At 70.7% G+C, this 56,936-nt stretch carries 49 protein-coding genes; 19 read left to right on the top strand and 30 right to left on the bottom strand.

The genetic code is table 11. The features are described from left to right. Positions 1-622 precede the first annotated feature (622 nt). Positions 623-1,087, top strand: coding sequence for a hypothetical protein (locus ABZ463_RS32090; RefSeq protein WP_362781771.1), 465 nt, complete (start codon positions 623-625; stop codon positions 1,085-1,087). Further along, positions 1,015-1,638, top strand: a complete 624-nt coding sequence (locus ABZ463_RS32085; RefSeq protein ID WP_362781768.1) for a VanZ family protein — start codon at positions 1,015-1,017, stop codon at positions 1,636-1,638. The genes ABZ463_RS32090 and ABZ463_RS32085 overlap by 73 nt, the downstream gene beginning before the upstream one ends. Before the next feature lie 9 nt (positions 1,639-1,647). Here ABZ463_RS32085 and ABZ463_RS32080 read toward each other — a convergent pair whose 3' ends face one another. From ABZ463_RS32080 to ABZ463_RS32065, 4 genes are read right to left on the bottom strand one after another with little or no spacing between them, the layout of a single operon-like run. After that, positions 1,648-2,238 (bottom strand): phosphoribosylanthranilate isomerase, encoded by a 591-nt coding sequence (locus ABZ463_RS32080; protein WP_362781765.1) that lies wholly within the window; start codon positions 2,236-2,238, stop codon positions 1,648-1,650. 28 nt (positions 2,239-2,266) lie between these two features. Continuing rightward, positions 2,267-2,524, bottom strand: a complete 258-nt coding sequence (locus ABZ463_RS32075; RefSeq protein ID WP_362781762.1) for a hypothetical protein — start codon at positions 2,522-2,524, stop codon at positions 2,267-2,269. 59 nt (positions 2,525-2,583) lie between these two features. Continuing rightward, a complete protein-coding gene (locus ABZ463_RS32070) occupies positions 2,584-4,026 on the bottom strand; it encodes a serine/threonine-protein kinase (RefSeq protein WP_362781759.1) in 1,443 nt (480 codons plus the stop codon). A gap of 38 nt (positions 4,027-4,064) precedes the next feature. Continuing rightward, positions 4,065-7,628: a serine/threonine-protein kinase gene (locus ABZ463_RS32065; RefSeq protein WP_362781756.1), complete on the bottom strand. Its 3,564-nt coding sequence runs from the start codon at positions 7,626-7,628 to the stop codon at positions 4,065-4,067. Positions 7,629-8,017: 389 nt separating this feature from the next. Between ABZ463_RS32065 and ABZ463_RS32060 the strand changes: the two genes are divergently transcribed. Together ABZ463_RS32060 and ABZ463_RS32055 are read left to right on the top strand one after the other, a co-directional pair. After that, complete coding sequence (locus ABZ463_RS32060; RefSeq protein ID WP_352015899.1) at positions 8,018-8,191, top strand: hypothetical protein; 174 nt, start codon at positions 8,018-8,020, stop codon at positions 8,189-8,191. Between the two features lie 86 nt (positions 8,192-8,277). Further along, on the top strand, positions 8,278-8,856 hold the full coding sequence (locus ABZ463_RS32055) for a helix-turn-helix domain-containing protein (protein WP_352015900.1): 579 nt from the start codon (positions 8,278-8,280) through the stop codon (positions 8,854-8,856). Here ABZ463_RS32055 and ABZ463_RS32050 read toward each other — a convergent pair. The 4 genes from ABZ463_RS32050 to ABZ463_RS32035 all read right to left on the bottom strand — a co-directional run bounded on the left by ABZ463_RS32050 (position 8,786) and on the right by ABZ463_RS32035 (position 13,032). Then, a complete protein-coding gene (locus tag ABZ463_RS32050) occupies positions 8,786-10,486 on the bottom strand; it encodes an alpha/beta fold hydrolase (protein ID WP_362781753.1) in 1,701 nt (566 codons plus the stop codon). The two genes, ABZ463_RS32055 and ABZ463_RS32050, sit on opposite strands and share 71 nt — an antisense overlap. Before the next feature lie 72 nt (positions 10,487-10,558). Beyond that, positions 10,559-11,125 carry a TetR/AcrR family transcriptional regulator gene (locus tag ABZ463_RS32045; protein WP_362781751.1) on the bottom strand — a complete coding sequence of 189 codons (567 nt, stop codon included), beginning with the start codon at positions 11,123-11,125 and terminating at the stop codon, positions 10,559-10,561. 27 nt (positions 11,126-11,152) lie between these two features. After that, positions 11,153-12,016, bottom strand: a complete 864-nt coding sequence (locus ABZ463_RS32040) for an RNA polymerase sigma-70 factor (RefSeq protein WP_362781749.1) — start codon at positions 12,014-12,016, stop codon at positions 11,153-11,155. A gap of 35 nt (positions 12,017-12,051) precedes the next feature. Continuing rightward, a complete protein-coding gene (locus tag ABZ463_RS32035; RefSeq protein WP_352015904.1) occupies positions 12,052-13,032 on the bottom strand; it encodes a helix-turn-helix domain-containing protein in 981 nt (326 codons plus the stop codon). 104 nt (positions 13,033-13,136) lie between these two features. Here ABZ463_RS32035 and ABZ463_RS32030 point away from each other — a divergent pair, with 104 nt between their 5' ends. Beyond that, positions 13,137-13,607, top strand: a complete 471-nt coding sequence (locus ABZ463_RS32030) for a rhodanese-like domain-containing protein (RefSeq protein ID WP_362781746.1) — start codon at positions 13,137-13,139, stop codon at positions 13,605-13,607. Positions 13,608-13,612: 5 nt separating this feature from the next. Here ABZ463_RS32030 and ABZ463_RS32025 read toward each other — a convergent pair whose 3' ends face one another. From ABZ463_RS32025 to ABZ463_RS32005, 5 genes are all read right to left on the bottom strand, one after another. After that, positions 13,613-14,005 (bottom strand): VOC family protein, encoded by a 393-nt coding sequence (locus tag ABZ463_RS32025; RefSeq protein WP_362781744.1) that lies wholly within the window; start codon positions 14,003-14,005, stop codon positions 13,613-13,615. A 109-nt stretch (positions 14,006-14,114) separates the two neighbouring features. Next, complete coding sequence (locus tag ABZ463_RS32020) at positions 14,115-15,032, bottom strand: MerR family transcriptional regulator (RefSeq protein ID WP_352015907.1); 918 nt, start codon at positions 15,030-15,032, stop codon at positions 14,115-14,117. Positions 15,033-15,166: 134 nt separating this feature from the next. Continuing rightward, entirely contained in the window at positions 15,167-18,007 is a 2,841-nt protein-coding gene (locus tag ABZ463_RS32015; protein WP_352015908.1) for a vitamin B12-dependent ribonucleotide reductase, read from the bottom strand. A gap of 84 nt (positions 18,008-18,091) precedes the next feature. Continuing rightward, entirely contained in the window at positions 18,092-18,553 is a 462-nt protein-coding gene (gene nrdR, locus ABZ463_RS32010; protein WP_184715543.1) for a transcriptional regulator NrdR, read from the bottom strand. 483 nt (positions 18,554-19,036) lie between these two features. Beyond that, on the bottom strand, positions 19,037-19,387 hold the full coding sequence (locus ABZ463_RS32005) for a hypothetical protein (RefSeq protein WP_362781741.1): 351 nt from the start codon (positions 19,385-19,387) through the stop codon (positions 19,037-19,039). Positions 19,388-19,586: 199 nt separating this feature from the next. On the opposite strand from ABZ463_RS32005, the gene lexA reads away from it, so the two are divergent. After that, on the top strand, positions 19,587-20,297 hold the full coding sequence (gene lexA / locus ABZ463_RS32000) for a transcriptional repressor LexA (protein ID WP_362781739.1): 711 nt from the start codon (positions 19,587-19,589) through the stop codon (positions 20,295-20,297). A 76-nt stretch (positions 20,298-20,373) separates the two neighbouring features. On the opposite strand, the gene leuS is transcribed toward lexA, so the two are convergent. Beyond that, on the bottom strand, positions 20,374-22,860 hold the full coding sequence (leuS, locus tag ABZ463_RS31995; protein ID WP_362781737.1) for a leucine--tRNA ligase: 2,487 nt from the start codon (positions 22,858-22,860) through the stop codon (positions 20,374-20,376). Positions 22,861-23,399: 539 nt separating this feature from the next. Here leuS and ABZ463_RS31990 point away from each other — a divergent pair. Next, positions 23,400-25,670: a hypothetical protein gene (locus ABZ463_RS31990; protein WP_362781735.1), complete on the top strand. Its 2,271-nt coding sequence runs from the start codon at positions 23,400-23,402 to the stop codon at positions 25,668-25,670. Positions 25,671-25,685: 15 nt separating this feature from the next. Here ABZ463_RS31990 and ABZ463_RS31985 read toward each other — a convergent pair whose 3' ends face one another. Further along, positions 25,686-26,861: a cytochrome P450 gene (locus tag ABZ463_RS31985; protein ID WP_362781884.1), complete on the bottom strand. Its 1,176-nt coding sequence runs from the start codon at positions 26,859-26,861 to the stop codon at positions 25,686-25,688. Positions 26,862-27,140: 279 nt separating this feature from the next. Further along, positions 27,141-28,712, bottom strand: coding sequence for a GMC family oxidoreductase N-terminal domain-containing protein (locus tag ABZ463_RS31980; RefSeq protein ID WP_352015914.1), 1,572 nt, complete (start codon positions 28,710-28,712; stop codon positions 27,141-27,143). A gap of 177 nt (positions 28,713-28,889) precedes the next feature. Between ABZ463_RS31980 and ABZ463_RS31975 the strand changes: the two genes are divergently transcribed. Further along, complete coding sequence (locus tag ABZ463_RS31975; protein ID WP_352015915.1) at positions 28,890-30,422, top strand: long-chain fatty acid--CoA ligase; 1,533 nt, start codon at positions 28,890-28,892, stop codon at positions 30,420-30,422. Positions 30,423-30,553: 131 nt separating this feature from the next. On the opposite strand, the gene ABZ463_RS31970 is transcribed toward ABZ463_RS31975, so the two are convergent. The 3 genes from ABZ463_RS31970 to ABZ463_RS31960 form a co-directional block, all read right to left on the bottom strand. Then, on the bottom strand, positions 30,554-31,813 hold the full coding sequence (locus tag ABZ463_RS31970) for a cyclopropane-fatty-acyl-phospholipid synthase family protein (RefSeq protein ID WP_352015916.1): 1,260 nt from the start codon (positions 31,811-31,813) through the stop codon (positions 30,554-30,556). Positions 31,814-31,825: 12 nt separating this feature from the next. Beyond that, the gene (locus ABZ463_RS31965; RefSeq protein ID WP_352015943.1) at positions 31,826-33,184 is read right to left on the bottom strand and encodes an FAD-binding oxidoreductase; all 1,359 of its coding nucleotides are present in this window, start codon (positions 33,182-33,184) and stop codon (positions 31,826-31,828) included. Between the two features lie 161 nt (positions 33,185-33,345). Next, positions 33,346-34,986, bottom strand: coding sequence for a protein kinase (locus ABZ463_RS31960; protein WP_352015917.1), 1,641 nt, complete (start codon positions 34,984-34,986; stop codon positions 33,346-33,348). 150 nt (positions 34,987-35,136) lie between these two features. Between ABZ463_RS31960 and ABZ463_RS31955 the strand changes: the two genes are divergently transcribed. Continuing rightward, on the top strand, positions 35,137-36,303 hold the full coding sequence (locus ABZ463_RS31955) for a CaiB/BaiF CoA-transferase family protein (protein WP_362781731.1): 1,167 nt from the start codon (positions 35,137-35,139) through the stop codon (positions 36,301-36,303). Here the strand turns inward: ABZ463_RS31955 and ABZ463_RS31950 are convergent. Then, positions 36,300-36,776 (bottom strand): effector binding domain-containing protein, encoded by a 477-nt coding sequence (locus ABZ463_RS31950; protein ID WP_352015919.1) that lies wholly within the window; start codon positions 36,774-36,776, stop codon positions 36,300-36,302. The genes ABZ463_RS31955 and ABZ463_RS31950 overlap by 4 nt on opposite strands. A gap of 161 nt (positions 36,777-36,937) precedes the next feature. Between ABZ463_RS31950 and ABZ463_RS31945 the strand changes: the two genes are divergently transcribed. After that, a complete protein-coding gene (locus ABZ463_RS31945; protein ID WP_362781729.1) occupies positions 36,938-38,377 on the top strand; it encodes a GuaB1 family IMP dehydrogenase-related protein in 1,440 nt (479 codons plus the stop codon). A gap of 58 nt (positions 38,378-38,435) precedes the next feature. On the opposite strand, the gene ABZ463_RS31940 is transcribed toward ABZ463_RS31945, so the two are convergent. Next, complete coding sequence (locus ABZ463_RS31940) at positions 38,436-38,579, bottom strand: hypothetical protein (protein ID WP_352015921.1); 144 nt, start codon at positions 38,577-38,579, stop codon at positions 38,436-38,438. A 252-nt stretch (positions 38,580-38,831) separates the two neighbouring features. On the opposite strand from ABZ463_RS31940, the gene ABZ463_RS31935 reads away from it, so the two are divergent. Continuing rightward, positions 38,832-39,410, top strand: a complete 579-nt coding sequence (locus tag ABZ463_RS31935) for a general stress protein (protein WP_352015922.1) — start codon at positions 38,832-38,834, stop codon at positions 39,408-39,410. A 5-nt stretch (positions 39,411-39,415) separates the two neighbouring features. On the opposite strand, the gene ABZ463_RS31930 is transcribed toward ABZ463_RS31935, so the two are convergent. Continuing rightward, complete coding sequence (locus ABZ463_RS31930) at positions 39,416-40,411, bottom strand: LacI family DNA-binding transcriptional regulator (RefSeq protein WP_352015923.1); 996 nt, start codon at positions 40,409-40,411, stop codon at positions 39,416-39,418. 345 nt (positions 40,412-40,756) lie between these two features. Here ABZ463_RS31930 and ABZ463_RS31925 point away from each other — a divergent pair, with 345 nt between their 5' ends. From ABZ463_RS31925 to ABZ463_RS31915, 3 genes are all read left to right on the top strand, one after another. Next, the gene (locus tag ABZ463_RS31925) at positions 40,757-41,131 is read left to right on the top strand and encodes an FKBP-type peptidyl-prolyl cis-trans isomerase (RefSeq protein WP_352015924.1); all 375 of its coding nucleotides are present in this window, start codon (positions 40,757-40,759) and stop codon (positions 41,129-41,131) included. A 152-nt stretch (positions 41,132-41,283) separates the two neighbouring features. Continuing rightward, positions 41,284-42,810, top strand: coding sequence for an ATP-dependent DNA ligase (locus ABZ463_RS31920; protein WP_362781725.1), 1,527 nt, complete (start codon positions 41,284-41,286; stop codon positions 42,808-42,810). Positions 42,811-43,429: 619 nt separating this feature from the next. After that, positions 43,430-44,191, top strand: coding sequence for a septal ring lytic transglycosylase RlpA family protein (locus tag ABZ463_RS31915; RefSeq protein WP_362781723.1), 762 nt, complete (start codon positions 43,430-43,432; stop codon positions 44,189-44,191). Positions 44,192-44,201: 10 nt separating this feature from the next. On the opposite strand, the gene ABZ463_RS31910 is transcribed toward ABZ463_RS31915, so the two are convergent. Beyond that, positions 44,202-44,828 carry a DUF1707 and DUF4870 domain-containing protein gene (locus tag ABZ463_RS31910; protein WP_352015927.1) on the bottom strand — a complete coding sequence of 209 codons (627 nt, stop codon included), beginning with the start codon at positions 44,826-44,828 and terminating at the stop codon, positions 44,202-44,204. 146 nt (positions 44,829-44,974) lie between these two features. Here ABZ463_RS31910 and ABZ463_RS31905 point away from each other — a divergent pair, with 146 nt between their 5' ends. Beyond that, the gene (locus ABZ463_RS31905; protein ID WP_352015928.1) at positions 44,975-45,313 is read left to right on the top strand and encodes a hypothetical protein; all 339 of its coding nucleotides are present in this window, start codon (positions 44,975-44,977) and stop codon (positions 45,311-45,313) included. Between the two features lie 5 nt (positions 45,314-45,318). Here the strand turns inward: ABZ463_RS31905 and ABZ463_RS31900 are convergent, their stop codons facing one another. From ABZ463_RS31900 to ABZ463_RS31885, 4 genes are all read right to left on the bottom strand, one after another. Then, positions 45,319-46,470: a DUF4192 domain-containing protein gene (locus ABZ463_RS31900; protein ID WP_362781721.1), complete on the bottom strand. Its 1,152-nt coding sequence runs from the start codon at positions 46,468-46,470 to the stop codon at positions 45,319-45,321. A gap of 165 nt (positions 46,471-46,635) precedes the next feature. Then, positions 46,636-47,424, bottom strand: coding sequence for an EI24 domain-containing protein (locus ABZ463_RS31895; RefSeq protein ID WP_352015930.1), 789 nt, complete (start codon positions 47,422-47,424; stop codon positions 46,636-46,638). A gap of 58 nt (positions 47,425-47,482) precedes the next feature. Next, positions 47,483-48,073, bottom strand: a complete 591-nt coding sequence (locus ABZ463_RS31890) for a nucleoside triphosphate pyrophosphatase (RefSeq protein ID WP_352015931.1) — start codon at positions 48,071-48,073, stop codon at positions 47,483-47,485. A 33-nt stretch (positions 48,074-48,106) separates the two neighbouring features. After that, positions 48,107-49,138: a hypothetical protein gene (locus tag ABZ463_RS31885; RefSeq protein ID WP_362781718.1), complete on the bottom strand. Its 1,032-nt coding sequence runs from the start codon at positions 49,136-49,138 to the stop codon at positions 48,107-48,109. Positions 49,139-49,289: 151 nt separating this feature from the next. Here ABZ463_RS31885 and ABZ463_RS31880 point away from each other — a divergent pair, with 151 nt between their 5' ends. Further along, a complete protein-coding gene (locus ABZ463_RS31880; protein WP_362781716.1) occupies positions 49,290-50,297 on the top strand; it encodes a DUF3616 domain-containing protein in 1,008 nt (335 codons plus the stop codon). Here ABZ463_RS31880 and ABZ463_RS31875 read toward each other — a convergent pair. Next, the gene (locus ABZ463_RS31875) at positions 50,284-50,997 is read right to left on the bottom strand and encodes an aminoacyl-tRNA hydrolase (protein ID WP_362781714.1); all 714 of its coding nucleotides are present in this window, start codon (positions 50,995-50,997) and stop codon (positions 50,284-50,286) included. The genes ABZ463_RS31880 and ABZ463_RS31875 overlap by 14 nt on opposite strands. 25 nt (positions 50,998-51,022) lie before the next feature. Beyond that, complete coding sequence (locus tag ABZ463_RS31870) at positions 51,023-52,318, bottom strand: MFS transporter (protein ID WP_352015935.1); 1,296 nt, start codon at positions 52,316-52,318, stop codon at positions 51,023-51,025. 202 nt (positions 52,319-52,520) lie between these two features. Here ABZ463_RS31870 and ABZ463_RS31865 point away from each other — a divergent pair, with 202 nt between their 5' ends. The 3 genes from ABZ463_RS31865 (at position 52,521) to ABZ463_RS31855 (ending at position 55,634) form a co-directional block, all read left to right on the top strand. Next, positions 52,521-54,248 carry an ABC transporter family substrate-binding protein gene (locus tag ABZ463_RS31865; protein WP_362781712.1) on the top strand — a complete coding sequence of 576 codons (1,728 nt, stop codon included), beginning with the start codon at positions 52,521-52,523 and terminating at the stop codon, positions 54,246-54,248. A gap of 82 nt (positions 54,249-54,330) precedes the next feature. Beyond that, entirely contained in the window at positions 54,331-54,723 is a 393-nt protein-coding gene (locus ABZ463_RS31860) for a DUF3224 domain-containing protein (protein ID WP_352015937.1), read from the top strand. A gap of 80 nt (positions 54,724-54,803) precedes the next feature. Next, positions 54,804-55,634: an NAD(P)H-binding protein gene (locus ABZ463_RS31855; protein ID WP_362781710.1), complete on the top strand. Its 831-nt coding sequence runs from the start codon at positions 54,804-54,806 to the stop codon at positions 55,632-55,634. A gap of 6 nt (positions 55,635-55,640) precedes the next feature. Here ABZ463_RS31855 and ABZ463_RS31850 read toward each other — a convergent pair whose 3' ends face one another. Continuing rightward, the gene (locus ABZ463_RS31850) at positions 55,641-56,588 is read right to left on the bottom strand and encodes an AraC family transcriptional regulator (protein ID WP_362781708.1); all 948 of its coding nucleotides are present in this window, start codon (positions 56,586-56,588) and stop codon (positions 55,641-55,643) included. Positions 56,589-56,936: the final 348 nt, after the last annotated feature.

The raw sequence follows: 56,936 nt of genomic DNA, 5'->3' as shown, positions 1-56,936 counted from the left end.
GTCCAGATCACCCCTGCTCTGTCGGCGGGATCCGCCGGTTTCCGTCCGCCGCGGCGCCGTACGGGCGTCTCGTGGCGCGGGCCACCCCCACCCCCGGGGCGGCCATGTGACCATGTGACGGCGCTCCCGAGCCGTCCAGCGATGTGTATGGCAGACGGTCGGGTGGTCGGATTGGAAGCATTCATTGCTGTTTTCTCCTTTCGGCGCGGGAGGGGTGCGCGGTCGTTTCTCCTCAAGGGTGCCTGAGAAGGACTCTTTCGGCAGCCACATGATTGCGACGATCTGTTCGCACATTGAGTTTCGGTTTCTGTAGGACGCACACAGGTTTATGTAGGACCGTGAAGGATTCCTCGCCGACGGCGCGAATATATTTCACAAATCCCACATAACAGGCAGCCCACACAAGCCCTGACCTGCACGGGACCCGATACCACGGCGCGACCCCGGTCGAGCTTCGTTGATCACGTGCCGGTTTGCGGATAGGTTCCCCCTGACCGCGAAACGCGAGGGAAAAACAAAGATATCCGACAATTAGAACATTGCCCACAAATCACAATTTGTCATTTATGCCCTTTTTCTTGCGCCGTCTGCCGCCGCGAACCCACCAGCGGAAGGACTCGCCTTGCTGGATCGCCTCCTGCCCTCCCTCGTCACGCCGACCGCATTTCTCACCGTCTCGGCGATCGCCTGCGCGGCCGTCTGGGCGGGGAGCGCCGCGGCCGGGGACACGGGTTCCGTCGGCGACTGCGGTCCCTCCCTGACCTTCTCCGGCTCCGCGTTCGGCTACCTCGACAACGGCACGCTCAGCGCCGGGTTCTGCGTCAAGGGGAGGTCCCTGCGCCGAATCAACGTCGCCTACGACAAGGCGCGGGGAGGGGCGACGAACGTCCGGCTCGGCTACCAGCAGACGAACAGCTCGGGCGTCGGGATCAAGAGGCCCGTCTACGGCCCGGCCGTGACGGCGCGGGCGGGCGGCACCACCTTCAGGAGCTTCTCCCTCTCCCTTCCCTCCGGGTGTTACCACGGGATCATGCTGAACACCGCGACCCGTTTCCAGTACGTCACGAAGGTCTGGGGCGACTGCTGATCCCCCTGCCCGTCGAGGTCTTCCTCGCCAACCGTGACCTCTGGCTGCCGGTCGTCTGCCTGCTGACGGTCCTCACCGGACTGTGCGTCCCGCTGAGCCGAAGAGCCTCGGCGGTGTTCCGCGTGCGGCGGCCGACGGCGTTCCTCTGGCTGTTCTCCCTGGCCGTGATCCCGGCCCTCACGATGCCGACGCGTCTGACCACGCACGGCCTGGCCTTCTGCGCGACCGGCGGCCCGGCCTCCCTCACGGAGGCCCAGAACCTCCTCAACCTCCTGCTCTACGCCGCGCCCGCCCTGCTGGGGGTCCTCGTGACCCGCCGCCCGCTGGCGGTCGTGACGGGGCTGGCGGCGGCCTCCCTCGCCCTGGAGATCACCCAGGCGTTCTCGGAGGGGCGTAGCTGCGACGCGGCGGACGTGCTCTTCAACGTCCTGGGCGCCCTCGCGGGAGCCGGGACGGCGCTGCCCGTCCTGCGAACGGCTCCCCGCTCCCCACGCGGAACGCCCGCGATCCCGGCCGAACGGCCGTCCCGGACGCCCGGGGGCACCGGGTAGCCGGGGACTTCAGCCGCGCGCGGCGGCCACGAACTCCCTGATGAGCCCGGCGTCCTTCACCCCGGGAGCGGTCTCGACACCGCTTGAGACGTCGACCCCCCACGGCCGGGCGGCGGTCACGGCCTCGGCGACGTTCGCCGGGCCGAGTCCTCCGGCCAGCATCCAGCGGCCCTGCGGGAGGCCGCGCACCGCCGCCCAGTCCCACGGCTCCCCCGAGCCTGGGCGGGGGGCGTCGACGATGAGCATGTCCTCGTCGAAGGCTCCGCAGCGCAGGTCGGCGCCCGCCGCCGCCCCGGCACGGACCAGTGTCAGGCCGAGGTCCTTGAGCGCGGTGAAGTCCTCGTGCGGATGGGCGCCGTGCAGCTGCACGGCCCGCACCCCCGACTCGGTCGCGGCCCGCCGTACCTCCTGCGGAGTCTCACCGGCGAAGACCGCGACGGTCAGCACATGGGCGGGCACCTCGGCGGCCAGCTCACGGGCGAGTTCCGGGGTGATCCGCCGAGGGCTCCGGGTCAGGACGAAGCCGATCGCGTCGGCCCCCGCCTCGACGGCGGCCGTGACGTGGCCGGGCTCTCGCAGCCCGCAGATCTTCACATACACCCCTGCACCCTAGCGGTGCCCGAACGGTTCAGGCTCCCTGTTGCATCGGGATGCCGACCCGGTCGACGATCGCGTCCTCCCCCTCCTGACGGGCGCAGTGCGCGCAGCAGAACCAACTCCTGCCCACCTGGACCCCGTGGCCGACGACCTTCACCCCGCAGTGCTCGCACACCGGGGCCATCCGGTGGACCGCGCACTCGAAGCTGTCGAAGACGTGCACGGCCCCCTGCGCGTGCACCTCGAAGCTCATGTCGTAGTCGTTGCCGCAGACCTCACATCGCGCCATGTCTTCCCCCCGAAAACTCACGGCGTACTCCCGGCTATGCCTACCCGCCGGGGGAGGGCTCAGACAGGTCGGCCGCCGGTTCCGAGGGCGGCCACCAGGGCCGCGACCAGGGCGAGGGTCAGCAGTACCGTCAGCCCCAGCCAGTACAGGCGGTCGCGGGCCGTGCGGGCCCGCGCGTCACGGTCCGCCTCGATCCACCCGGCCAGCCTCGGCCAGGCGTACGGCAGCGCCGGATCTGCCAGGCGGGCCAGGTCCCCCGCACGGACGACCAGCGGCCCGAACGCCTCGGCGATCCGTTCCTCGGCCTCCCCCGCGCCACGCGGCCCGCCGCGCCCGTCCGCCAGCCTGAGGAACATCGCCGAGGCGAACGGCCGGTCGGCCGGGTCGAGCGTGACGTAGGCGTCCTCCGCGACCGCGCCCAGTCCCGGGTCGTCATCCGGGGTCCGCAGCCTGGCCGCCATGGCGTCGCCCGCCGCCAGCAGGAAGTCCAGGGTGAGCGGCACGCGGGCGGCCAGCAGGGCGTCGGCGAGACAGACCCGCCCGCCGAGGACCGCCTCCGTGGTGAGCGGCGCCTCCGCGGTGAACGTCTCCGCCGCCCATCCGGGGATGTCGCCGCCCGAGGGCACGAGACAGGCCGCCGGCAGGCAGGCCGCGGTGGGGGATGCGTGTGTGAGGCAGTCGGGGGCGAGGCAGGGGGCCTTGAGCCGGACGGTCGCGTCCGCGGAGACCAGGGCCCGCAGCAGGTCCCGGGCCCCGGGCCTGCGCTCGGGGTCCTTGGCCAGGGAGTCGGCGACCAGGGCGCGCAACGGCTGCGGGATCGGGTCCAGGTCGGGATCGACCGACAGCACACGGTGCATGACCGTCCCCAGACTGGTGCCCTCGAACGCGTCCCTCCCCGTCGCGGCGTAGAACACGACCGCGCCCCAGGCGAACACGTCCGCGGCGGCGCCGGGCTCCCGTCCGGTGAACGCCTCCGGCGCGGTGTAGGCCGGGGCGTTCATGGCCAGCCTGGGCCAGGTCAGCGTCGTCTCCGTCGGGGAGAGCGGCCCGAACCCGACGACCCTGGGACCGTCGGGGCCCAGCAGCACGTTGTCCGGGGTGAGGTCACGGTGGACGACCCCGGCCTCGTGGAGGGCGGTCAGCGCGGTGGCCAGGGCCGCGGCCAGGTGGAGCAGGTCGGGCCCGGCCAGGATCCGCCCCGCCCCACGCAGGCTCGGCCCGGCCACGTACTCACTGACGACGTACGGCCGCGCCCCCACGCAGTCGGCGTCGATCACCTTGGCCGTGCAGGACGGCGCGGCGGCGCGGACCGCGGCCACCTCCCCGGCCAGTGGCCGCCACAGTTCGGGGTCTCCGTGCGGCACCTTCACCGCCACCCGCCGCCCTCCGGAGTCGTAGGCCTCGTAGACCACGCCCCGGCGGCCCGCCCCAAGACGGCCCGCCAGCCGGTAGTCCCCCAGACGGTGCGGGTCCCCCTCGATCAGCCTCGCCGCGACTCTCATACGGTGTTGGATGCGATCTCAGACCGGAAAGTTCTGGGTCATCGGGGGCATACATCACGGTACGGCGTCTCCCCCAGGTAGGTCCGCCACTCCTGCGCCGAGAGCGTACGGCCCGCCCTCGCGCAGACCGCGTTCGCCACGGCCTCCGGCTCCACCGGGTGCTCGGCCAGGACTCCCGAGGAGTCGGCGACGACCAGGCGCGTCCCGTCTCCGGTGAAGGCCAGCGCCTTCGGCTCTCCTGGCCCCGTCGCGATCGGCTCGCCGAGGCGGCGCCCGGTCTCGACGTCCCACAGCGCCACGGAGCCGCCGTCCACCCGGCCCGCGATCACGTCGCCGCGCGGCGAGTAGGTCAGCAGGGGGGTCTCGCCCGCCCCCGTCCTGACCGTCTCACCGACCTGCTTCCTCGACGAGGTCTCCCAGACCGACAGCCGTCCCGCCTGGTCGGCGATGGCGAAGCGGGAGCCGTCCCCGCCGAAGGCGAGCGAGAGGACGGGGACGCCGACGGTCGGCGAGCCGTACGAGGGGCCGAAGGGTTTGCCCGTGCGGGTGTCGAGCAGGCGCTGTTCACCGCCCGCGACCGCCAGGGTCCTGCCGTCCGGGGCGAAGCGGAGGCCGTCGGGGTAGCCCTGCTTCCTCGCCCAGCGGTGCCGGCCGCCCGGCACGTCCCACAGGTGGATCTCCCCGCCGTCCCCGGTCGGGGAGTCGGGGTAGGCGACGTATCCGGCGAGGGCGGTGCCGTCGGCGTTCACCGCGATGGCGGTCACGTTGCCCTGTCTCGGGGCGGTGACGGTCATGACCTTCTCGAACGTCCTGGCGTCCCAGATCTGCACCTCGCCCGCCATGTCGCCCGTGACGACCGCCAGCCGTCTCCCGTCGCCGCTGAAGGCCATCTCGAAGTAGCCACCGGGGTCCTGTGAGCCGACGTCCAGGGCCGCCGGGGACCTGCGTCCGCGCACGTCCCACAGGACGACCTTCCCCGGCCCCTCCCCCTTCGAGGCGAGCAGGCGGCCGTCGGGGCTGAGCGCCGCCCTGGCGAAGCCCGCCTTCCCCAGCGGCGCCGGGGCGGTCGCGAAGGCGATGTCGAGGCTGGTCACCGAGTCCTCCGACAGGTAGCGCAGGGTGCGCCCGTCGGGGTCGAAGGCGGCGACCGGCCTGAACGCGGCGACGGCGTGGGTGAACAACAGGGCACCGTCCGCGACGCGCCAGAGCCTGATGTTGCGCTCGCTCACCGACGCCAGGAACCGCCCGTCGGGGCTGAAGACCAGCGTGTCCGCGTCGCCCTCGTCGAACGAGCGCTGCACGTCGGCGTCGGTGAAGGAACGTTGCAGATCGGCGCCGGTCGAGGCGTCGTGGAGCCGGATGAGCGCTCCGGTGCGGACCGCGACGACCTTGCCGTCCGGGCTGTAGGCGACGCGCCGCACGCAGGTGCACCGCTGTCCGAGCGACACCTTGCGGCCGTCCGCGAGGGTCGTGGCCGTCGCGTTCCCTCCGAGGTCGGCGACGGCGAGCCCGGTGCCGTCCGGCGAGGTGTCGAAGCCCATGCCCGCGGTGAACGGGGCCGCCTCACCGCCCGTCCGCCGGTTCCAGACCATCAGCCCCTCGCCCCTGCTGACCAGGACCAGGTCCTCCGAGCGGCCGAAGGTCACCTGGGATATGCCGTCGACGCCCCTGCCCCGGACGGTGAGGGTCGCACCGGTCGGCTTGCCGGTCGTCATGTCCCAGATCGTGAGTTTCGTCCCGCTGACCACGGCGAGCAGCCTGCCGCTCGGGCTCAGCGCGATCCCGGTCAGCTCGTCGCCTATCCCGTCGAACCCGCCGGCGCGTCCGCCGGTCCACACGTCCCAGACGCGCGCCTGTCCGTCCCCGGCGCTGACGAGGACGCGCCCGTCACGGCTCAGCGCCCGCAGCGTGTGCACCCCGGCCGCCGGGTCGTGGAAGGCGGCCGTCTCACGCTGGGCCAGCGAGCCGGTCAGGGCGGCTCTCGCCTCGACCACCGGGTTCAGCCGCCAGGCGGCCACGCTGAGCAGCATGGCCCTGACCGGCTCGGAGACGCGCAGCGATTCGGCGGTCGCGGCGAGCTGGCGGGCCTGCGCCTGGTCGCGCTGGTGCGCGATGGTGACGCTGCGCGCCTCGGCGACCCTGCCCTGCTGTACGGCCAGCACCCCGGCGGCCAGCGCGACCGCCAGCAGCCCGGCCAGCGTCACGGACAGCAGCCTGCCCCTGCGTGCGCGGCGCCTGGCCAGGGCGGCTCCCGCTTCCAGGAAGTCGCGTTCGACCGGGCTCAGTGTGATGTTGCGCCGTCCCGTCGCCGCCCAGTTCATGGCGTTCTCCAGGTTGCTGCCCTGGAACAGGTCGCCGTCCCTGCGGCCCTGGCTCTGCCAGCGCCAGGCCGCGGTGAGGATGTGCCGGTGCACGACCAGGCCGTCGCGGTTGGCCCCGACCCACTGACGCAGCCGGGGCCAGGCCTGGGTCAGGGCGGGCCGCGAGAGCCACAGCGCCTGCTCGTCGCGGCCGACCAGATAGGTGAAGGCCGCGAGCACCCGGTGGACGGCGGCGATCTCCTCCTCGCCCCTTCCCTGGAGGAGTTCGGCCAGTTGGGCGCGCCGTACGGTGAGCTCTCCGTCGTCGGTCACGGTGACGAGCCGGAGGAACACCTCGGGGGCGATTTCCCGTTCGGCCTGCCCGAGCGCGCCGAAGGCCTCCTCGGCGAGGTCGCCGAGCGCGGGGTCGTTCGAGCCGGTGTGCATCCGGCCGCCCGTCTCGCTGCCCGCCGCGAGCAGCCGCCGGGTGTCGAGCGAGCCGCCCCCGCTGATCAGGGCGAGCAGCAGTTCCCTGGCGGCGGGCCTGGCCGTGGGGTCCTTGGCCAGAGAGGCGGCCACCAGCGGACGGAGCTGCTCGGGCAGTACGTCCAGCTGCGGCTGCACGGAGAGCACCCGGTGCATGACACCGCCCAGGCTCTCCGCCCTGAACGGGTCGAGTCCTGTGGCGGCGAAGACCATGACCCCGCCCCAGGCGAAGACGTCGACGGCCTCGGTCGCGCGCTCCCCCATGAAGATCTCGGGGGCCATGTAGGTGGGGGTCCCCGCGACCATCCCGGTCGCGGTCAGCGACATGTCGGCCATCCGGGCGACACCGAAGTCGATCACCCGGGGGCCGTCGGGACCGAGCAGCACGTTGTCGGGCTTGAGGTCTCGGTGGATGACCCCGGCCTCGTGGATCGCGGTCAGCGCGGTGGCGACGGCGGTGGCCAGGCGGTGCAGGTCACCGCCGGTGAAGCGGCGCCCGTCGACGACGGCCCTGCGCAGGCTCGGTCCCTCGACGTACTCGGAGACGATGTACGGCCTGGGCCCTTCGAGGTCGGCGTCCACCACGGCGGCCGTGCAGAAGGAGGCGATCCGCCTGGCGGAGGCCGCCTCGCGGCCGAACCGCTCGCGCAACTCGGGGTCGGCCGCCGCGTCGCCGTGCAACACCTTGACCGCGACCCGTTCGCCCCGTGCGTCGTAGGCCTCGTAGACCACTCCCTGTCCGCCCGCGCCCAACCGGCCCGCCAGCCAGTAGCCGCCGAGCCGTTGCGGATCTCCGTCGACCAGTCCGGTGCTCATTCCCGCCTCCGTTCACCGGCTTGTTGGACGCGCCGCTGGACACCATAGTTCGGCCGATGTCACGCACTCAGGCGTTCCCCAGGTCAGCGGCGTCGTCCGGCCGCGATCAAACCGGTTGATAGGGCTCACCGGGGAGAACTAGGTTGGCAAGCGTGGGCGGGCTCCCGCCGACCCCCGGCCGGCGAGCCCGAGCAAGAGGAGGGACGAGCCATGCGTCACGCGAAAGTCGCCCGTTCGCAGCACCGGCGTCGCCGTACCCGCGCCTTCGACCTGGACCTTCGCACCCCGTCAGGCCGCAGGCTTCCCTACTGACGATCAGTTCTTTACGACGGTTTTACGGGACGATCTGTAGACATTTCGTGTAACGAAAGCGTCACGCGGGGGGCTCAATGAAGAGACTTGTGCTTGTGCCGCCGTCCGTCGCGCGGCTCAAGATCAGAGACATCCGGTCGGTACGGCGCCGCGGCGGCGCGTCCGACACCAAGGTCGTCGATCTGCGCGCCTACACAGGACGCAACGTCCTGCGGTTTCCGGCCACGAGCGGCCCCACTCCCGCGGCCTGACCGACCGCCCGGCCAGCCGGGAGGACCCGCGACCCGCGGGTCCTCCCGCATTATCCGGACACAGTGTCCACCTATACCCTGGGGGCATGGAGAGAGCAGACGCCGCGCGTAACCGGGCGCGCATCCTGGAGGCCGCGGAGCGGCTGTTCGCCGCCAAAGGGGCGCCCAACGTCACCATGGAGGACATCGCCAGGGCGGCGGGAGTCGGCCGGGGCACCCTGTACCGCCGCTATCCCGACCGGGCCGCGATCGCGACCGCGATGCTCGACGAGCACGAGAAGGCCCTGCAGCGCGAACTGATCGGAGGCCGGCCGCCCCTCGGCCCCGGTGCCACGCCCGCGCGGCGGCTGGCCGCCTTCTACGCCGCGATGGTCGGCCTGCTCGAATCCCACTCCCACCTGGTGCTCGGCGCGGAGACGGGCCGCTCGCGCTTCGCCACCGGCGCCTACGGTTTCTGGCGGGCGCACGTGCGCTCGCTGCTGGTCGCCGCCGACGTGCCCGACCCGGACGCGCTCGTCGAGATCGCGCTCGCCCCGCTCGCCCCCGAGGTCTACACCTTCCAGCGTGAGGGTCGCGGGCTCGGACCCGAGCGGATCACAGCCGCGCTGGAAGAACTCGCCCTGCGGCTTCTCGCAGGACACGCGCCACCCGCCGGGGATGGGTGAGCTGGGGGTAGTGCCCCGCGCCCTCGATCACGACGTCGGCCTCACCCACCACGAGCGGGTCGGCCGCGCCGGTGACGATCGTCACCGGGACCTCGGCCCGGCCGAGCGCCCGTCGCAGTTCCTCCCTGGCCGCGTAGCCCGCGCGCATCGCCCCGATCACCCGCCGGGCGGCACCGGGGCGGCGCAGGTCGGCGAGCGCGCCCTCGGGCACGCCGAGTCTGCCCGCCAGCCGCGCCGGGGACGTCCCGCGCAGTACGGCGGCGCCGAAGGCCGAGCGGGCCGGCCACCCCGCCGGAGCCTGCAGGAAGGCCGGGGCCAGGAGCACGACCGCGGAGATCCGCTCAGGACGTGCGAGCGCGTAGCGCAGGACGGGCCCGCAGGCGAAGGAGTGCCCGACCAGCACCGGGCGCGTCCCCGCCGGTTCGAGCAACGCCTCGGTCCACTCCCCCAGTGAGCGGGCGGGCGAGGAGCGGCCGAGTCCCGGCAGGTCGGCGGCCAGGACGGGACCGTCGAGCGACTCGCTCACCTCCGCCCAGGAGCGGGCGTCGAGCGGCAGCCCGTGCAGCAGCACGTACCGGGGGCTCTCCCGCTCCCCCGCCACCCAGGTACGGCTGCCCGCCACGTCCCGGAACCCGTACGGCCCGCGTGGCGCCTCCCCCTCCCCGAACCCGGCGCCGACCAGCCCGTCCGCCCAGGTCCTGAGCATCTCCTCCACCGGGGGCATGCGCAGACCGGCCCGCTCGGCGAAGGCCAGGGCGGGGGCCGTCTCGTAGCGGTCGCCGGACATGAACGACAGCGTCTCCGGGTCGGCGCCGGTCAGGGCACGGGGCAGCCGCCGTACGAGAGGGACCGGGATCGTCGCGCGCGGAGGGCGGACTCCCAGGTGGGCGGCCAGGAGCCCGGTCAGCTCCGGCAGGTTCGGCGTCCGGTCGTCGAGCACCCAGTAGGCCTCGCCCGCCGTCTCCTCGTGGCCGGGCACCTCCGCCATGAAGCGGGCCAGGTAGCCGATGTCCACGACCGGCAGGAAGGTCCTGCCGTCCCCGGGCAGCAGGGGCAGCCGGCCACGCCACAGGTCGCGCACCACCGAGGCGAGGCCGATGAACTGCCCCTCACCGGTGACCGAACTGGGGTTGACGACGGTCAGCGGGACGCCGAGTTCCGCGGCGCGGGCGCGCACCGCCGCGTCGCCCTCCCGTTTCGAGGCCTCGTAGGCCCCGTCACGGCGGTAGTCGGGAGGACCGCCGCTGACACGGTAGCCGCTGACGTGCACCAGGCGCCGCAGCCCCTGGCGGGTGGCCGCCCAGTCGGCCACGTTGACCGCCCCGGTCACGTTGGCCGCTCTCGCCTCGGCGATGCCCAGTCCGAAGGCGAAGCGTGCCGCGGTGTTGTAGACGTCGCGCACCCGCCCGAGGTCCGGCGCGGCGCCGAGCCCGAGCCCGGGGACGGCGATGTCGGCGGTCACGACGGTCAGCCGCGCGGTGTCCACGCCCTGCCCGGCGAGCCAGGAGGTCAGCCGGTCCGCCGGTCCGCGCAGGGCGGCGGCCACCACGCGCTCCCTGCGCAGGAGTTCGGCGACCAGGGAGCGGCCGATGAATCCCGCCGCGCCGAAGACGATGGAGTCGGGGGTCACGCGATCACCTCATAATAGATCGGTCTACATATTTCATGGACATACGAAGGGAGCCGGGGAGGGGTCCTGGCGTTACGGCCTCAGCAGCGTGGCGATCCCGCGCGCCACCCGGTCGAGCGGCTCCCGGCTGCGATGCGCCCTGGCCAGCAGCAGCGCGCCCTCGATCAGGGCCAGGACCGTGGCGGCCGTGTCGGCGGGCTCCGGGTGCCCGTCCACGGCCAGCCGGTGACGCAGCGCCTCCTCCCACGAGCCGTAGACCTCGGCGCAGACCTCCTGGAGCGGGTCGCTGACGGCCGCCATCTCCAGCGCCACCGTGGCCACCGGGCAGCCCTTGCGCCACCCGGAGGCCTCAAGCCGGTCGCCCAGCAGTGCGAGCACCCCGGTGACCAGGCTCACGGTGTCGGGCGCGGACTCGGCAAGCTCCCGCACCATCCGGCCGACCTCGTGACCCGCCCGCCGTACGGACTCACCGACGAGCTGGTCCTTGCCGCCGGGGAAGTGGAAGTAGAGCGAGCCGCGCGGCGCTCCGCTGGCCGCCACCACCTGGTTCAGCCCGGCCCCGAAGTAGCCGCCGCTCTCGATCAGCTCCCGCGTCGCGTCGAGCAGCCGCGTCCTGGTCTCCTCACCCTTGCGTCCCATGACCCAAAAAATAGACCGGTCTGCTTATTATTGGCAACCCGGGGCGGCGAAGCGCGAGAGCTTGTCCGGATTCAGCACGGCCCGCACCGTCGTGATCCGCCCCTCCGTCACCTCGATCGCGAAGACCGCGACGACCATGTCCCCGGCCCGCACCACGATCCCCTCCTCGCCGTTGACCTCGGTGTGGGCGAACCCGCCCCCGGGGCCGAACTTGGCGGCGATCCCGGCCAGGAAGCGGACGACCTTGTCCCGGCCCTCCACGGGGCGCAGCGCGGCGCCGACCCGGCCACCGCCGTCGGACCAGACGACCACGTCGACGGCGAGCAGCCGCTCAAGCTCGGCGAGGTCGCCGCCCCGCGCGGCGTCGAGGAACCGCTCGACGATCCTGCGCCGCTGCTCCCCGGGCACGTCGAACCTCCGGGGCTCGCCCATCCGCTTCCTCGCCCTGATCAGGAGCTGGCGGCAGTGGGTCTCCGAGAGGTCGAGCACCTCGGCGATCTCGCGGTAGCCGTACGAGAAGGCCTCGCGGAGCACGAAGACGGCGCGCTCCGGAGGGGTGAGGCGCTCAAGCAGCGTCAGGAACGCCATGGAGACCGCCTCACGTTGCTCGACGGTCTCCAACGGGCCGAGCGCCGCCGACTCGACGGGCTCGGGAAGCCAGGGGCCGACGTAGCTCTCACGGGTGGCACGGGCGGCGGTCAGCCGGTTGAGACAGAGGTTGGTGACCACCTTGGCCAGCCACGCCCCCGGCGTCTCCACGTTCCGCCTGTCGGCGGTGTGCCAGCGCAGGTAGGCGTCCTGGACGACGTCCTCCGCCTCCGCGGCCGAACCGAGCATCCGGTAGGCCAGGCCGAACATCCGCCGCCGCAGTTCCTCGAACTCATCGACCATCCGTCCAGGGTCCCAGAGCTCAGCGGGCGCCCGGCTCACGGGGACTCCCTGAAGGCCCTGCGGTAGGCCGAGGGCGAGGTGCGCATCGTCCTGGCGAAGTGGTGCCTGAAGGTCACGGCGCTGTCGAAGCCCACCGCCGCCGCGACCTCCTCGATCGAGGCGGAGCCCGACTCCAGCGGCTCCAGGCTGGCCGCGATCCGCTGGGAGATCACCCAGCGCAGCGGGCTCGTCCCGGTCTGGCGGGCGAAGTGCCGCAGGAAGGTGCGTTGCGACATGCGGGCGGCCCCGGCCATCCCGGCGACCGTGATCGGCTCGGCCAGGTGCCCGAGCGCCCAGGCCATCGCGACGGCCACCGCGTCGTCCCCCTCCGCGGGCGCCACCGGGGCCTGGACGAACTGGGCCTGCCCGCCCTCCCGGTGCGGCGGGACGACCAGCCTGCGCGCGACCGAGTTGGCCACGCCGGGGCCGTGGTCGGTGCGGACCAGGTGCAGCAGCAGGTCGAGGCCCGCGGCGCTGCCCGCGCTGGTCAGCACGTCCCCGCCGTCCACGTACAGGACGTCGGGGTTGACCCTGACCAGCGGGAACCTCTCCCTCAGCAGGTCGGCGTACCTCCAGTGGGTGGTCGCCTCACGCCCGTCGAGCAGCCCCGCGGCGGCCAGCGCGAAGGCCCCCGAACAGATCGACACGATCCTGGCCCCACGCTCGTGCGCCGTCCGCAGCGCCCTGACCAGCTCCGCGGAGACCTCCCCCCGCACGTCCGCGACCGCGGGCACGATCACCGTGTCCGCGGCCGCGGCCACGTCGAGCCCGTGCCCGGCCCGCATGGTGAACCCTCCGACGACCCGCAGGTCGGCCGGGGTCTCGGCGCAGACCGTCAGCTCGTACCAGGGGACGTCGAGTTCGGGCCTGGGAATGCCGAAGATCTCCACCACGCAGCCGAGTTCGAAGGGGGCCATGCCGTCGAAGGCGACGGCGGACACGGTGTGCGCCCGCCGCGCCGGAAAAAGAAGCGACATGGCGGGATATTAGCGATAAGCGGCGTTCACGCCACTGGCCGGAGGGGCGCCGTGCGCGAAACCATGTCTCACGCACGGCACCGTTTCTCCGAGAAAGGCATGTGATGTCCGCCCCCTCATCCGCCGTCACCGCGGTCCCCGCCGCCGAGAGCACCACGGCGATCGCCCACTTCGCCGCCCGGCTCGCCTTCGAGACCGACGTCTCCGACGTGGCCGCCGACCTGGCGGCCGGAGTCCCGGACGTCGTCGTGGTCGACACACGTGGCGTCCAGGCCTGGCTCCAGGGCCACGTCGCGGGAGCCGTACACCTGCCGACCGGCGAGATCGCCGCCCGCGCGGCCGAGGTGGTCCCCACGGGGGCGACCGTGGTGACCTACTGCTGGGGGCCGGGCTGCAACGGCGCCACCAGGGCGGCCCTGGAGTTCGCCAGGCTCGGTCACCCCGTCAAGGAGATGATCGGCGGCTTCGAGTACTGGGCCCGGGAGGGCCTGCCCGTCGAGACCTCGGAGGGGGTCTCCCGGCGTGCGCCCGACCCGCTGACCGCCCCTGTCCTCGGCGTCTCCTGCGCCTGCTGACGCCCTCAGCCGTTCGCGGCGAGCAGATCGACGCCGTTGCCGTCGGGGTCGTGGACGATGGCGTACCGCTGCCCCCAGAACGCGTCCCAGGGCTCCTTGTGGCCCTCGTAGCCCAGGGAGACGAGTTCGTCGTAGGCGGCGTCCACCTCGGCGGGGGTGTCGAACTCGAAGGCGAACGCCGTCCGGGAGCCTCCGGTGGGCGGCCGCCAGCCCGGGTCGAAACTGTGGAGCGTCTCGACCGTGTCCCAGACGAGCTTCAGCCCCCCGGGCAGTTCCGCCTCGACGTGCGGCTCCCCGTCCGCCTCCGGCGGCAGGTCCAGGCCCAGCCGGCGGTAGAACGCCAGCGACCTGGCCATGTCCTTGACGACGATTCCCACGAAACTCAGACGTGCCCGCATATCAGTGTCTTTCCGGTTGAGGTGCCGTGCTCGGTGCGCGCGTCCCGGGGCCGCGCACGGCCCAACCTAACCGGAGGTCACATCCACGGTCTTGCAGGAATCAGACGACTCACGCCTCGGCGGACGCCCTGAGCGCGGCGGCCAGCCAGAGGAAGGCCGCCACGGCCGGAGGGAACGGCGGGCGCCCGTTGATGGCCCCCACCAGCTGCCAGTACCGCTCGACCCGCAGGTCGCTGAACAGCTCCACCTGCTCGGCCAGCCGTACCCGCTCCTGTGCCCGGGTCTCCGGCGCGACGATCAGGTCGAGTACGGCCCGCCCCTCGGCCGAGTCCGGCGCGACCCCCGCCGCCTGGGCCGGGACGGCGTGCTCCATGACGGCCTGGTGGTCCAGCGGGTCTGCGGGGCTGTCCGCGTTCTGGCCCGCCACCACCATCTCCCTGACCCGGCGCTGGAAGTCCTCGTCCTCGACGAGTTCCGCCAGCTCCATCCAGGCGTCCACCTGCTCCGGGCTCGGCTCGTCCGGCAGTTCGGTGTTCACCTGCCGCATGCCGTTCGCGATGCCCAGCGCCGGGCCCTCGCCGGGGTCGACCCCGGCGAGGACGCGGTCCACGAAGTCATCGATGATCTGCTGCCGCTCCCGCGCGGACAGCCTGGCCAGTCTGTGCATCAGTGACGCCTCCTCGATCGTGCTGCCGCGCTTGGCGACCGTGCTCAGCACGGCGCGGCGCAGCCGCAGGGTACGGATCTCCGCCTCAAGCGCCGCGACATGCGTCTCGGCGACCTGGGCGACTGTCGTGGCCCGGCACAGGACCTCCTCGACCGCCTCAAGACCGAACCCGAGTTCGCGCAGGGTCCTGACGAGGTCGAGCCGGGCGACCGCCCGCGCGTCGTAGAGACGGTAGCCGCCCGCGGACCGCCCGGTCGGCGGCACCAGACCGCTGTCCGACCAGAAACGGATCGTCCGCACCGGCAGTCCCGTACGGCGGGCGAGCTGCCCGATCGTGAAAAGCTCCGTGCCTTCGCTCACGGCACCACTGTGCCGTCTCCACTCACTGGAGACTCAACTCCCTTTTCCCGCGATGCTCCCTTTTCCTGCGATCGGGAGAGACGACGGGGAGCCGGTGAGCCATGTGGCTCACCGACTCCCCGGTTCAGGCCGTGTCAGCTGCAGCCGCTGGTCGAGCCGCAGCCCTCGCAGACGTAGCAGCTGCCCGCGGGACGCATCTTGGTGCCGCAGGTCATGCACAGCGGCGCGTCGGCGGTGCGGCCCTGGTGCGACTCCAGGGAGCCCGCGGCGCGCTCGGGGGCGGCCACCTCGACGGTCTGGGCGCGGGTCTCGGAGCGGGGCTGGGGCCGCTCGATGGGCGCGGAGGTGGCCAGCTCGGCGATGACCTCGTCCGCGGCGATCGGGGCCGGGTCCTCGCCCCGCTGCTGGGCGGCGCGCTCGGAGGCCGAGAAGATCCCCAGGGCGGCCCGCTCGTCGTAGGGCAGGTGGTCGAGCGCCAGGCGGCGGAAGATGTAGTCCATCACCGAGGCGGCCATCCGGATGTCCGGGTCGTCGGTCATGCCCGCCGGGTCGAAGCGCATGTTGACGAACTTGCCCACGTAGGTCTCCAGCGGCACGCCGTACTGCAGGCCGATGGAGATGGCCACGGAGAAGGCGTCCATGACGCCCGCCAGGGTGGAACCCTGCTTGGACATCTTCAGGAAGACCTCGCCGAGACCGTCGTCGGGGTAGGACGAGGCGGTCATGTAGCCCTTGGCGCCGCCCACCGTGAAGCGGGTGGTGGTGCTGGGCCGCTGGTTCGGCATCCGGCGCCTGGTCGGACGGCTGACCTCGACGACCTGGACCTCGGGCTCGGCCGGCTCGGCCTTCTCCTCGGTCTTCTTGCCCGCCGCCGACAGCGGCTGGCCGACCTTGCAGTTGTCGCGGTAGACGGCCAGGGCCTTCAGGCCGAGCTTCCAGCCCTCCATGTAGACCTGCTCGATGTCCTCGACCGTCGCGGACTCGGGCAGGTTGACGGTCTTGGAGATGGCACCGGACAGGAACGGCTGGGCCGCCGCCATCATCCGCACGTGGCCCATCGGCGCGATGGCCCGCTCTCCCATGGCGCAGTCGAACACCTCGTAGTGCTCGGGCCGAAGACCGGGGGCGTCCACGACGTGGCCGTGCGCGGCGATGTACTCGACGATCGCCTCGACCTGCTCCTCCTGGTAGCCGAGCTGGCGCAGCGCCCGCGGGATCGTCTGGTTGACGATCTGCATGGAGCCGCCGCCCACGAGCTTCTTGAACTTGACCAGGGCGAGGTCGGGCTCGATGCCGGTGGTGTCGCAGTCCATCATCAGGCCGATGGTGCCGGTCGGCGCGAGCAGCGAGGCCTGGGCGTTGCGGTAGCCGTTCTTCTCGCCGAGCTTGAGGCAGTCGGCCCACTGGCGGGAGGCCTCGGTGTGGATGACCCGGTCCATCCCGCCCAGGGTGCGCAGGTCGTCGTTGGCCGCGGCGTGCTTGCGCATGACGCGCTTGTGCGCCTCGGCGTTGCGGGCGTAGCCCTCGTACGGCCCGACGACCGCGGCCAGTTCGGCGCTGCGGCGGTAGGAGGCGCCGGTCATCAGCGAGGTGATGGCCCCGGCGATGGCCCGGCCGCCCTCGGAGTCGTAGGCGTGGCCGGTGGCCATGAGCAGCGCGCCCAGGTTGGCGTAGCCGATGCCGAGCTGACGGTAGGCCCGGGTGGTCCGGTCGATCTTCTCGGTCGGGAAGTCGGCGAAGGTGATGGAGACGTCCATCGCGGTGATGATCAGCTCGGTGAGCTTCACGAAGGCCGCGACGTCGAAGGTGTCGTCGTCCCTGAGGAACTTCAGCAGGTTGATGCTGGCCAGGTTGCAGGAGGAGTTGTCCAGGTGGAGGTACTCGGAGCAGGGGTTGCTCGCCGTGATGCGGCCGGTCTCCGGGCTGGTGTGCCAGTCGTTGATCGTGTCGTCGTACTGGACGCCGGGGTCGGCGCACTCCCAGGCGGCCTGGGCCATCTTCCTGAACAGGGACTTGGCGTCGACCTTCTCGATCACCTCGCCGGTGAGGCGTGCGCGCAGCCCGAAGTCACCGCCGTTCTCGACGGCCCGCATGAACTCGTCGGAGACACGCACGGAGTTGTTGGCGTTCTGGTACTGGACGGAGACGATGTCCTTGCCGCCCAGGTCCATGTCGAACCCGGCGTCGCGCAGCGCGCGGACCTTGTCCTCCTCGCGCGCCTTGGTCTCGATGAACTCCTCGATGTCGGGGTGGTCGACGTCCAGGACGACCATCTTGGCCGCGCGGCGGGTGGCGCCGCCGGACTTGATGGTGCCCGCCGAGGCGTCGGCGCCGCGCATGAAGGAGACGGGGCCGCTGGCCGTACCGCCGCTGGAGAGCAGTTCCTTGGAGGAACGGATCCGGGAGAGGTTCACCCCCGAGCCCGAACCGCCCTTGAAGATCACACCCTCTTCCTTGTACCAGTCGAGGATGGACTCCATCTGGTCGTCGACGGCCAGGATGAAACAGGCGCTGACCTGCTGCGGGGAGGCGGTGCCGACGTTGAACCAGACCGGCGAGTTGAAGCTGAAGACCTGGTTGACCAGGGCGTGCTTGAGCTCGTGGTCGAAGATCTCGGCGTCCTCCTCGGTCGCGAAGTAGCCCTCCTCGACCGCGGTCCTGGTGTAGACGCCGACCACCCGGTCGACGAGCTGCTTCAGGCTCCACTCGCGCTGCGGGGTGCCGACGGCGCCCCGGAAGTACTTGGTGGTCACGATGTTGGCGGCGTTGACCGACCAGGAGTCGGGGAACTCGACGCCCCGCTGCTCGAAGTTGACCGAGCCGTCCCGCCAGTTGGTCATGACGACGTCACGGCGTTCCCAGGTCACCTGGTCGTACGGGTGCACCCCGGGCGTGGTGAAGATGCGCTTCATCTTCAGTCCCTTGCGTGGCCGCTTGCCCCCGCGCGCGACCGCGCCGTTGACCGTCTCCGTCATGACTTCCCCCTTCCGAGGCTCCATGGAGCCCCCAGTCGGACCAGTTCAACACGCCGCGTACTCCCCCGGCGCCCGGGGACTGACTCAGTCGCGCCGCGCGGAACGCTCGGCGCGCAGCTGTTCGATCTCGGCCTCGAAGTCGGCCAGGGTCTCGAAGCCCCGGTAGACGGAGGCGAAACGCAGGTACGCCACCTCGTCGAGCTCGCGGAGCGGGCCCAGGATCGCCAGCCCGACCTCGTGGGCCGCGATCTCCGCGGCCCCGGTCGCCCGGATGCTCTCCTCGACCCGCTGGCCGAGCTGGGCCAGCGAGTCCTCGCTCACCGGGCGCCCCTGACACGCACGCCGGACACCGGCGATCACCTTGTCCCGGAAGAACGGCTCGGTCACCCCGCTGCGTTTGCTCACCATGAGCAACACCGTCTCCTGCGTGGTGAACCTGCGCCCGCACTCCGGGCAGGTGCGCCTGCGCCGGATGGCGCTGCCGTCCTCGGTCGACCGGCTGTCGATGACCCGCGTGTCAGGATGACGACAGAACGGACAGTGCACGCGTGTCGCCTCCCTGACTTGCCCAGCGGCTCATCTTCCTCGCGTTGCTCCGCCGGCTCTGCGATCTCCGTGTGGAGACGCTCACGCACGCCCTCGAATGGTCGAGATGCGGTAATAGAAACACAATCTATGGTGGAGCGGAATGATGAAGCCACTAGATGTTGTGGTCCAACCGTAGGAGTGTCGGACCATGAACGCAAGTTAGGAAGGGCCTGCCGAGCGAAGTCGCCGATCAGCGCAGCTCAAGGGCGTCAGCCGGGCGTGTCGCCCTTCCGGTACGGCCCCGCGGGCGCCGTCCGGACACGCGGCACCCCTCCCCGGGGCATGCGAACGGGCCGATCGCCGAGATCCATTATCGGGTGAGCCCGGGGCGCGTCGTCACGCTCCGTCGTCGGCACCCCCGCCCACCCCTCCCCGGAGCGCCCAGGACCCCCACTGGCCACAGGGCCCGCAGAGGCCCTTCGAGGCGCCTCGGAAAGCCTCCTAGGAGCCGAGGGCCGCGTCCAGGAGGGCACCCGCCCAGAAGGCCGCCAGAACGAGGAGCACGAGCGCCAGGACCGCCACGACCCTCCCCCTGCGGGTCAGCCTGACCGGGGCGCGCCTCCGCCGGACGGTCGCGTGCGCCGCCCTCCCCCCGGCGACGGCCCGCCTCCGCGAAACCGCCGAAACCGTACGGCCCGCACGCCCCGCGGCGGTCCCACGGGGACGCGCGACGGGCCGCCCGCCCCCCGCCGCCCCACGGCCCGCGTCCCTGGCGGCCGTCTCCCCGGTGCCCCTGACCAGCGTCAACGTGGGCCTGGTTGTCCTCGTGGCCGCCTTCACGGTGCCCCCCATCTCTTCGACCTGGCCGAACACATGTCGAAGAAAGATCGGCGAATCGAACACGATGTCGATCGAACTCCCGTACGATGTTGTACACCACGCCGCCACCGATTTCGAGGACCATTCGAACAAATGTTTGAGTATGATCTTCGGCGGAGGTACGGTCGCTGTGTGCGACGCAACCAATACAGACCGGGAGCGAGGAGATCATATGAGTGAGCGCGACGAGAGCGGCGCGGCCGTCAGTGACCTGGCGGTGCGCAGGCGTGACTCCCTCGGCCTCACCCCCAGGCAGCGCAAGATCCTTGAGGTGATCCGCGACTCGGTGCAGCAGCGCGGCTACCCGCCGTCGATGCGCGAGATCGGCGAGGCGGTGCAGCTGACCAGCACCTCCAGCGTGTCGCACCAGCTGACGGCCCTGCAGCGCAAGGGCTACCTGCGCCGTGACCCGCACCGCCCGCGTGCCCTGGAGGTGCGCCTGCCCGGCGAGCCGGTGCTGTGGGTCGACCCCGACGCCAACGCCGAGGAGACCTCGGTCAACCGCCCGACCGCGGCCTACGTGCCGCTCGTCGGCCGGATCGCCGCCGGCGGCCCGATCCTCGCCGAAGAGAGCGTGGAGGACGTCTTCGCCCTGCCCAAGCAGCTCGTCGGCGAGGGCACCCTCTTCCTGCTCCAGGTCACGGGCGACTCCATGATCGACGCCGCGATCGCCAACGGCGACTGGGTGGTCGTCCGCCAGCAGCCCGTCGCCGACAACGGCGACGTGGTCGCCGCGATGATCGACGGCGAGGCCACGGTCAAGACCTTCAAGCGCAAGGACGGCCACGTCTGGCTGGTTCCGCACAACACGAACTACGACCCGATCCCCGGTGACGAGGCCACCGTCCTGGGCAAGGTCGTGGCGGTGCTGCGCAAGCTCTGAGGCGCCCCGGCGGCATCTCTCCCGGAACGCGAGGAGTGACCCTCAAACCGAGGGTCACTCCTTTCTGCGTTCACGGTCAGGGAACGATGTTGACCAGCTTGGGTGCCCGGACGATGACCTTGCGGGGCGCGCCGGACAGGAAGGCCTGCACCTTCTCCGACGCCAGCGCCAGTGCCTCCAGGTCGGCATCGGAGATCTCCGGGGAGACCTCCAGACGGTCACGGACCTTGCCCGCGACCTGTACGACGCAGGTGACGGTCTCCTGCACCAGCAGCGCCGCCTCCGCGACCGGCCACCCGGCGGTCGCGACGGAGGCGGGGTGCCCCAGCCGCTCCCAGCCCTCCTCCGCCGCGTACGGCGCGACCAGGGACAGCATGACCGCCAGGGTCTCCGCGGCCTCGCGCACCGCCGGGTCGGCGGCACCGGGGCCCGAGTCGATGGCCCTCCTGGCGGCGGTCGTCAGCTCCATCATCCTGGCGATCGCGACGTTGAAGCGGTACGAGTCGAGCAGCTTGGTGACCTCGTCCACGGTCCGGTGGACGACCTTGCGCAGCTCCAGATCACCGGTGGAGAAGTCGACGCCGGGTGCGGATCCCGCACCGGCCTCGGCCATGACGCGGAAGGCCCTGGCCAGGAACTTCTGCGACGCGGCCGGGGAGACGTCGGCCCAGTCGATGTCGTCCTCGGGCGGGCCGGCGAACAGCACGGTCAGCCTGACCGCGTCGACGCCGTAGGTGTCGATCTGCTGGCCCAGGTCGACCCCGTTGCCCAGCGACTTCGACATCGCCTTGCCCTGGTTGATGACCTGCCCCTGGTTCAGCAGGCGCAGGAAGGGCTCGGTGAAGTCGAGCATGCCCATGTCGTGCAGGACCTTGGTGAAGAAACGCGAGTACAGCAGGTGCAGCACCGCGTGCTCGACACCGCCGACGTACTGGTCGATCGGCCCCCACCTGCGGACCTTCTCCACGTCGAAGGGACCGTCCAGGTAGGTCGGATCCACGTAACGCAGGTAGTACCACGAGGAGTCGACGAAGGTGTCCATCGTGTCGGTGTCACGCTTGGCGGCTCCGCCGCACTTGGGGCAGGAGACGTTGACCCAGTCCTCGGCCGAGGCCAACGGGGAGACGCCCTTGGGCGCCAGCGCCTCACCACGCATGTCGGGCAGGGTGACGGGCAGCTGGTCGTCGGGGACCGGGACCTCGCCGCAGTCCGCGCAGTGGATGATCGGGATCGGGCAGCCCCAGAAACGCTGGCGGGACAGCAGCCAGTCACGCAGGCGGAAGTTGACCGCCGCCCTGCCGGTCCCGCGCCCGGCCAGCACCTCGATGATCCTGTGGATGGCCTCGGCCTTGGACAGGCCGTCCAGCGGCCCCGAGTTGACCAGGGTGCCCTCACCCGCGGTGGCGATCCCGGTCTCCCCCGGGTCGGCCATGCCGGTGTGGACGACGACCCGCACCGGCAGGTCGAAGGCGCGGGCGAAGTCGAGGTCGCGCTGGTCGTGGGCGGGAACCGCCATGATGGCGCCGTGACCGTAGTCGGACAGCACGTAGTCGGCCGCCCAGACCGGCATGCGCTCGCCGTTGACCGGGTTGATCGCGTAGCGGCCCAGGAAGACGCCGGTCTTCTCCTTCTCGGTGGACAGCCGGTCGATGTCGGACAGCTTGGCGACCTCGGCCCGGTAGGTCTCGAAGGCCTTCCGCTGCTCGTCGGAGACGATCTCCTCGGCCAGCGGGGCGTCCGGGGCGACGACGAAGAAGGTCGCGCCGTACAGCGTGTCGGGGCGGGTGGTGTAGACCGTGACCGGCTCGTCGCGGCCCTCGATCACGAAGTTGACGTCCGCGCCCTCGGACCTGCCGATCCAGTTGCGCTGCATGGTCAGCACGCGCTCGGGCCAGCCGCCCTCCAGCTGGGCCATGTCGTCCAGCAGCCGGTCGGCGTAGTCAGTGATCTTGAAGTACCACTGGGTCAGCTCCCTGCGGACGACCTCGGCGCCACAGCGCTCGCACCTGCCTCCGACGACCTGCTCGTTGGCCAGCACGGTCTGGTCGTTGGGGCACCAGTTGACCAGACCGCCCTTGCGGTAGGCCAGGCCGCGTTCGAAGAAGCGCAGGAACAGCCACTGCGTCCACCGGTAGTAGGTGGCGTCACTGGTGTGCAGACGACGGGACCAGTCGAAGGAGACCGCGTAACGCTTGTAGGAGGCCGCCTGGGTCTCGATGTTGGCGTAGGTCCACTCGGCCGGGTGCGCGTCACGCTTGATGGCGGCGTTCTCCGCGGGCAGGCCGAAGGAGTCCCAGCCGATCGGGTGCAGCACGTTGTAGCCGCGCTGGAACCAGTAGCGCGACACGATGTCACCGATGGCGAAGGCCTCGGCGTGACCCATGTGCAGGTCGCCCGAGGGGTAGGAGAACATGTCGAGCATGTAGCGACGCTCGCGCGGGTCCGCGGGGTCGTCGGAGGCGTGGAACGGGTCCAGTTCCTCCCACCGCCGCTGCCACTTGACCTGCAGTGCCTGCGGATCGTAGTGCTGCTCGTCGCTGTTCACGTCGGCTCGCTCGCTCACGTCAATCTTCCCTCGGTATACGTCTGCTGCGATGATCTGACCCGTCCGGCCCAATAGAAAAACCCTCCGCTCATGCGAAGGGCAGCCGCACCGGCGGGCGTCTAACGCCGAGAAGGCCGATGCGGCCCGGTAAGCAGCAGGGTCGCGGCACGCATACGGCAAGACTATCGCAGTCCGCAAGCCGTATTCGTGGCCTGGGGAAACGAATTGGATCACGGTAAACGGAGGACGCCCGTCCGGCGATCCAGCACAATAAGAGCAATCACGTGCCTGGAGCGGGCCGAGACCTGATGGGGACACATCCGTTGTGACCTCGCATGTCCCGTCAGTTTACTCTTCTCACCGTGGCACACTCAGTCGAGCCGGGGCAGGGCCCGGATCCCTTGGAGGCCGGCCTGCCGATGCAGGATCCACCGACCGACCCCACAGGACTCCAGTTCAGGGGGGCGTTCTCCGGTTTCCCTGCGAACATCCCTGCCTCCCGTGAGACCATGCCGAATACCCATAATTCGGGCACCCGTGCGGAAGGTAAGGAAGCCATGGCCCCGGAGCAGCCCAGCCAGCCCCACCTGCCTCCGGCGTGGCCGGAGGCGGCGGAGACGACGTCCGGCTGGGCGAACGACTCCTTCGGCGCCTCGTCGCCACGACTTCCCCTCCCCCATGAGGAGCCGGCCTCGCCCGCCGACGGCCAGGGACAGCCGGGCGCCGGTTGGGAGCAGGCGGGGGCGAGCACGCCCGAATACGGCTGGAGCCAGCCGACGCCGTCCCAGACCCCCAACGGGGCTCCCAGCGGGTCCTCCAACGGCTCCGCGACTCTCGGCGGCGGCTGGGACCAGGCGCTGGCCTCCCCTTCGGGGGGCGCGTCCGACGACATGGAGACCCCCCGGCAGGGCGTCCCCACTCAGCCTCCCGTCACCGGTCCGGCGTCCGGCTGGAACTCCCCGGCGGGGACCGGGTGGGACCAGGCAGCCCGTACGGCGCCCGCCGATCCGCGGGACCGCCCCGCCTCCAGCGCCACGACCAGCTGGAGCGACGCGTTCACCCCGCAGCCGAAGGACGCCCTCAGGCCGGACCCCGACCTGGCCGGCGGATACGGAGGCCAGCTTCCCGAGGCCGCTCCCGTGAGTGCCGAGCCCCGGTGGGACCCGCAGCCCCCGGCGGAGGCGGCACCCGCCGACAACCCGGTGTGGCCGCCCGCCACCGCCGAGAACACCGGATGGCCGTCCGCCACCACCCCACAGGACGACGCCGCGCAGCCGCCCGCCGCCGCAAACGCCTCCTGGCCGTCCGCCGCGCCGCAGGACAACGCCGTGTGGCCGCCGACGGCCCAGGCGAACGGCTCCGCCTGGCCGTCCGCCTCCGCCGAGAACACCGGGTGGCCACCCGCCGCTCCGGCCTCCGGTCCGGCCGCGGGGCCCACCGCGCCCGCGGGAGACCCGGCGCCCGGGGCAACCGCGTGGCCGTCGGCCGCGCCCGGGGACAACCCCGTGTGGCCGCCCTCCGCGGCCGAGGGAACCGTGCGGGACCCGCTGTCGCACACGTGGTCGACCCCTCCTCAGGAGGAGCCGAGCCGTGACGGCGCGCCCTTCGGCGAGGACGCCGCCCGGGGCAGCTTCGGGGTGCCGAACAACCCCGCCGTCTGGGCCCTCGCCGCGACGACCGCGCCCGAGCCCACCCCGCGCGCCGATCCGCTGAACGACCCGCTCAACGCCCCCCGCAACGCCCCGCCGGTCGACCCATTGAGCGGCCCGCCGAACAACCCCCTGAACGACCCGCTGACGGCGCCCGCCTACGACGCGTCCGCGACACGGCATCCGGCCGACCTTCCGCTCCCGCCGCAGGCTCAGCCCTTCGGGCAACCGGGACAACCGGCTTACCCGGGGCAGCCGGGACAGCACGAGTTCGGCCACCCCGGGCAGCCCGGTCACCACCTGAGCCAGGACCCGTCCGACCCCAACAGGCGTTTCGTCACCGCGGGCCAGATCAGCGGCCCGAAGACCCCGCCGCCCGAACGTCAGCAGGAGCTGTGGGACACGGTCTTCGGCGACAACTACCAGGCCATGGGGAACGAGGACGACTTCGACGAGCAGGGCAGGCCGGTCTGGGTCTTCGCGCTGGTCGGGTCGGTGGTGATCGCGCTGGTCGGCGCACTGCTGTGGGCGTTCATGGCCGGTCCGCTCGCCGCGACGAACGAGGCGGACCCCGCTCCCAGCGCCAAGCCCTCCGCCACGTCCAAGAAGCCGCCGAAGTCCCAGACGCTCGGCCGTCTTCCGCGTTTCCCCGGCAAGGCGTCCCCGGTCTCGGGCACCCTGGCCGACCAGGCGGCGGCGATCAGCGTGACACGGCTGGGCGGAGAGTGGCGGGAGGACCAGCGCAGGACCGTGCCCACGGTCTACGGTTTCACCACCCGCCAGTACGTCGCCGCGGGCACCGACTCCGCCGGTAGGACACAGTTCGCCCAGCTGATGTCGGGGGTGCTCCCGTCCCGGCTGAAGGACAAGTACACCTCACCGGAGAATCTCTCCCCCGTGACCAACGCGGTCGCCGCCTCGGCGCGCAAGAAGTTCTTCCCCGAGGACAACACCGCCCGCAAGACCGCCCAGCAGTCCCTGACCGTCAACGGCCTGCCCGGACAACTGTCCGCCTACGAGATCACCACGGGCGACACCAAGACCACCATGGTCGTGGCGGCCGTGAGCACCGGCGCCGACCTTCCCTCGATCGTCTACATGTCGGTGCCCGACAGCAAGAAGGAGCTGCTGCCGGACATCAACACCGTCTTCACCTCGATCAAGGCGCTCTCCTCTTAGGACCCGCGTCCGGTCTCAGAAGTCGCACTCAAGGTGCTTGATGCCGTTGATGAAGCTGGAGCGCAGCCGGACCGGTTCGCCGACGGAGCGAATGTGCGGAAGCCGGGTGAACAGCTCACGGAACATCACGGAGATCTCCCTGCGGGCCAGGTGCGCGCCCAGGCAGAAGTGCGGGCCCGGGCCGCCGAAGGCCACGTGGGGGCCGCCCGCGCGCCGGATGTCGAAGCGCAGCGGGTCGGTGAAGACGGCCTCGTCACGGTTGGCCGCCCAGTAGTAGAGCAGCACCTTGTCTCCCTCGCGGTAGAGGTGGCCGTTCATCTCGTGGTCGCGGGTGAGGGTGCGGCGCATCCAGGCCACCGGTGAGGCCAGCCGGAGGATCTCCTCGACCGCGCCGGGCAGGCGTCCTTCGAGGTCGTCGAGGAGCAGCGCGCGCTGCTCGGGGTTGTCGGTGAACAGCTTCAGGCCGTGGGAGATGGCGTTGCGGGTGGTCTCGTTGCCCGCCACGACCAGCAGGATGAAGAACGAGCCGAGTTCACGCACGGTGAGCTTCTCGCCGTCGATGTCGGCGCTGGTCAGCGAGGTGATCAGCGGGCCACCGCCCTCGTCCGCCAGGGAGACGACGAGGTCCTGCAGGCACTGTCCCGCGCTGAGGAGCAGCTCGGCGGCACGGCTGACGTCCTCGATGAACTCGGGGTCGCCGCCGGACAGGATGACGTTCGAGGCGTCGAACACCGTCTGGTAGTGCTCGGCGCCGATGCCCATCATGTCGCAGATGATCTTCAGTGGCAGCCTCGTCGCGACCTCGGTGACGAAGTCACAGCCCGGCCCCTTGGCGATCAGGTCGTCCACGATCCTGGTGGCCTCGGCGCGCACGTCGGCCTCGAAGCCACCGATCATCCTGGGGGTGAAGGCCCGTGAGACGATCCGGCGGAGCCTGGCGTGCCGGGGATCGTCCATGTTGATCATCGATCCGAAGTACTCGCCGAACTCGGGGCTCAGGTCGTGGATGGCCGTCGCCCCGCGCGCCGAGGAGAAGATCTCGGGGTTGCGGCTGGCCTCGACGATGTCGGCGTGCCTCACCAGCGCGTAGTAGCCCGTCCCCGGCAGGGCGAAGCTGATGTCGGGTTCGGTGAACCTCATCGGGGCGGGCTGGGCGCGCAGCAACGCGAAGGCCTCCTCCCGCTCGGCCATCGGACGCTCCCAGAAGGAGATTTTCGAGAGGTCGATGTCCGACAGTGAGACGGTCACCCCAGCTCCCCATTTGCCGATCCTGTCATGTGACTTTCCGTTCGAAGAGTGCTGAACGGGACCGTACGGATCGTGAAGGCCGGATGTTTCGATCACGGAGAACACACGCGCGCACACCGGGAGTCACGACTCGATCCCATGGCGGAACCTAACACCTGCCCCATGGTGCGGGCCGGGATTCCCCGCAGAATCCCCCGTGAATCGAAAAGGACCTCCGGGGGGTCACGAACCTCCGGCGATCAGTTCGGCGGCCTTTTCCGCGATCATGACGGTGGGGGCGTGGGTGTGGCCCCGGTTGATCACCGGCATGACCGACGCGTCGGCCACGCGCAGCCCCTCGATCCCGCGAACCCGCAGGCTCGGGTCGACCACCGCGTCCGCGTCCTCGCCCATGCGGCAGGTCCCGACCGGGTGGTAGAGGGTCTCGCTGCGTTCACGGATCCAGCCGATGAGCTCCTCCTCGCTGTCGGCCCCCCGATACGGGTCCATGGGAGCCCCCGCGAACGGCAGGAGCGCCGAGGTCGCGAACAGTTCCTTGGCCTTTCTCAGTCCGGCGACCTGTCTCCTGAGGTCGGCCTCCGCGGTGAGATAGGCGGGGTCGATGGCCACGTCACGCCCCTGGAGGAAGATCCGCCCCCTGCTCTCCGGCCGCAGGAGGATGGAGGCGATGGTCAGGCCGTGCGCGGGTGGCCGGGTGAGCCCGTGGTCGATGAAGGGCACGGGGGCGAAGATCAGCTCGATGTCGGGGGCCGGTTCGTCCGGCGAGGTCTTGATGAAGGCCACCGCCTCGCCGACGTTCGAGGTGAGCATGCCGTTCCTGCCGACCAGGAAGCGCAGCAGGTTGCCGACCGACTCGGCCTTGGCGAGCGTGACCGGTTCCGGGCAGTGCAGGATGACCCCGGAGGCGAGGTGGTCCTGGAGGTTGGCGCCGACCTGGGGAAGGTCGGCGAGCGGCTCGATGCCCTGGGCGAGCAGGTCGTCGGCGGCTCCGACGCCCGAAAGCATCAGCAGGTGCGGCGAGCCGATCGCCCCCGCCGACAGGACGACCTCCCTGCGTGCCCGCACGACCGTGCCGCCGTCCCTGCCGCCTCCGTCGTTCGCGGGGGCGCACTCGACGCCCGTCGCACGCCCCTCCTCGATCAGCACCCTGCGCACCTGGCGGGAGGTCAGCACGGTGAGGTTGGGCCTCCTTACGGCCGGCCTCAGGTAGGCGTCGGCGGAACTGCAACGGCGGCCCCTGTCCTGGGTGACGGGGGTCGGGGAGCAGCCCTCGTTCGAGGGGCCGTTCAGCTCGTCGAGGCGGGTGAGCCCGGCCTCCTCGCAGGCCTTCAGGAACACCGGGGTCAGCGGATTGGGGCTGCGCAGCTCAGAGATGCGGACCGGGCCCGCGGTGCCGTACACGTCGCCGCGGTTGGAGCCCACCCGGCCCTCGGCCCGGCGGAAGTACGGCAGGACCTCCTCGTAGGACCAGCCGGGCACGTCCCATCCGTCGTAGTCCGCCCGGTGCCCGCGCACCCACATCTGGGCGTTCATCGAGGAGGAGCCGCCGAGCATCCGGCCGCGCGGCCAGTAGAGCCGCCTGCCCGACAGGCCTGGCTGCTCGACGGTGGTGAAGTTCCAGTCGCAACCGGTCTTGAAGAGCCGGGCGAACCCGGCGGGCATCCTGACCTCCAGCTTGTCGGCCGGTCCGCCCGCCTCGATCAGCACCACCGTCGTCGCCGGGTCGGCGGACAGCCGGTTCGCCAGCACACACCCCGCCGACCCCGCCCCCACGATCACATAGTCGTACTCCACTGCGCACTGCCCCTTCGTCGCACGAACGGACGGCCCGCCTACCCTCGGTAAGCGGGCTCACATCTGCTTACCCTGAGGTGCTTTACGCGTCAATTCGTAACCATTGTTACCTACCGGTAGGTATCTCCGCCCTGAAAAGATGGCACGGGACAGATCCCGCCCTGGAGGAGGACGCCCATGCTCAATCTGTCGATCGTCCTGGAGGACAGTGCCCGCCAGCAGCCCGACCGCACCGCGATCGTCTTCGGCGACCTGCGGCTGCCGTACTCGCTGGTCGACACCATCGCCAACCAGGTCGCCAACCTGCTGGTCTCCAGAGGCGTCGGCAGAGGGGACCGGGTCGCGCTGGCCTGTCCGAATCTGCCCTACTTCCCCTTCGTGTACTACGGCATCCTCAAGACGGGCGCCACGGTCGTGCCGCTCAACGTGCTCCTGCAGCCCAGGGAGATCGCCTATCACCTGCGGGACGCCGAAGCCAAGGCCTTCTTCTGCTTCGAGGGCACGCCCGAACTGCCGCTGGGCGAGCGGGGCAGGGCGGGCTTCGAGGAGTCCGAGCCGACCGAGCACTTCATCGTCCTGCCCGCCACCGCCTTCGCCACCGAGTCCGAGCACGGCGAGACCCTGTGGGCGGCGCTTGACGGCGTTCCCGGGCAGTTCCAGACCGTGCAGACCGCACCGGACGACACCGCGGTGATCCTCTACACCAGCGGCACCACGGGACAGCCGAAGGGCGCGGAGCTGAGCCACCAGAACATGCTGCTCAACGCCATGGTCTCGGACGAGATGTTCCCGCGCTCCGAGGGCGGTGACGCCTTCCTGGCCGCGCTGCCGCTGTTCCACTCCTTCGGCCAGACCACGGTGCTGAACCTGGGGTTCCGGCGCCGGGCGACCATCGTGCTCATGCCGCGTTTCGAGCCGGGTCCGGCGCTCGAACTGATGCGCGCGGAGAACGTCACGCTGTTCGCGGGCGTGCCGACGATGTACTGGGCCATGCTGACCAGGGTTCACGACGGCGACGCGGTCCCCTCCTCGCTGAGGGTCGCGGTCTCCGGCGGCGCCTCCCTGCCCGGTGAGGTGCTCAGGGACTTCGAGGCCACCTTCGGGATCGGCATCCTGGAGGGCTACGGCCTGTCGGAGACCTCCCCGGTGGCCAGCTTCAACCAGCTCGGCAGGCCGACCAAGCCCGGCACGATCGGCACGCCGGTCTGGGGCGTGGAGATGAGGCTGATCGACGGAGACTGGAAGACGGTCGAGGGCGAGGGTCCCGGGGAGATCGCCGTCCGCGGCCACAACGTGATGAAGGGCTACTACAACCGCCCCGAGGCCACCGCGGAGGTCATGAACGACGGCTGGTTCCGCACCGGCGACATCGCCGTGCGTGACGCCGACGGCTACTACACGATCATCGACCGGGCCAAGGACATGATCATCCGGGGTGGTTTCAACGTCTACCCGCGTGAGGTCGAGGAGGTGCTGATGACCCACCCCGGCGTCTCCCTCGCCGCGGTGGTCGGAGTCCCCCACGACTCGCACGGCGAGGAGGTCAAGGCCTATGTCATCCGCACCCAGGGGGCGACGCTCACCGAGGACGAGCTGGCCGCCTGGGCCAGGGAGAACATGGCGGCCTACAAGTATCCCCGTTTCGTCGAGTTCCGTGAGACCCTCCCGATGACCGCGACCGGCAAGATCCTCAAGCGTGAGCTGAGGTAGGGGGCCCGGCCCTCCATCGCCTCCGGGGCCGTTCCGAACCCGGAAGGCCGCGGCCCGCACCCCGGTGGATGCGGGCCGTGGCCCCTGGTGATGAGTCCGGTACGAGGCCCCCGCGAAGAGACCGGTTGAGGTCAGGGCCAGTCGAGAGCCGGACGCAGCGGCACACCGGCCACGCCCTTGTCGTCGAGTTTCACGCCCAGGACCTGGTGGAGCTGGACCTTGTTGCGCTCGAAGCCGACCACGCACCCGGCCATGTAGAGCCGCCACACCCTGGCCGTCCCCTGTCCGACCTCCTCGACCGCCTCGTCCCAGTGGTCGTCGAGGTTGGCGCACCAGTGGCGCAGGGTCTGCGCGTAGTGCTCACGCAGGTTCTCCTCGTGGCGGATCTCGAAGCCGAGGTCCTCCATCTGGCGAATGAGGTGGCCGACCGACTCAAGCTCACCGTCGGGGAAGACGTAGCGGTTGATGAAGCCGCCCGCGTTGATGGTCTTCTCCACGCCGGTGGGCCTGGTGATGCAGTGGTTGAGGATGCGCCCGCCGGGCACCAGCTTGCCGTACAGGAACTTGAAGTAGAACGGCAGCTGGTCCTTGCCGATGTGCTCGGTCAGACCGATCGAGCTCACGGCGTCGAAGCCGCTCTCCTGGACGTCCCGGTAGTCCATGTGACGGACCTCGGCCAGCTCGCTGAGCCCCGCCTCGGCGATGGCCTTCTGCGCCCATTCGGCCTGCTGACGCGAGAGGGTGACCCCCAGCGCCTTCACGCCGTACTCACGGGCGGCGTGCATGACCATGCCGCCCCAGCCGCAGCCCACGTCCAGCAGCCGCATGCCCGGCTTCAGGCCGAGCTTCTTGGCCACCAGGTCGAACTTGGCGTACTGCGCCTCCTCAAGTGAGGACTCCTCGGTCGGGTAGACCGCGCAGGTGTAGGCCATGGAGGGGCCGAGCACCCAGGAGTAGAACTTGTTGGAGACGTCGTAGTGGTGGTGGATCGCCTCGGCGTCACGCTGCTTGGCGTGCCTGCTGCCCATCTTCGCGAGCATGCTGCGCCGTACCTCCTGGGGGGGAGGCGGCACCCGCATCATCAGGGGCTTGACGCCGAGTGCGCGGATCGCGGCGAGCTTCTGCGCCGTGGTGATGTCGTTGATGGTGAGTGACCACATGCGCGCCAGCAGGGAGTACATGTCCCCGTCGACGTCGAGGTGCCCCGAGACATACGCCCTGGCCAGACCCAGCTCACCCGGAGCCTGGGCTAGATAGGCCACAGCGATCGGAGACTTGACCTCGACACCGATGTCGGCGCTGTCCGGACCCGCCTTGCTGCCGTCGTACGCTCTGAAACGAATCCCCGCCTCCGAGCCGACGACCATCTCGAAGATCTCTGCGAGCTTCACAGATTCAACCTCCTAACGCCCCCGCACACACTTGTCGTAGAGGTCGAGCAACCGGCCACCCGCGTCGTATGCCCGCTTTACTGGCCAGTAGGCCGTTCCGTTATAGAACTGCCAGAACTCGTCCTCCCCGTAGAACGACGTCGAGTACAGCGACTTGTGCCCCTCCAGCTCGTGCACCCTGCGTTCGATGAGACGGTTGTAGTAGCCGTCGAACTGCCCTCTGGGCAACGGCACCGTACCCCAGAAGCCGAAGTTGACATACAGTCGCCCCGGCTCAAGGGGGTAGAGCGGCCACTGCCCGGTCGCCTTCAGGGGGCACATCCACACCGGCTCCATGCCGACCTTGTCGTGGAAGAACTCAAGGAACTCGGCTCCGCGCTCGACGGGCACCTCGATGTCCTGGATGACCGACTCCTGCAGCGGACGGCCACGCCAGCGGTCGATCCTGGCGATCACGCCGTACTTGCGGTCGAGGCCCACGAGCCTGCGGTAGACGTCCGAGCGCATCCACTTGCGCGGCATCAGCGAGCGCACCAGCGGCTCCTGCACGCCGAAGGCCCGCGAGCACCAGAACCAGTCGGTGTCCCAGCGCCAGATGTAGTCGCGGACGGTCAGCCAGTCACGGGTCCTGGTCTGGATCGACCGGTAGTAGATGCGCATGCCCGTGTAGTCGGACAGATAAGGCGCCTTCTCCGCGAAGCGCCCGACGGTGATGTAGAGCTCGCCGGGGCCGAAGAACGTGCCGTCCACGAAGTCGACCGGCTCGCCGTCGTGCTCGCCGCGCTCGCAGATCTCCTTCATGGCGATCATGCACTTGTCGGCGTCGGTGAAGGGGATGTGGGTCAGCCGGACGTAGGGCTGCACACGCTTGAGCTTGATCCGGATCCGCAGCGCGTAGCCCAGCGTGCCGTAGGAGTTGGGGAAGGCGTGGAACAGGTCGCTGTGCTCGTTGTCGGCACGCGCGACGACGACACGGCCGTCACCGGTGAGGATCTCCAGCTCCTCGACCGACTCGTGCGGGAGCCCGTCGCGGAAGCTGGTCGACTCGATGCCCAGCCCCGTCACCGCCCCGCCCAGCGTGATCGTCTTGAGCTGCGGCACGACGTACGGCATGAGCCCGTGCGGGAGGGTGGCGTCCACCAGGTTCTCGTAGGTGGTCATGCCCTGCACCTCGGCGGTCATCGCCACCGGATCGACCTCGATGACCCGGTCGAGGTCACGCGCGGACAGGCGCGCCCCCTGCGAGCCCTCCCTGAAGCGGAACAGGTTCGTGGTCGCCTTCGCCAGCCGTGGCGCGGAGCCGCCGGGAATCGCGGCGTAGGAGTCCCTGATCTGCTCAACGGCACGCCGATGTGCCGACATCTGTGTCATCTGTTCCACAGGTCCTCACCCCCAGGGCTCCCACAGTAAAGATCGCCTCTAGCACGTTATATCTCTGATGTCCCGGGAGCCATGCGGGACACGTTAAACGCGTGGAAACTCTACGGGGGTCCCGTCCCCGGCGTCTCTCCGGCCACCGGCCCGCTCCGCCGTCACTCGCCTCCGCGCGGGTGGAAGCTGTCCATGACCTGGTTCATCAGGCCGGTTCCCGCCTTCCACTCGGAGGCCACGGTGGTCCAGCTCACCACCATGACCGTGTCACCGACGCCGATGAACCGGCTGATCTCGTGGTAGGTGGTCCCGGGGGTCGCCCACGGCACACCGCCGACGTCCCTGGCCGTCCAGGTGAACTCCCACTGCAGGCCCGCGCCGTACTTCAGGGGGATGCGCGCCGTACGGTCGGTGCCGATGTCGCTCCACTGCGCCGTGTTCTCCTTGACGGTCCGCTGGAGCGTCTCCAGGCTTCCCAGTTGCCCGGGAAGCACCTCGACCGCCATGTGGGCCCGGCCGTCCGAGCGCAGCCACTGGGTGTAGCCGGTCTCCGGGGCGTAGTCCCCCTTCCAGCCCGCCGGGTAGCCGATGGACCAGTTCTCCGGGGACCTGGCCCGCCAGGTGCGCAACCGGGAGGCCGGGGCGGCGGTCCTGGTCTTGACGGGGGTCGGGGCGGGAGTCGCGGACGGCGAGGTCGTCTCGGCGCTCACCTCGGCGACCGGCGAGGGGTCGCCGGAGCCCGCCGGCTCCGGGAACTGCGCCTTCACCGGTGAGACCGTGACGGTGTTCGCGTTCGCCATCGCCACCGCCACGGCGCTGCCTCCGGCGACGAGAACCACCGCGGCGGTGATCAGCGCGGTCTTGCCGCCGCCCACGCCGGCCTGCCGCCTGCGCCGCCGCCTCGCGGGGGGCTCGGGTGCTTCAGGGATCTCGGTGGTCGCCGAGGTCGTGTGCTCGGCTCGCACGGCGCGGCGCGGCATGGTCCCCGAGGGGTCGTTGATCGCCTCGGTCAGCAGCAGGTCGGCCTGCTCGGCGCTCAGCCTGCGCGCCGGATCGCGCTGGAGCAGCCCGGTCAGCACCTCGCGCATCGCCCGGGGCACCCGGTCGAAGTCGGGTTCCTCGGTGAGGAGCGCGCCGAGGGTGGCGATGGCGTCACGGCGTTCGAAGGGGCCGTGGCCGATCAGCGCGGCGTACAGGGTGGCGCCCAGCGCCCACAGGTCCGACCAGGGCCCGACGTCGCCGTTCGCGGCGCGTTCGGGGGGAAGGAAGCTCGGCGAGCCGGTCACCATGCCGGTCTGGGTGAGGGAGGTGTCACCCTCGACGGTGGCGATCCCGAAGTCGGTGAGTACGGCCCGGCCCTCGGCGTCCAGCAGGATGTTGCTCGGTTTGACGTCACGGTGCAGGATGCCCGCCTCGTGGGCCGCCCTGAGGGCGGACAGCACCTGACGACCGACCTCGGCGACCTGCCGGACCGGCAGGATGCCCGCCTCGTCGAGCCCCCGCGCCCTGACGAGTTCCATGACGATCCAGGGACGCCCGTCCTGCTCGGCGACGTCGTAGACCGCCACGATGTTGCGGTGGTTGAGCCTGGCGGCGGTCCTGGCCTCGCGAGAGGTGCGGGCGAGCTGGCGTTGGTGCTCCGCGGGGGCGAGATTGGGCGGCAGGAGAACCTCCTTGACCGCGACCGGGCGGTCCAGGAGGGTGTCGTGCCCCTCCCACACCACCCCCATGCCCCCGCGGCCGAGCTCTCTCAACAGCCGATAACGCCCAGCGACCACCCGTTCACTGTGCGGATATGTCATCGCACGACCCCTGTCCCATCCAGATAGGGCGCAAGTTTCCCATATCACTCGGACACCGCGCGGGCCACCGAGAGATGTCTTGCCAGCGAAAGCCGAACGTTGTTCTACTTGCCGGAAGGAGACTCTGGGACCTTACCAAGGGACCACCGGTTGCGACGGACCGAACATGAGGAGGACGCCCCGGTGGAGCACGTCACCAGGACCGGGCCGCTGACCGGAGTGCGTGTGCTGGAGCTGGCCGGGCTGGCTCCCGGGCCGTTCGCGGGGATGATGCTGGCCGACCACGGCGCGCGGGTGCTGCGGATCGAACGCGTCGCCGTGGTCACCGCCGAGGCGGACGCCCCCCGGCGCCAGGTCATGGACCGGGGCAAGCGGACGATCGGTCTCGACCTGAAGTCCCCCGAGGGCGTGGCGGCCTTCAGGCGCCTGGCCCGGGAGGCGGACGTGGTCATCGAGGTCTACCGGCCGGGGGTCGCCGAGCGGCTCGGCATCGGCCCCGCCGACCTGCACGCGGTCAACCCGCGCCTCGTCTACGGGCGGATGACCGGCTGGGGCCAGGAGGGACCGCTGGCGCGGACCGCCGGGCACGACATCGACTATCTCGCGGCCTCCGGCGTGCTCTCGGCGCTCGGCCGCGAGGGGGAACGCCCCCTGCCGCCGGTCAACCTGCTCGGCGACTTCGCGGGCGGAGGCCTCATGCTCGCCTACGGCGTACTGCTCGCGCTGCTCGAACGCGAGCGCACAGGACGGGGACGGGTGGTCGACGCCGCCATGGTCGACGGGGCCGCGGCGCTGTTCGCGATGTTCTACGACCGGGTCCAGGACGGCTCGTGGGGTCCGCGCGGCACCAATCTGCTCGACACCGGAGCCCCCATGTACGACACCTACGAGACCGCCGACGGCGGGTTCGTCGCGGTCGGCGCGCTCGAACCGCGGTTCTGGGCGGAGCTTGTCTCCCTGATGGGCCTGACCGGCCTGCCCGACCGGAACGACCGGGCGAACTGGCCCGAGCTGCGGCGCAGGCTGACCGAGGCGTTCCTGTCCAGGACGCGCGCGCAGTGGCAGGAGGTGTTCGAGGGCTCCGACGCGTGTGTGTTCCCGGTGCTCGACACGGCCGAGGCGGCCCGGCATCCGCACAACCGGGCCCGCGGCACCTTCGTCGAGGCCGGGGGCGTCCTCCAGCCCGCTCCCGCGCCACGCCTGCTCGGTGTCCCCGAGCAGGATCTCTCGCCCGCGACCCGGCTCACCGACCTGTCGTCCTGGGGCCTGCCCCCGGCCGAGCAGGCCAGGCTTCGCGAGGCCGGGGTGCTCGCCTAACCCGCGGGGCGCATCGAGGGGAAGACCGCGACGTAGAGGTCTGCGCCCTCGGCGTGGTGGATCTCCAGGTCGGTGGTGAAGGCGCGGGCGGGCGAGCCGCCGGACTCGGTGTGCTTCCACACCTGCTGCCAGGCCTCAAGGAGAGCCCCCGGCATGGGGCCGCGCGCCTCGACCTTCAGCGCCTGGACGCCGGGCACCCGTACCGCGACCATGCCCTCGGGCAGCGCGGCGGCGCTGCGCACGGCCACCCCGACGACCTGCGTGTAGGAGCCGTGATGGTCGCTCTCGTAGTCGGTCAGCACGGCGTAGAGGTTCTCGTCGATCCGCCCCGGCACGTGCGCGAAGGCCCCGGGAACACTCGCCCGCGCCCACAACGCGCCAAGCCGTCCCCGCCCCTGCTCCAGTTCCTCCGCGTTGGAGGTCCGTACGGCATGGCCGACGACAAGCATTTCGGACCGATCGACAACGATCACAGCGCCTCCTTACGGCCATCCAGTGAACTCCGCTCAAACCGGATCTTAGTGCCCTCTCAGAGTGCCGGCTCCTCTTTGAGATCTTCAAAAGCGGGAAGGCCTATTCGTAACCATTCATCGGAGTATTTACCGGATCATTCACCGGAACAGGATGGAAGAACGTGAAATTTCTCAACGAGATGGTGCCTGCTCATGAGCTGACCTACAGCGATGTGTTCATGGTGCCGTCACGCTCCTCCGTCGGCTCCCGGCTGGCCGTCGACCTCTCGACCCACGACGGCACGGGAACGACGATTCCGGTCGTGGTGGCCAACATGACGGCCGTCGCGGGACGCAGGATGGCCGAGACCGTCGCCCGGCGCGGCGGGATCGCGGTGATCCCCCAGGACATCCCCGGCGAGGTCGTCGCCGACGTGGTCGACTGGGTCAAGAAGCGCGATCTGGTGCACGACACCCCGCTCACCCTCACCCCGCACGACACCGTCGGCAAGGCCCTGAGCCTGCTGCCCAAGCGGGCGCACGGCGCGATCATCATCGTCAACTGGGACAACCGCCCCGTCGGCGTGGTCACCGAGGGAGACTGCGCGGGCGTGGACATGTACACCCAGTTGTCCCAGGTGATGTCGGATCACCTGCTCACCCTGCCCGCCGGTCTCGACCCGCGCGAGGCCTTCGACCGTCTCCACGACGGACGGCACAGACTCGCCCCGATCGTGGACGAGAAGGGCCGCCTGGTCGGCATCCTGACCAGGACCGGCTCGCTGCGGGCCACGCTGTACCGGCCGGCGACCGACGCCGCGGGCAGGCTGCGCGTCGCCGCGGCGGTCGGCGTCAACGGGGACGTCGCGGCCAAGGCCAAGGAGCTGCTCGAAGCCGGGATCGACTGCCTGGTCGTGGACACCGCCCACGGGCACCAGGAGAAGATGATCGGCGCCCTGCGGGCGGTCCGCTCGCTCGGTCCCGGCGTGCCGGTCGCGGCGGGCAACGTCGTCACCGCGGAGGGGGTGCGCGACCTGGTCGAGGCCGGGGCGGACATCCTCAAGGTCGGGGTCGGGCCGGGGGCCATGTGCACGACCCGGATGATGACCGGGGTCGGGCGCCCGCAGTTCTCCGCCGTGCTCGAATGCGCCGCCGAAGCCCGCCGTCTCGGCCGGCACGTCTGGGCCGACGGCGGTGTCCGGCATCCCAGGGACGTCGCCCTGGCCCTGGCCGCGGGGGCGGCGAACGTGATGATCGGCTCCTGGTTCGCCGGCACCTACGAGTCTCCCGGCGACGCGAGGACCGACGCCGAGGGACGCAGGTACAAGGAGAACTTCGGCATGGCCTCCGCCCGCGCCGTGAAACTGCGAACCGCGGAGGACTCCCCGTTCGAGCGGGCCCGCAAGGCGCTCTTCGAGGAGGGGATCTCCACTTCGCGGATGTATCTTGATCCGGCCAGACCCAGCGTCGAGGACCAGATCGACGCCATCGTGGCGGGGTTGCGGTCTTCGTGCACCTACGCGGGCGCCTCGACCTTGGAGGAGTTCCACGAGCGCGCGGTGATCGGGGTCCAGAGTTCGTCGGGCTACACCGAGGGCATGCCCCTGCACCAGAGCTGGTGACCCGGCCGCCGCGCGCCGCTTTCGCGCCGGGGCGCCCTCGCCCCGGCGCGAAAGAACGTCACCTGCGGTAACGCGGCTGCAACACGTGCTCCGCCCGGTCCTCCAGCTGCATCCGCCTGGCCGGATAACGAGTGAGCCTGCACAGCGCCATCAGCCCCGCCAGGGCCAGCACTGCTTCGATCATCATGATGAATGCGATCATTTCGGGTTCCTTCGCGGACCTGGCGCCGACGATCCCTGCCCACCCGCCGTCTGCGCCACTCGTAAGAACCTTAACAGTGGATCAGGGGATTTGTCCCTCAATGTCCACTTTCGTGGGAAAAGTTTTCACTTGGAAGCTTTCTCGCAGACTACCAGGGGCTGACAAGCCATGACCAGGTCGAACGCATGTCCCCCTCCTCACGGGGTAGCCGACGGCCCGAATCCCCGACCACACAAGGGAAGGCGAACGGACATGGCACGGTTATCGACCACCCCGGACACCCCCGTCGTCGTCGACCGCAGGGTTCTCGTCGGCTACGACAACTATCCAGCGGCCCAGCGAGCCGTGGACGGGCTCTCCGACGCCGGGTTCCCCGTCGAGTACGTGACGATCTTCGGCAGCGACCTCCGTCTTGAGGAGACCGTCACCGGCAGGATGACGAACGGCAAGGCCGCCCTCACCGGGGCCGGCGGCGGCGCGGTCTTCGGCGCCGTCGTGGGGATGTTCCTCGGCGTCTTCACCTCGACGACGATGTCGTTCGTGGTCCTGGTGCTCTGGGCGGCGCTCTGGGGCACGGTGACGGGGGCGGCGTTCGGCTTCGTCAACCACTTCTTCACCGGCGGCAGGAGGGACTTCGCCTCACGCAGCGCGATCGTGGCGGGCCGCTACGACGTGCTGGTCGCCGCCTCCCACCTCGACCACGCCCGCGCCGTCCTCGACGGCGGCCCGCGGCCCGCGGACACGGTGGTCGTCGAGCCCGCTCCGTCGGCCGGGCCGTACGAGCCCGGCCTGCCCCGCCAGGAGGGCCCCTCCTCCCGGCAGCGGACCTGAGCCCGTTACGAGGACGACCTCACGACGAGCCTCGTCGGCATGACCAGCGGCTCGGCCGGGTCCCCCTGGATCAGGCCGAGCAGCAGCCGGACCATGGCGGCCGCCTGCTCGGCGTGCGGGCTGTGGACACTCGTCAGCGGTGGGTCGGTGTAACGCGCCGCCTCCACGTCGTCGTAGCCGACCACCGCGACGTCGTCGGGAACACCTCTGCCCGCCTCGCGCAGGGCCCGCATCGCGCCGATGGCCATCAGGTCGTTGGCGGCGAACACCGCGTCCAGGAGCGGGTCGTCGGCCAGCAGCTGGCGCATGGCGACCGCGCCCGACTCCCTGGTGAAGTCGCCGACCGCGATGATCGAACGACGGTCGGAGTCACGCAGCGTCTCGCGGTAGCCGGTGAGCCGGTCCTGCCCCGCGGTCATGTCCAGCGGCCCGGCGATGGTCGCGATCCGCCGTCTGCCCCGTTCCAGCAGGTGCCCGACCGCCTGTTTCGCGCCGCCCACGTTGTCACCGTCCACGTACGGCACGGCGACCGGCGCGGCGGGCCTGCCGTACGAGACGACCGGGACGCGCAGCCGGGTGAGCGCGCCGGGCAGCGGGTCCGCTCCCCGGCCGGACACGAGCATGACCCCGTCGACGTGGCCGCCCGCCACGTACTTCTCCACCCTCGCGTGGCTCTCCGGCGATCCGGCGGGCAGCAGCACGACCTGCTTGCCCGCGGTCTCCAGTTCCAGGCTCGCCGCCCGGATGACGGTGGAGAACATCGGGTCGTCGGAGAAGGCCCGGTCCGGGTGCTCGGAGACGACCAGCGCGACGGAGTTGGTCCGCTGGGTCACGAGGTTCCTGGCCGCGCCGTTGGGGACGTAACCCAGTTCGTCGACCGCCCGCATGACCACGTCGCGGATGTCGGGGGTGACGGTCGGCTGGCCGTTGACCACGCGGGAGACGGTCGAACGGGACACCCCGGCACGGGCGGCGACCGCCTCCAGGGTGGGTCTTCTCATCTGTTTTCCCCCGCTTGTCGACACCACGGCGTAATGCCCTCGGGTGGCGAGTCGGGCGCGCGAGGTCGCGCGGGTCCGCGCCGGTCTCCCGGCCTGCTCGGCATTATCCGGCATTATGCGTCAGCCGCCTGAACGGACGGCCCGGAGCGCCCGCCCCCACGCCGATCGCGGCGCGCACGGCACACCGTTGGCCGTCGCGGCACCTCCCGCCGAGGTCACGGCGATGATCGCGAGGTGTCCGTCCCCCCGCATCTCATATGTCGGCCGGACCCCGTAGAGTCGTTCGGCCGACCGGAAAGCGGCCGGCGTGCATCAACCGACGCGCACCCAACCAAGGAGACCAACGTGGCACTGGAGAAGCCTGAGATCGACTTCCCGGAGGGCGCGCCGCCCGCGGAACTGCAGATCGTCGATCTCATCGAAGGAGACGGTCCTGAGGCCAAGTCGGGCCACCAGGTCAGCGTGCACTATGTCGGCGTCGCCTTCTCCACCGGCGAGGAGTTCGACGCCTCCTGGAACCGTGGCGAAGCCTTCCAGTTCCCGCTCGGTGGCGGCCGGGTCATCGCCGGCTGGGACCAGGGCGTCGCGGGCATGAAGGTCGGCGGCCGCCGCCGTCTCACCATCCCGCCGCACCTCGGCTACGGCAACCGCGGCGCGGGCGCCCGCATCAAGCCGGGCGAGACGCTCATCTTCGTCGTGGACCTGCTCGGCGTCAGCTGACCCCACACGAACCCGTGAACGGGCCGTCCCCTTCCGGGGCGGCCCGTTCCCATGCCGACCCGGGCTCCGGTCGCGTGCGGAGAGGCCTCGGCGCGCCGAAAAGGCCGGACCCGCGTCGGTGAAATGTCACCGGTGGCTCATAGGCTGAACCCGTGCTGCTGATCGACCTTGTCCGCACCTCCGCGGCGGTGTCCGCCGACCCCGCCAGGCTCGCGAAGATCCGTCATCTGGCGGAGTTTCTCGGCAGGACCGGTCCCGGCGAGGCGGAGATCGCCATCGCCTACCTCTCGGGAGAACTGCCCCAGCGCAACGTCGGCGTCGGCTGGGCGAGCCTGCAGGATCCGCCCGACCCACGCCTGGCGGCGACCGCGACCCTGCGGCAGGTGGACGGCCTCCTCGACCGCATCAAGGCCCAGGCGGGCCCCGGCTCCCAGTCCGCGCGCAGGGCCCTGGTCACCGAGCTGTTCGGCGCCGCCACCCGCCAGGAGCAGGCGTTCCTGTCCCGGCTGCTCCGCGGTGAGCTGCGGCAGGGCGCGCTCGACGGGGTGATGGTCGAGGCGATCGCCAAGGCGGCCGAGGTCCCGGCCACGGAGGTCAGGCGGGCGCTGACGCTGCGCGGCTGGCTGCCCGCCGTCGGGGCCGCCGCCCTCGGCGGCGGGGTCGAGGCGCTGCGCGCCTTCCGCCTGGAGGTCGGCCGCCCGGTCGCACCGATGCTGGCGCAGAGCGCCACCTCCGTGGCCGCCGCCCTCGGCAGGGTCGGCGCCCCCGCCGCCGTCGAGTGGAAGCTGGACGGCATACGGATCCAGGCCCACCGTTCCGGCGACACGGTGTCCGTCTTCACCCGGACGCTCGACGACATCACCGCCCAGGTTCCCGAGGTGGCCGAGGCGGTCGGCGCTCTGCCCTCCCAGGACCTGGTGCTGGACGGCGAGGTCATCGCGCTGCGCCCCGACGGCCGTCCCGAGCCCTTCCAGATCACCTCGGGCCGCGTCTCCAGCCGCACCGACGTCGCCGCGGTGCGCGGCAGGACCCCGCTGAGCGTGTTCTTCTTCGACGCGCTGCGGGTCGACGGCGCCGACCTGCTCGACCAGCCCGGCCAGGTCAGGCACGCGGCCCTGGCCGGGGCCCTCCCCCCGGAGCTGGTGACCCCCCGGCTGGTCACCGAGGACGCAGAAAGCGCCGAGGAGTTCTACCGGGACGTGATCAGGGGAGGCCACGAGGGGGTGGTGGTCAAGTCTCTGCTGGCGCCGTACGCGGCGGGCAGACGTGGGGCGGGCTGGGTCAAGGTGAAGCCCCGGCACACCCTCGACCTGGTCGTCCTGGCCGCCGAGTGGGGGCACGGCCGCCGTGAGGGGCGGCTGTCCAACCTGCACCTGGGGGCCCGTGACCCCGTGACGGGCGGGTTCGTCATGCTCGGCAAGACCTTCAAGGGGCTGACCGACGAACTGCTCGCCTGGCAGACCGAGCGCCTCCTCTCACTCGCCGACGGCCCGGCGGACGGCTGGGTGGTCCCGGTCCGTCCCGAACTGGTCGTCGAGATCGCCTTCGACGGCGTCCAGCGGTCCAGCCGCTATCCCGGGGGGATGGCGCTGCGCTTCGCCCGGGTCCTGCGTTACCGCCCGGACAAGGGCGCCGCCCAGGCCGACACGGTGGAGACCGTGCGCACCCTCATGTTCTGAGACGACGTCCCGGCGCGTTCCGGTCTTCGGCGGCTTTCCGTCGTTGCGTTCGCGGTCGTCGCCGTGTGCCGTTTCCGGCCCGTGGGTCATTCGATCCGGGCCCCGTTGGGGCGTGACGGGGTTTCCGTGGCATCGGATCCGGGCCGCTCGTTCGGGCGTGGTGGGATTTCTGGGGCACCGGAAAACCTTTGTTGTGCAAGAGGCCGATGGAACGACCGCGTTTCCTGTGATTTCCCGGCCCGCACTTCTCGTACCGCCTGACATGGGCTCCCACCGGGGACGACGCGGTGATCAATTCTCTTTCCCGGCCTGGGAAGGTCGTTCGAGAGATCACCGGGCCCGGAGACCGTCGTGGATCACGATTCCGCCCTGGCCCAGCCCCGCGCGCCCAGAAACGGCGATCATCAGCACTTTCATTATCATTTATCATAGAAAGTGACATAAATCACTTTATGTCCCATTAACGTGGCTTTGCTTCCTCTTTGTCGCATATGGTCGGCCCACGTCACGGCGGGAAGCACCCCTGCACCCCGCCGACGGGACCGGCCGGTGCGCTCCCCGCCCCCTCCGCCCCCGTACGGTCCCCTGCCCCGCTCCCTACCTTGGACCGTGGTTTCCCTTGGGCCTGCACTCACACACCCCCTCCCCCACTCCCCCGAAGAGCCCTCCTCACAACAGACGGCGGATCGCCGCCCTGGCGGCGGGCGTCACCGTGGTCGCCGTGATCTCCGCGACCGCATGGGCGGTCTCCAGTGGAGACGACGCCCGCCTGGCGACGACCGTCGCCCTCACCGGTGCCCGGCAGAGCGCCCCTCAGCCCCAGGACACCCCCCGACCCCCTGGAACCGCCGCCGGCACCGCCCCCTCCCCCGGCGCCCCCGGTGCCTCCCCGGCCGCCCCTGACGCGTCCCCCTCGGGCCCCGCCGTACCCCCCTCCGGCACAGCGACCGCCCCTCAGGGCTCGCCCTCCCCCGGCTCCCCCGCCGAGGGGACGAGCACGTCACCCTCCCCCTCCCCCTCCCCCACCGCCGCCCGGGTGACCGACAGCGCCCCGAGAAGAACCAAGAAGGCCGCGAAACCCAGGGCTCGTGTGATCTCAAGCGGGTCCTGTGGCGCGTCCTACTACGCGGAGGGACAGATGACCGCCAGCGGTGAGCGGTTCAACCCGAACGCGATGACCGCCGCGCACAAAACCCTCCCCATGGGCAGCAGGGTCCGGGTCACCAACCCCGCCAACGGCGAGTCGGTCACGGTCAGGATCAACGACCGGGGTCCCTACATCGGCGGGCGCTGCCTCGACCTGTCAAGGGCCGCCTTCTCCGCGATCGGCAGCGTCAACGCCGGAGTCATGCGCGTCAGATACGAGGTACTGGCCAGGTGAGCCCGGCCGTCTACCTCACCGGCCGCATCGTGAACGGATAGTGGAAACCGCCCTCACCCAGCGCCGCCATGCCTCCGATCACCGAGAGCGCCATGCCCCCGAGCCAGACCACCGGCAGCAGGACCGTGCCCACGACCGTGATGGCCAGCAGCACGGTCACGCCGAGCAGGGTGAGCTGGAAGTTGAGCGCCTCGACCGCGTGCCTGCGGACATAGGGCGAGGTCTTGCCTGCGGTCAGCATCATGATCAACGGGCCGATCGCGAGCAGGCCGGTCAACGGGAGCAGGTGCGCGGCCGCCGCCCCCAGCCGGTCTCCTCCCGTGAGCTCCCCTGCCCGGTGGTGGACCGGCGCCGCCTGCGTGAACGGGTACGGCGCGGGCATGGGCGGGCGTGAGCCGTACAGCTCGTGCATGATCGGCATGAGGTCGGCGTGGACGCGGGCCGTCATCGCCCGCCCGAGCCTGTCGTCGAACTCGATCTTGTCAAGACGTCCCTCGGCGTAGGCGGCCTTGAGGTGCTCGACCACCTGTTCCCGGTCCTGGTTGCTCACCCGGAGCCCGGCGTGCTCGAATCCGGGGCTGGAAAGGGGTGCGCCGCCGCGCCATGGGCCCGCCGCCGGTGTCACTGTGCCTGTCATAGAACCGACATACCTTTCGTTTCAGCCGTCGATCCAATATTCAGTGACAACTTTTGGCTGGTCCATCCGGGTGAACCCTTGGATGTCCCTTAGAGTCCACCCTGGGCTTTCACCATGAAAGGACCAGGGGATGTATACAAGGAGGCATGAGATGGCGTGATCGCTATGGTTTAAGGCGTCTGCGTGGGCCGAAGATCGCCAAGTTCGACCGAGAGGCAACCGACTCCGACGTCGAGGCGCTCATCGCCTTCGCGAAGTCACGCCAGGGTGTCGAGTTCTATGTCGAGCCCGAGACATTCGCGACCGACACCACCGCGATGGCGATCGCGGACGACGGCGAGTGGACACGCCGCCGGGTCGGCTCGCCCGCGGTGATCAAGAAGGTGGCCCGCGACCTCGCCCTCCCGGTCTACGACGTGCAACTGACCGGCTATCCCGCCCGGATGCGGGCCTACAACGAGCGGCGCAAGCGCGCCGAGGGTTGAGCGGGTCACTCCGCGGAGACCTCAGGCTCCTCCAGTAACGCGATCATCGGCAGCAGCCAGGCCATGCGGGGAGCCCCCATCTCTCTGTCGAGTTCCTGCGGGCCGGGCATCCTCTCTCTGAGCACCCGTGGTGGAAGCATGTGCCGTAACGCGCACATGAGCAGATTGGCCATCGAGTAACCCGGGTCGATCTCACACGCGCGGGAGAGTGCGATGCCCGCCAGAGCGGAGTCGCCCCGGCACCAGGCCGCGGCGCCCAGCAGGGACGCGACCGGAGGCACGAACCTCGGCTCCAGCCTGCGGGTGAGGTCACGCCACAGCCCGGCACAGGCGTCGGGGACGCTCATCGGGGCGCCCGGCGGGACGGCCGCGGCGTGGTCGGTGATCAGCGCCCACGCCTCGTCGCGGATCCGGACCACCGCGAGGGCGAAGCCCAGCCTGACCGCCTCCTCGTCGGACAGCCGCCCGCCGGAGGCGTGCAGGGCGATCGCCGAACGCACCCGCGCCACCCCGTCGGCGACGAACTCCGCGGCGAGCCCTCCGGGGTCGTCGCTCCCGGTGAGCGCGGCCCTCAGCTCCCGCGTGACGCGTGCGGTCGCGCGGCGTACGGCCAGGCGCGCCGCACCGTCCACGGGGTCGAGGGAACGCTCCAGGGTCTGCCTGTCGGGCAGCGCGACCAGGCCGTGCACGATCGCCTTGGTCGCCACGACACCCGTCTCGCGGTCGTACGGTGTGCCGTCGGCGGGACAGCAGCCGGCGCGGGAGCACGTGTAGGACCAGTAGCGGCCGTCCTCGGCCCGCAGCGCGTCGACCACCGTGACGCCCGACCGGCGAAACAGCCCGACGGCCAGGTCCACGGCCGGGGTCACCAGCGTGCCGGGGCCGTACCCGACGACGATGACCTGGGTGATGCCCTCCTCCGCCAGCAGCGGCAGGAGCCTGCCGGGACCGGGAGGGGCGAGGGGCAGATCCCAGCGGACGGTGAGATGCAGCCTGCAGCGGGGAGGCCTGCCCTTCAGCCCGATGACGACCAGGCTGTCCGAGGGGTGGAAGCCCACGAGGTAGGGCACCGCGCCGAGGACGTCCTGCGTGGAGGCGAGCAGGAGGCCGGGCGTCGGGGAGGAGGGGGTGGGCGGAGCGGGAACGTCGGTTGTCATGGCGGAAAGCATCGTTCGCTTCCCGCCCCGCCAGGCGACCGAACGCGGTTCTGTGGACAACGAGAGGGTGGCCGCCGGTTGTCCACAGGCCCCGTTATCCCGTTTGAGCAGAAAGCCAGGGTTGCGCCGCCGCGGCCTCCGGCCGAGCGGGCTCAGACCCCGGGTTCAGGCCCTCTCGTGGATCTCCGGAGCGCCCGTGGCGGGCCCTGACACGCCCAGCCGTGACCTGACCATGACCGCCGCGCCAGCCACCGCCGCGGGCATCGCCACGACGGAGGCCAGCGGGATGAGGAAGATCAGGAAGATCAGCACGCCGAACCCGAGGGCGCGCATCTTGTTCCGGCGCAGGACCGCGAAGCGCTCCTTACGCGCCATGCCCCTGCGCTCCATGGCCAGCGCGGTCAGTTCCACGGTCAGGAAGAAGCCCGAGACCAGGGCGCCGAGCACCGGCACGACCGTCTGCCCGACCACCGGGACGAAACCGAGGAAGAACAGCGGAACGGTGAACAGCAGCACGTACCACAGGGTGATGAGGCTGTCCCTGATCGACCTGGGGATCGTCTTCCACAGCGGAAGGTCGGGCCCGGCGGGCAGGTCGCCGTAGGACAGCTCGACCCGCTCGGAGAGCTTCTCGTAGAAGGGTTCACCGACGATCAGCGTCACCGCGGTGAAGGTCACCACGAACAGGACCAGCCCGGCGCCGAAGATCGCCAGGCCGACCAGGGTCCGCAGGGCCGTCTGCGCCGCGTGCGCCCATCCCGAGGCGAACGGCGTCGCCCATTCGGCGATGTCGGTGGCGTGGGTGCCGAGCCAGTAGAGCCCCGCCGCGTAGAGGATGAAGACGATCAGGGCGGGGATCAGCCCGAACAGCCACCAGCGGGGGTTCCTCGCGACCCAGCGCAGTCCCTGGAAGAAGAACCCGGCACCGTCCACGAAGGAGCGGAAATGACCCATGCCGGAAGATTAGCGGCATCGGCGGATCGCCGCGCGACGCTTCCGGCTCGGAGAGGGATCAGGACTGCCAGAGGGTGGGAACGGAGACGCCGAGTTCGCCGAGAAGGCGGCGCAGGAGGGGCAGGGAGATGCCCAGGACGTTGCCGTGGTCGCCGTCGATGCCCTCGACGAACCAGCCTCCCGGACCGTCCAGCGTGAAGGCGCCCGCCACCCGCAGAGGTTCACCGGTGGCCACGTAGGCGGCGATCTCCTCGTCGCCGGGGTTCCCGAAGCGCACGACGGTCGCCCCCACCTCCGCGACCTGCCGGCCGTCGGAGGCGTCGATCACGCAGTGGCCGGTGAGCAGCCGCCCCTGACGGCCGCGCATGGACTTCCAGCGGGCGACGGCCTCCTGCGGCGAGGCCGGCTTGCCGTACGCCCGACCGTCCAGTTCGAGCACCGAGTCGCAGCCGACGACGAGGCCGGAGGTGAGGTCACGCGCGACGACCGACGCCTTGGCCACGGCCAGGGCCAGGCAGAGTTCGGCCGGACTGTCCGCGGTCACGGCCTCCTCGTCCACCCCGCTGACGATCACCTTGGGGTCGAGCCCGGCGCTGCGGAGCAGGGCGAGGCGAGCGGGAGAGGCGGAGGCGAGAACGATCCGGGTCACGCCGACCGAGCCTAGCGTCCCGCGGGACGTCCGTTACTTCGGCCTGATGGAGGAGACCGCGGTGTTGATGTCGCGCCAGTAGGCGCGCTGGGTGTCGGGGACGGTCACGAAGACCATGGCGGGCCGTGGGCCGGAACCCCGCGTCACGGCGACGGCGGCCACCGAGAAGCGGGCCTTGCCCTTGACCTTGTACTTCACCTTGTAGGCGAGCAGCCACCCCTTCTTGATCGGCTGCGAGGCGAACCAGGAGATCCTGGAGCCCTTGGGGTGGTGGTTGAGCGTCCATCGGGCGGCCAGCAGCGCGGTGTCCTTGGCGTGGCGCTGCGCCTGGATGGGCACCGGGCAGCTGACGAGCATCGCCCTGACGGGCGCCCCCTTGACCTTCGGCAGGACCTGCTTGGTCGAGAACGGCGCGGCCCCGAAGATCTTCCACGGCTTGCCCAGCCTGGCGAGCCAGACGCCCGCCCTGCGGTCCTTCAGCAGACGCTTGCCCTTGTGGGCCTTGCCGGGCAGCCGGGCGAGCTTCTTGTTGCGCGGCAGGTCGGGGACGCGGTGATCGGCGAGGGCCGCCACGACCGCGCTCCGGTCACGCGCGACCTCCTCCAACGCGGTCGGTGAGGACATCGGCGAGGACGAGGACAAGGGAGAGGGTGACGCCGTCGAGGTCTCCGCGGCCGAAGAAGAGGCGGAAGAAGAGGCCGAAGGAGAGACGGAGGCGGCGGTCCCCTCACCGGCCAGGACCGCCGGGGAGGCGACCGGCGAGGCCTGCGGGGAGCTGAAACCGGGCGAGGGCGTCGCGGCAGGTGGCGCGGCGACCTGCCCCGACCGCCCCTCGCCCGGTCGTTCGGAGGTGCCGGAGAGGACCAGGGCGGCCACGACGGCCACGACGGTGACGACCACCACCACGGCCACGGCCAGCATCCGGTAGACGACGCGCATCGACAGGTCGCCGATGCGGGAGCGCTTCGGCGGCCTCGGCGGGCCGGGGACGGACGTCCTCCGCGGCTCTGACGGGTCCGTCCCGTCGGTCGCACGCGTCGGTACGGCACCCGTTTCCCGGGTCACCTCAGTCCCACCCACCCCATCGAGCACGATCGGGAGCGTACGACAAATCCGGTTTTCTCGTGCACGATCCCCATCACACTTAGGGAACGAGTACCCTCCCGCCCTTCAGTCCGATATGCCCCTTCTTGCACCTTCCTGCCATGATGCCACCGTGCTTGCAGAACGCCGGGTAGAACTCCGTTTCCATGTCACCTCCCGTGACGCGAGGACCCACACGAACCTGTCCGCCGTCCGCTCCGACGGCACGGGCCTCTGGCTCGCGGGTGACGAGACCGCGACCCTGGAGTACCTGACCCTCCGTGAGGGCCGCTACGACGACCAGCGCACCTACGCCCTGGCCGACTTCGTCGACCTGCCCGCGGGTCCCGACGACGAGGCCGACATCGAGGGACTGGCCAGGGCCGACGGCTGGTTGTGGGCGATCGGCTCGCACAGCCTCAAGCGGAAGCGTGTCAAGCGGGACCACCCCGTCGGCAAGTCCCTGCGCAGGCTCGGCAGCCTCGTACGCGAGGAGAACCGCTACGTCCTCATGCGGTTGCCGCTCGTCGGTTCGCGGCCGGTCCGCGCGGACGGCGCCCGCACCGCGGCGATCCTGTCGGGACGCGGCAGGAACCTGGCCGACCTGATGGCCGACGACCCCTACCTCGCTCCCTTCCTGAAGATCCCCGGCAAGGACAACGGCCTGGACATCGAGGGCATCGCGGTGCTCGGCGAGCGCGTCTTCGTCGGCCTGCGCGGGCCCGTGCTGCGCGGCTGGGCCGTACTGCTCGAGATCCGTCCCGAGAGCGACCCGCGCCGCCCCGAACGGCTGCTGCCGGCCCCGATCGACGGCGAGCCGTACCGGATGCACTTCCTGAACCTCGGCGGTCTCGGCATCCGGGACCTGTGCCCGCACCAGGGGGACCTGATGATCCTGGCGGGGCCGACCATGGATCTCGACGGCCCGGTACGGCTGCTGCGCTGGACCCCGGGGGAGACGCCGTCCGTCGAGCACGATCCCCGGCTGGTGATGGACCTGCCCTACGGCGACGGCGACGACCACGCGGAGGGAATGACCATGCTCGACGACGAGCACCTGCTGGTGGTCTACGACAGCCCGGCGGCTTGGCGGCTGACCCCCGAGGGGGGTGTGCTCGCCGACGTCGTCAGGCTGACCTGAGAGGGCCGGAGGCGGCCGGGCGGAAGCCTTCCCCGCGTAGCCACGGCGCGTCCGCGACGACCGTGCACGAGCCGGGCGCGATCTCGGTGAACCCGGCGTCCCTGACCGTGGGCAGGCCGGAACCGGTCAGCCCGGCCCACCGCCCGGTCTCGGCGGTGCGCACCGCGCAGGTCAGGCCCCGCTCACGCCAGGACCGTCTGGCCGCCTCGTCGCTCCCCCACCAGGCGAGCTGGGCGGCGTGTCCCACCTGGGCCATGGTCTTGCCCGCCGACATCTCCAGGGTGGGATTGACCCAGAGCAGCGCGTCCCCGTCCGGCGCGGGGCCCGGCTCCTCGGGGTCGGTCAGGTCGGTGCCGGAGACCTGGAGCCTGGACAGGTCTCTGGGCCAGTCGTCGAGCGGGACCGGAGGGTGGACCCGGACCTCCGCGGTGCCCGAGGTGACGGTGATGCCGGGCAGGTCGAGCACCCGGCGCCACTCGGCGCCGCGGGCGCGCCGTACGACCTTCCTGATCCCGAGGGTCTCCCACGCCTTGACCTGTTCGGCCCACTCGCCGCCGTCCGCCGCGCGGGGGTCGTCGAGCAGCGTGAGCACGGCGAGCGCCGCCGCCTCAAGGGCGTCGGTGCGCCGTGGCGGGTCAGCCCGCTCGATCCGCACCACCAGCGGGAGCACCCTCTGACCGCTCACTTCCGTCTCACTCACCCTCCAAGCATGCCCTCTCCGCTCCCTAGACGGAGACGGTGTTCCTCTCGGAGGCCCTGGCGGCCACGACGGAGACCGACATGAGGGCGGCGACCAGGCACAGGGCGCCCGCGACGTACCAGGCGAGGTCGTAGGCGCCGAACAGGTCGCGGGTGAGTCCCGCGCCCACCGCGGCGATGGCCGCGCCCACCTGGTGGGAGGCGAAGACCCAGCCGAAGACCACCGGGGCGTCGGCCCCGTAGACCTGGCGGCACAGCGCGACCGTGGGCGGCACGGTCGCGACCCAGTCGAGGCCGTAGAAGATGATGAAGACGAGCATGCTGGGCTCGGCCGTCGCCGAGAACAGGCTGGGCAGCACCATCAGTGACAGTCCGCGCAGCGCGTAGTAGACGCCGAGCAGGACTCTGGAGTCCACCCGGTCACTCAGCCAGCCCGAGGCGATCGTCCCGACGACGTCGAAGATCCCGATGACCGCGAGCAGTCCCGCCGCGACCGGTTCCGACATGCCGTGGTCGTGGGCGGCGGGGATGAAGTGCGTGCCGACCAGGCCGTTCGTGCTCATCCCGCAGATCGCGAACCCTCCGGCGAGCAGCCAGAAGGACCGGGTGCGGGCCGCTCGCCCCAGTACGGCCAGGGCCCGTGCCGCGGCTCCGCCCCTGGTCGTGGGACCGGGCACCGGAGCAGGATCACGGGGGTCGGCGCCCAGGGCGGTCGTGCCCGCCTCCGCCGGGTGGTCGCGCAACAGGAACCACACGAGGGGGACGACGACCAGGGCCGCCCCGGCCACCGTGGCCGAGGCCGTACGCCATCCCGAGGTCTGGGCCAGGGAGGCCAGGACGGGCAGGAAGACGAGCTGCCCGGTCGCGCCGCCCGCGGTGAGGACGCCGGTGACGAGACCCCGGTGACGGACGAACCAGCGGTCGGTGAGCGTGGCGGCGAAGACCAGGGCCATCGAGCCGGTGCCCAGCCCGACCAGCACGCCCCAGCACAGGACGAGCTGCCAGGGGGCGTTCATCAGGATGGTCAGGCCGCTGCCCGCCGCGACGAGCAGCAGCGCGCACGACACGACCCTGCGCATGCCGAAGCGGTCCATGAGGGCGGCGGCGAAGGGAGCGGTGAGGCCGTACAGCATGAGGTTGACCGAGACGGCCAGCGAGATCGTGCCGCGTGACCAGCCGAACTCCTCCTGCAGGGGGGTGATCAGCACGCCGGGGGTCGCTCGGAACCCGGCGGCGCCGAGGATCGCTACGAACGCGACTCCCGCCACGATCCAGGCGCGATGCACCCCACGCGTGCGCGTGCGAAGAGGGGTGGTTGTCATGTGGCCCATCATGGAGGGTGGTTTGTCGGGCCCACGAGTGGCCCAAGAGCCAATATCCGCAAGAATCAGGCCATAAGCGAGATGACCTGTCTCAGATGTACAACACCCGGCTCGTCCCACTTGTCGGAAATATGGGATGGTGTTCAGCTTTGCTCGACCGAGGTCGGCGAGCGAGCGCGCCGGGCTACTAAGGAGTTCTAGCGTGTTCCATGCGCGGAGGTCTGGCAGGTTCCTGTCAGCGCTGGTCGGGGGGGTTCTCGTGCTGGGCGCCTGCGGAGTCGGCGACTCCGGACCGGCCACCTCGGAGCCGGTCTCTTCGGGGGCCAGGAGCATCACCTATGCCTATGAGCAGGAGTTCCACTCCTACAACAACAACACCGCCGCCGAGAACGCCACACGCAACGCCGGACCGCTGCAACGCGTCCTGACCGGCTTCTGGTTCTACGGGGAGAACGGCGAGATCACCCCCGACAGGGACTTCGGCCGCTACGTCAAGACCTCGGACGACCCGCTGACGGTCGAGTACACGATCAGCGACAAGGCCGTCTGGTCCGACGGCACCCCGATCGACTGCGACGACGTGCTGCTGTGGTGGGGGTTCAAGTCCGGGAAGATCAAGGGCTTCTCCACCTCCGGCACGACCGGCGTCGAGGACACCAGGCTGCCCGCGTGCGAGAAGGGCGGCAGGAGTTTCTCCCTCGTCTACGACAAGCCCTTCGCCGACTGGATCGCGGGCGGGCCCGGCGCGACCGAACTGCTGCCCGCCCACGTCGTGGAGAGGCAGGGCGGCCTGTCCGAGGACGAGTTCATCGCGGCCGTCAAGGCGCGTGACGCGAAGAAGCTCGAAAAGGCCATCAAGTTCTTCAACGACGGCTGGGTCTCCGAGGTCTCGCTTCCCCCCGCCGAGCTGATCCCGTCCTCCGGCCCCTACAAGCTCTCCAAGATGGACACGGGACAGTCCCTGACCCTCGTCGCCAACGACAGGTGGTGGGGCACCCCGGCGGCGACCCCGACCATCATCGAGCGCTTCATCACCCTCGACGAGCAGGCCGAGGCCCTGCACGACCGGGAGGTCCAGATCATCGAGCCGCAGCCGGGACCCGGCGTGCTCAAGGAACTGAGGCAGATCAAGGGCGTCAAGGTCAACGTCGCCGACCAGTACACCTACGAACACCTGGACTTCAACGTCGACTCAAGTCCCTTCAAGGACAAGAGGCTGCGCCAGGCCTTCGCCAAGTGCGTGCCCAGGCAACTCATCGTCGACAGCCTGATCAAGCCGGTGATCCCGAACGCCAAACCCCTGGAGATCCGCAACGTGGCGCCGTTCCAGGCCAACGCCGCGGCGGTCATCGCCGCCTCGGGCGGTGCGGGGGTCTACGGGAAGCAGGACATCGAAGGCGCCAGGGCCCTGGTGGCCGAGACGGGCAAGACCGGGGTGGAGGTCAAGATCGGCTACCAGACCCCGAACCCGCGGCGCACGGTCGAGGTGCAACTGATCATCAACGCCTGTGACAAGGCGGGCTTCAAGGTCGTCGACAAGGGATCCGACGACTTCTTCGGCACCGTGATGCCCGCCAACGGCTACGACGTCGCGCTGTTCGCCTGGTCGGCTTCGGCCCTGGTCAGCGGCTGGGCCTCCACCTACACCACGCCCGTGAGGTGTGACGGGGAGAGCAAGGGCAACAACAACGGCTGTTATTCGAGCAGAAGGGTCGACCGGCTCATCAGGAAGCTGAACGCGACCGTCGACCTGAACGCGCAGATCCCCATCATCGGAGAGATCGAGAAGCAGTTGTGGGAGGACGTGGCCACCATTCCGCTCTTCCAGCACGCGAGCCTGAGCGCGTGGGACGAGAAGATCGGCAACGTCGTGCCGAACCCGGCCCAGTCGACCATCACCTGGAACATGGACCGGTGGAGCCTGTCCTGACCCACGGCGTCATAGCTGACAGAAGATGACAGGTACGGGCGGCACGATGGGGACCGTACCTCGGACGAGCAAGGAGATCCCCATGCCCCGCGCGGACGGCACATTCACTCTGGACAGCTGGGAGCCGGAGACCTACGACGAGGCCGAGGGCGCGACGCTCTCCCTCGTCCACGTGACCAAGACCTTCTCCGGAGACCTTGTGGGCACCAGCACCACCGACATCATCACGGCGGTGGCCCGGGTCGAGGACTCGGCGGCCTACGCGGGCTTCGAACGCTTCAGCGGAACCCTGCACGGCCGCAAGGGCACCTTCGTCCTGCACCACAACGCCACGGCGCACGCGGGAGAGTCCGCCCTGACCTGGGACGTCCTGCCCGATTCGGGCACCGGCGAACTGACGGGCGTCCGCGGCACAGGAGGCATCGTCAACAGGGACGGCGTCCACTCCTACCACCTCGACTACGAGCTCGGCTGAGGTCTCCGGTGAGACGAACTCACATGCGTGTGAGCCGTACGACCATGTGATCGTCTCACCGAAGACGGTGTGATGGTGTCATGAGCCAAGCACCGATTCTCGTCCTGGGCGGCCGCGGCAAGACCGGCCGCCGTGTGGTCGCCCGCCTGCGCGACCTGGAGATTCCCGTACGCGTCGCCTCCCGCACGACCGGCACCCTGTTCGACTACGGCGCTCCGGAGACCTGGGGTCCCGCGCTGGACGGCGCGCGGGCCGTCTACCTCGTCCCGATGGCCGAGTTCGTCGACCCGGCCGCCGTCACCGCCTTCGCCCACCGCGCGGCCGAGGCGGGCGTCCGGCGGATCGTCCTGCTGTCGGCGCGCGGGGAGGACGGCCGGGCGCACCCGGAGCAGGAGGCGTTCGAGAAATCGGTGCGCGACGCGGTCCCGGAGTGGACGATCCTGCGGGCGGCCTGGTTCGCGCAGAACTTCAGCGAGGACTTCCTGCTCGAACCGATCATGTCCGGTGAGCTCGCGCTGCCCGCCGGTGAGGGCCGTGAGGCGTTCGTCGACGTGGCCGACATCGCCGACGTCGCCGTCGCCGCGCTCACCGGTGACGGGCACGCCGGTCAGACCTATGAGCTGACCGGCCCCGAGGCGCTCTCCTTCGGCGACGTCGCCGCCACCGTCTCCCGCGTGTCGGGCCACCGGGTCCGCTATGTCCCGGTCAGCCGGGAGACCTACGCCGCCGCGCTGGCCGGGCAGGGATACCCCGAGGGGACCGTCGAGGCCGTCGCCGACCTGATGGAGGAGCTGGCCCGCGGGGCCGGCGAACGCGTCGCCGACGGCGTGTACCGCGCCCTGGGACGGGCACCGCGTTCCTTCGGTGACTTCGCCGAGGAGGCGGCCGCCGCCGGAGCGTGGAGGTCCTGAACGGGGTCAGGAACGGCGCGCCTCGGCCAGGAGGGCGCCGGGTGAACGGCCACGGACGCGCTTGAAGGCGTTGCTGAACGCGAACCCGTCGGAGTAGCCGACGCGGCGGGCGACCGACGCCACGCTCGCGCCGTTCTCGCGAAGCATGTCGGCGGCCAGGGTCATCCGCCACTCGGTCACGTACGCCATGGGCGGCGTCCCGACCAGTTCGGTGAACACCCGGGCGAACGCGGCCCGTGACAGCCCGGCCTCCCCCGCCATGCTCGCGACCGTCCAGGGACGGCCGGGATCGTCGCGCAAGGCGCGCAGCACACGCCCGACGCGCGGATCGGCCAGCGCACGGTATCCGGCCGGGGGTTCGGCGTCGGGGCGGGCGAACCAGCAGCGCAACGCCTTGACCAGCAGCGTGTCGAGCAGCCGGTCGAGGACGATCTGCTGCCCCGGTTCCTCACTGACGATCTCGACGGCCAGCAGGCCGAGCAGCGGCGCCAGGTCCTGGCCGCCCTGGACGATCGCCAGGTCCGGCAGGGAGCGCAGCAGCCGGTCACCGACGTCTCCCCGGATCGGATACCCGGCGACGACGAACGTGCCGGTCGCCTCGTCGCTGAGCCCGCAGGTCCGGGGACCGAGGACGAGGTCGTCGGCGTCCAGCACCGGCCCGTCGCCGACCGTGTAACAGGTGGTCTCGTCCTCGATGACGATCTGGGGTGGGGTGGCCGGGTCGTCGGCGACGGAGAACGGCCTGCCGCCCCGGACCAGCGCGACGTCTCCCCTGTGCAGCGGCTCCGGCGCCGAGCCGTCCATGAGGATCCAGGCGTCCCCGGTGAGCACGGTGACCAGGCCGAGCGGAACCGGCCCGGTGAACCGGACGTTCCACGGCGGTTCGACCACCGAGCGGCAGAACACCGCTCCTCGCGCCCGCACACCCCCGAGATAGTCGTCAAAGAAGTCCATGACGAGACGATCTCACATGCGCATCGGTTCTACGGCCACGAACCGTCCAGAGTGCCATGGACATCGCACCGGCGAATTGACGAGGCCGATTCCGCCGTGAAAGACTGACCCCGGCAGAGAGGTTGACGCTCATAGTAAATGTGGCGTCCCGTTTGTCATTTGCGCTATTCTGCTGCCCTCGCGCTGTCCGCTCACGTCCCCGGATCCTTCCGGGGCGTTTGGCATGCGCGCAGTCGATTCCATCCGTGCCTCCCGGAAGGACATCTGTTGGCAGCCTCGCGCAACGCCTCCGCCGTACCCGCTGGTCCCCGTCGCGTGTCGTTCGCACGTATTCAGGAGCCGCTCGAA

Origin of the sequence: Streptosporangium sp. NPDC020145, assembly GCF_040631275.1 — a bacterium.
In the GTDB taxonomy this organism is placed as follows: domain Bacteria; phylum Actinomycetota; class Actinomycetes; order Streptosporangiales; family Streptosporangiaceae; genus Streptosporangium.
The sequence above is the reverse complement of the archived record's forward strand: the minus strand, read 5'-3'. Positions and strand labels throughout refer to the sequence as shown.

Bases quoted from the DNA above. Each gene is read 5' to 3' on its own strand.
- ABZ463_RS32015 (WP_352015908.1), bottom strand. From the start codon at position 18,007: ATGACGGAGACGGTCAACGGCGCGGTCGCGCGCGGGGGCAAGCGGCCA.
- ABZ463_RS32035 (WP_352015904.1), bottom strand. From the start codon at position 13,032: ATGTCGCTTCTTTTTCCGGCGCGGCGGGCGCACACCGTGTCCGCCGTC.
- ABZ463_RS32060 (WP_352015899.1), top strand. From the start codon at position 8,018: ATGAAGAGACTTGTGCTTGTGCCGCCGTCCGTCGCGCGGCTCAAGATC.
- ABZ463_RS32055 (WP_352015900.1), top strand. From the start codon at position 8,278: ATGGAGAGAGCAGACGCCGCGCGTAACCGGGCGCGCATCCTGGAGGCC.
- ABZ463_RS31990 (WP_362781735.1), top strand. From the start codon at position 23,400: ATGGCCCCGGAGCAGCCCAGCCAGCCCCACCTGCCTCCGGCGTGGCCG.
- ABZ463_RS32070 (WP_362781759.1), bottom strand. From the start codon at position 4,026: ATGAGAGTCGCGGCGAGGCTGATCGAGGGGGACCCGCACCGTCTGGGG.
- ABZ463_RS31850 (WP_362781708.1), bottom strand. From the start codon at position 56,588: ATGGACTTCTTTGACGACTATCTCGGGGGTGTGCGGGCGCGAGGAGCG.
- ABZ463_RS31870 (WP_352015935.1), bottom strand. From the start codon at position 52,318: ATGACAACCACCCCTCTTCGCACGCGCACGCGTGGGGTGCATCGCGCC.
- ABZ463_RS31985 (WP_362781884.1), bottom strand. From the start codon at position 26,861: ATGGCCGAGCGGGAGGAGGCCTTCGCGTTGCTGCGCGCCCAGCCCGCC.
- ABZ463_RS32045 (WP_362781751.1), bottom strand. From the start codon at position 11,125: ATGGGACGCAAGGGTGAGGAGACCAGGACGCGGCTGCTCGACGCGACG.
- ABZ463_RS32025 (WP_362781744.1), bottom strand. From the start codon at position 14,005: ATGCGGGCACGTCTGAGTTTCGTGGGAATCGTCGTCAAGGACATGGCC.
- ABZ463_RS31895 (WP_352015930.1), bottom strand. From the start codon at position 47,424: ATGGGTCATTTCCGCTCCTTCGTGGACGGTGCCGGGTTCTTCTTCCAG.
- ABZ463_RS31965 (WP_352015943.1), bottom strand. From the start codon at position 33,184: ATGACACAGATGTCGGCACATCGGCGTGCCGTTGAGCAGATCAGGGAC.
- ABZ463_RS32065 (WP_362781756.1), bottom strand. From the start codon at position 7,628: ATGAGCACCGGACTGGTCGACGGAGATCCGCAACGGCTCGGCGGCTAC.
- ABZ463_RS31940 (WP_352015921.1), bottom strand. From the start codon at position 38,579: ATGATCGCATTCATCATGATGATCGAAGCAGTGCTGGCCCTGGCGGGG.
- ABZ463_RS32005 (WP_362781741.1), bottom strand. From the start codon at position 19,387: ATGGGGGGCACCGTGAAGGCGGCCACGAGGACAACCAGGCCCACGTTG.
- ABZ463_RS32075 (WP_362781762.1), bottom strand. From the start codon at position 2,524: ATGGCGCGATGTGAGGTCTGCGGCAACGACTACGACATGAGCTTCGAG.
- ABZ463_RS32030 (WP_362781746.1), top strand. From the start codon at position 13,137: ATGTCCGCCCCCTCATCCGCCGTCACCGCGGTCCCCGCCGCCGAGAGC.
- lexA (WP_362781739.1), top strand. From the start codon at position 19,587: ATGAGTGAGCGCGACGAGAGCGGCGCGGCCGTCAGTGACCTGGCGGTG.
- ABZ463_RS31930 (WP_352015923.1), bottom strand. From the start codon at position 40,411: ATGAGAAGACCCACCCTGGAGGCGGTCGCCGCCCGTGCCGGGGTGTCC.
- ABZ463_RS31905 (WP_352015928.1), top strand. From the start codon at position 44,975: ATGAGATGGCGTGATCGCTATGGTTTAAGGCGTCTGCGTGGGCCGAAG.
- ABZ463_RS31910 (WP_352015927.1), bottom strand. From the start codon at position 44,828: ATGACAGGCACAGTGACACCGGCGGCGGGCCCATGGCGCGGCGGCGCA.
- ABZ463_RS31960 (WP_352015917.1), bottom strand. From the start codon at position 34,986: ATGACATATCCGCACAGTGAACGGGTGGTCGCTGGGCGTTATCGGCTG.
- ABZ463_RS31935 (WP_352015922.1), top strand. From the start codon at position 38,832: ATGGCACGGTTATCGACCACCCCGGACACCCCCGTCGTCGTCGACCGC.
- ABZ463_RS32040 (WP_362781749.1), bottom strand. From the start codon at position 12,016: ATGGTCGATGAGTTCGAGGAACTGCGGCGGCGGATGTTCGGCCTGGCC.
- ABZ463_RS31975 (WP_352015915.1), top strand. From the start codon at position 28,890: ATGCTCAATCTGTCGATCGTCCTGGAGGACAGTGCCCGCCAGCAGCCC.
- ABZ463_RS31860 (WP_352015937.1), top strand. From the start codon at position 54,331: ATGCCCCGCGCGGACGGCACATTCACTCTGGACAGCTGGGAGCCGGAG.
- ABZ463_RS31900 (WP_362781721.1), bottom strand. From the start codon at position 46,470: ATGACAACCGACGTTCCCGCTCCGCCCACCCCCTCCTCCCCGACGCCC.
- ABZ463_RS31855 (WP_362781710.1), top strand. From the start codon at position 54,804: ATGAGCCAAGCACCGATTCTCGTCCTGGGCGGCCGCGGCAAGACCGGC.